Source organism: Ferriphaselus amnicola (genome assembly GCF_000974685.2).
Lineage (GTDB): Bacteria > Pseudomonadota > Gammaproteobacteria > Burkholderiales > Gallionellaceae > Ferriphaselus > Ferriphaselus amnicola.
The window spans coordinates 1,316,478-1,369,981 of sequence record NZ_AP018738.1 but is presented as its reverse complement, the minus strand read 5'-3'; the positions used below and the strand labels follow the sequence as shown (position 1 = coordinate 1,369,981).

The 53,504-nt window shown below is 57.9% G+C and carries 68 protein-coding genes and 2 pseudogenes (2 of these 70 cut by a window edge); 32 read left to right on the top strand and 38 right to left on the bottom strand.

The annotated features are described in order from the left end of the window. Positions 1–1,215, top strand: partial view of an RES domain-containing protein gene (locus OYT1_RS06825; RefSeq protein ID WP_062627168.1) — the 3' portion only. The gene continues 51 nt to the left of window position 1, outside the view; 1,215 of the gene's 1,266 nt are visible here — the last part of the coding sequence; its start codon lies beyond the left edge, outside the window; its stop codon occupies positions 1,213–1,215. Positions 1,216–1,400: 185 nt separating this feature from the next. Here OYT1_RS06825 and OYT1_RS06820 read toward each other — a convergent pair whose 3' ends face one another. Both OYT1_RS06820 and OYT1_RS06815 read right to left on the bottom strand, forming a co-directional pair. Next, complete coding sequence (locus OYT1_RS06820; protein WP_084612029.1) at positions 1,401–1,607, bottom strand: hypothetical protein; 207 nt, start codon at positions 1,605–1,607, stop codon at positions 1,401–1,403. A gap of 24 nt (positions 1,608–1,631) precedes the next feature. After that, the gene (locus OYT1_RS06815; protein ID WP_062627167.1) at positions 1,632–1,850 is read right to left on the bottom strand and encodes a hypothetical protein; all 219 of its coding nucleotides are present in this window, start codon (positions 1,848–1,850) and stop codon (positions 1,632–1,634) included. Positions 1,851–1,998: 148 nt separating this feature from the next. Here OYT1_RS06815 and OYT1_RS06810 point away from each other — a divergent pair, with 148 nt between their 5' ends. Then, entirely contained in the window at positions 1,999–2,406 is a 408-nt protein-coding gene (locus OYT1_RS06810; protein ID WP_062627166.1) for a hypothetical protein, read from the top strand. Between the two features lie 40 nt (positions 2,407–2,446). Here OYT1_RS06810 and OYT1_RS06805 read toward each other — a convergent pair whose 3' ends face one another. Further along, the gene (locus OYT1_RS06805; protein ID WP_197714066.1) at positions 2,447–2,740 is read right to left on the bottom strand and encodes a helix-turn-helix domain-containing protein; all 294 of its coding nucleotides are present in this window, start codon (positions 2,738–2,740) and stop codon (positions 2,447–2,449) included. Continuing rightward, positions 2,737–3,012, bottom strand: a complete 276-nt coding sequence (locus OYT1_RS06800) for a type II toxin-antitoxin system RelE/ParE family toxin (RefSeq protein WP_232013134.1) — start codon at positions 3,010–3,012, stop codon at positions 2,737–2,739. Before OYT1_RS06800 ends, OYT1_RS06805 begins: the two co-directional genes overlap by 4 nt. A 965-nt stretch (positions 3,013–3,977) precedes the next feature. Here OYT1_RS06800 and OYT1_RS06790 point away from each other — a divergent pair. From OYT1_RS06790 to OYT1_RS13560, 5 genes are read left to right on the top strand one after another with little or no spacing between them, the layout of a single operon-like run. Beyond that, positions 3,978–4,412 carry a type IV pilus modification PilV family protein gene (locus tag OYT1_RS06790; RefSeq protein ID WP_110818387.1) on the top strand — a complete coding sequence of 145 codons (435 nt, stop codon included), beginning with the start codon at positions 3,978–3,980 and terminating at the stop codon, positions 4,410–4,412. Further along, the gene (locus tag OYT1_RS06785; RefSeq protein WP_062627163.1) at positions 4,412–5,119 is read left to right on the top strand and encodes a PilW family protein; all 708 of its coding nucleotides are present in this window, start codon (positions 4,412–4,414) and stop codon (positions 5,117–5,119) included. The genes OYT1_RS06790 and OYT1_RS06785 overlap by 1 nt, the downstream gene beginning before the upstream one ends. Further along, positions 5,116–5,538 (top strand): GspH/FimT family pseudopilin, encoded by a 423-nt coding sequence (locus OYT1_RS06780; protein WP_062627162.1) that lies wholly within the window; start codon positions 5,116–5,118, stop codon positions 5,536–5,538. Before OYT1_RS06785 ends, OYT1_RS06780 begins: the two co-directional genes overlap by 4 nt. A 35-nt stretch (positions 5,539–5,573) precedes the next feature. Continuing rightward, positions 5,574–6,197 carry a hypothetical protein gene (locus tag OYT1_RS06775; protein WP_172588518.1) on the top strand — a complete coding sequence of 208 codons (624 nt, stop codon included), beginning with the start codon at positions 5,574–5,576 and terminating at the stop codon, positions 6,195–6,197. A gap of 22 nt (positions 6,198–6,219) precedes the next feature. Further along, positions 6,220–6,879, top strand: coding sequence for a hypothetical protein (locus tag OYT1_RS13560; protein WP_145983680.1), 660 nt, complete (start codon positions 6,220–6,222; stop codon positions 6,877–6,879). A gap of 15 nt (positions 6,880–6,894) precedes the next feature. Here the strand turns inward: OYT1_RS13560 and OYT1_RS06765 are convergent, their stop codons facing one another. Beyond that, positions 6,895–8,322 carry an aminotransferase-like domain-containing protein gene (locus OYT1_RS06765; RefSeq protein WP_062627159.1) on the bottom strand — a complete coding sequence of 476 codons (1,428 nt, stop codon included), beginning with the start codon at positions 8,320–8,322 and terminating at the stop codon, positions 6,895–6,897. Between the two features lie 238 nt (positions 8,323–8,560). Here OYT1_RS06765 and ccoG point away from each other — a divergent pair, with 238 nt between their 5' ends. Continuing rightward, positions 8,561–9,883: a cytochrome c oxidase accessory protein CcoG gene (gene ccoG / locus OYT1_RS06760; RefSeq protein ID WP_232013133.1), complete on the top strand. Its 1,323-nt coding sequence runs from the start codon at positions 8,561–8,563 to the stop codon at positions 9,881–9,883. Positions 9,884–10,275: 392 nt separating this feature from the next. Further along, a complete protein-coding gene (locus OYT1_RS06755; protein ID WP_051937942.1) occupies positions 10,276–10,506 on the top strand; it encodes a helix-turn-helix transcriptional regulator in 231 nt (76 codons plus the stop codon). Between the two features lie 53 nt (positions 10,507–10,559). Here the strand turns inward: OYT1_RS06755 and OYT1_RS06750 are convergent. Then, a pseudogene (locus tag OYT1_RS06750) lies at positions 10,560–10,739 on the bottom strand (IS1595 family transposase); the annotation flags it as partial. A gap of 224 nt (positions 10,740–10,963) precedes the next feature. Between OYT1_RS06750 and OYT1_RS06745 the strand changes: the two are divergent. The 20 genes and pseudogenes from OYT1_RS06745 (at position 10,964) to OYT1_RS06655 (ending at position 27,977) form a co-directional block, all read left to right on the top strand. Further along, a complete protein-coding gene (locus OYT1_RS06745) occupies positions 10,964–11,347 on the top strand; it encodes a DUF2946 family protein (protein ID WP_081908818.1) in 384 nt (127 codons plus the stop codon). Positions 11,348–11,461: 114 nt separating this feature from the next. Beyond that, the gene (locus tag OYT1_RS06740; RefSeq protein ID WP_051937937.1) at positions 11,462–12,742 is read left to right on the top strand and encodes a TolC family protein; all 1,281 of its coding nucleotides are present in this window, start codon (positions 11,462–11,464) and stop codon (positions 12,740–12,742) included. Then, on the top strand, positions 12,739–14,298 hold the full coding sequence (locus tag OYT1_RS06735) for an efflux RND transporter periplasmic adaptor subunit (RefSeq protein ID WP_035383989.1): 1,560 nt from the start codon (positions 12,739–12,741) through the stop codon (positions 14,296–14,298). Before OYT1_RS06740 ends, OYT1_RS06735 begins: the two co-directional genes overlap by 4 nt. Before the next feature lies 1 nt (position 14,299). Further along, positions 14,300–17,410 (top strand): efflux RND transporter permease subunit, encoded by a 3,111-nt coding sequence (locus tag OYT1_RS06730; protein ID WP_035383988.1) that lies wholly within the window; start codon positions 14,300–14,302, stop codon positions 17,408–17,410. 23 nt (positions 17,411–17,433) lie between these two features. Beyond that, on the top strand, positions 17,434–18,141 hold the full coding sequence (locus tag OYT1_RS06725; protein WP_081908817.1) for a cation transporter: 708 nt from the start codon (positions 17,434–17,436) through the stop codon (positions 18,139–18,141). After that, the gene (locus OYT1_RS06720; protein ID WP_051937935.1) at positions 18,138–18,653 is read left to right on the top strand and encodes a DUF2231 domain-containing protein; all 516 of its coding nucleotides are present in this window, start codon (positions 18,138–18,140) and stop codon (positions 18,651–18,653) included. Before OYT1_RS06725 ends, OYT1_RS06720 begins: the two co-directional genes overlap by 4 nt. A gap of 102 nt (positions 18,654–18,755) precedes the next feature. Further along, positions 18,756–19,013 carry a hypothetical protein gene (locus OYT1_RS06715; RefSeq protein WP_035383987.1) on the top strand — a complete coding sequence of 86 codons (258 nt, stop codon included), beginning with the start codon at positions 18,756–18,758 and terminating at the stop codon, positions 19,011–19,013. A gap of 71 nt (positions 19,014–19,084) precedes the next feature. Further along, positions 19,085–19,438 (top strand): copper-binding protein, encoded by a 354-nt coding sequence (locus OYT1_RS06710; RefSeq protein WP_051937934.1) that lies wholly within the window; start codon positions 19,085–19,087, stop codon positions 19,436–19,438. Between the two features lie 58 nt (positions 19,439–19,496). Beyond that, positions 19,497–19,784, top strand: a complete 288-nt coding sequence (locus tag OYT1_RS06705) for a DUF5676 family membrane protein (protein WP_035383986.1) — start codon at positions 19,497–19,499, stop codon at positions 19,782–19,784. Further along, positions 19,777–20,121, top strand: a complete 345-nt coding sequence (locus OYT1_RS06700) for a hypothetical protein (protein WP_051937932.1) — start codon at positions 19,777–19,779, stop codon at positions 20,119–20,121. The genes OYT1_RS06705 and OYT1_RS06700 overlap by 8 nt, the downstream gene beginning before the upstream one ends. A gap of 64 nt (positions 20,122–20,185) precedes the next feature. Further along, a complete protein-coding gene (locus tag OYT1_RS13555) occupies positions 20,186–20,623 on the top strand; it encodes a hypothetical protein (RefSeq protein WP_145983679.1) in 438 nt (145 codons plus the stop codon). A 31-nt stretch (positions 20,624–20,654) separates the two neighbouring features. Further along, positions 20,655–21,860, top strand: a complete 1,206-nt coding sequence (locus OYT1_RS13745) for an HD domain-containing phosphohydrolase (protein ID WP_110818385.1) — start codon at positions 20,655–20,657, stop codon at positions 21,858–21,860. Further along, positions 21,844–24,234 carry a heavy metal translocating P-type ATPase gene (locus tag OYT1_RS06685; protein ID WP_035383984.1) on the top strand — a complete coding sequence of 797 codons (2,391 nt, stop codon included), beginning with the start codon at positions 21,844–21,846 and terminating at the stop codon, positions 24,232–24,234. Before OYT1_RS13745 ends, OYT1_RS06685 begins: the two co-directional genes overlap by 17 nt. A 9-nt stretch (positions 24,235–24,243) precedes the next feature. After that, the gene (locus OYT1_RS06680; protein WP_035383983.1) at positions 24,244–24,675 is read left to right on the top strand and encodes a DUF411 domain-containing protein; all 432 of its coding nucleotides are present in this window, start codon (positions 24,244–24,246) and stop codon (positions 24,673–24,675) included. 94 nt (positions 24,676–24,769) lie between these two features. Further along, the gene (locus OYT1_RS06675) at positions 24,770–25,264 is read left to right on the top strand and encodes a hypothetical protein (protein WP_035383982.1); all 495 of its coding nucleotides are present in this window, start codon (positions 24,770–24,772) and stop codon (positions 25,262–25,264) included. A gap of 88 nt (positions 25,265–25,352) precedes the next feature. After that, positions 25,353–25,583, top strand: a complete 231-nt coding sequence (locus OYT1_RS06670; protein WP_081908816.1) for a DUF2933 domain-containing protein — start codon at positions 25,353–25,355, stop codon at positions 25,581–25,583. Then, complete coding sequence (locus tag OYT1_RS06665; RefSeq protein WP_035383981.1) at positions 25,580–26,215, top strand: methyltransferase family protein; 636 nt, start codon at positions 25,580–25,582, stop codon at positions 26,213–26,215. The genes OYT1_RS06670 and OYT1_RS06665 overlap by 4 nt, the downstream gene beginning before the upstream one ends. Before the next feature lie 25 nt (positions 26,216–26,240). Further along, positions 26,241–26,330 (top strand): annotated as a pseudogene (locus OYT1_RS13990) (hypothetical protein); the annotation flags it as partial. A gap of 96 nt (positions 26,331–26,426) precedes the next feature. After that, a complete protein-coding gene (locus tag OYT1_RS06660; RefSeq protein ID WP_232013261.1) occupies positions 26,427–26,744 on the top strand; it encodes a hypothetical protein in 318 nt (105 codons plus the stop codon). Positions 26,745–26,756: 12 nt separating this feature from the next. Beyond that, positions 26,757–27,977, top strand: a complete 1,221-nt coding sequence (locus tag OYT1_RS06655; protein WP_035383979.1) for an MFS transporter — start codon at positions 26,757–26,759, stop codon at positions 27,975–27,977. 103 nt (positions 27,978–28,080) lie between these two features. On the opposite strand, the gene OYT1_RS06650 is transcribed toward OYT1_RS06655, so the two are convergent. From OYT1_RS06650 to OYT1_RS06525, 26 genes are all read right to left on the bottom strand, one after another. Further along, positions 28,081–28,611 carry a hypothetical protein gene (locus tag OYT1_RS06650; RefSeq protein ID WP_051937930.1) on the bottom strand — a complete coding sequence of 177 codons (531 nt, stop codon included), beginning with the start codon at positions 28,609–28,611 and terminating at the stop codon, positions 28,081–28,083. 10 nt (positions 28,612–28,621) lie between these two features. Then, on the bottom strand, positions 28,622–29,071 hold the full coding sequence (locus OYT1_RS06645; protein ID WP_051937928.1) for a M15 family metallopeptidase: 450 nt from the start codon (positions 29,069–29,071) through the stop codon (positions 28,622–28,624). Then, entirely contained in the window at positions 29,068–29,340 is a 273-nt protein-coding gene (locus OYT1_RS06640) for a hypothetical protein (RefSeq protein WP_035383978.1), read from the bottom strand. Before OYT1_RS06640 ends, OYT1_RS06645 begins: the two co-directional genes overlap by 4 nt. Continuing rightward, a complete protein-coding gene (locus OYT1_RS06635) occupies positions 29,337–29,705 on the bottom strand; it encodes a hypothetical protein (RefSeq protein ID WP_035383977.1) in 369 nt (122 codons plus the stop codon). Before OYT1_RS06635 ends, OYT1_RS06640 begins: the two co-directional genes overlap by 4 nt. Positions 29,706–29,715: 10 nt before the next feature. Further along, positions 29,716–30,675, bottom strand: coding sequence for a hypothetical protein (locus tag OYT1_RS06630; RefSeq protein WP_035383976.1), 960 nt, complete (start codon positions 30,673–30,675; stop codon positions 29,716–29,718). Between the two features lie 8 nt (positions 30,676–30,683). After that, a complete protein-coding gene (locus OYT1_RS06625; RefSeq protein WP_051937926.1) occupies positions 30,684–33,662 on the bottom strand; it encodes a phage tail protein in 2,979 nt (992 codons plus the stop codon). A gap of 2 nt (positions 33,663–33,664) precedes the next feature. Continuing rightward, the gene (locus OYT1_RS06620) at positions 33,665–34,090 is read right to left on the bottom strand and encodes a C40 family peptidase (RefSeq protein WP_035384060.1); all 426 of its coding nucleotides are present in this window, start codon (positions 34,088–34,090) and stop codon (positions 33,665–33,667) included. Between the two features lie 5 nt (positions 34,091–34,095). Beyond that, on the bottom strand, positions 34,096–34,950 hold the full coding sequence (locus OYT1_RS06615) for a DUF2163 domain-containing protein (RefSeq protein WP_035383975.1): 855 nt from the start codon (positions 34,948–34,950) through the stop codon (positions 34,096–34,098). Position 34,951: 1 nt separating this feature from the next. Further along, positions 34,952–35,557 carry a DUF2460 domain-containing protein gene (locus tag OYT1_RS06610; protein WP_035383974.1) on the bottom strand — a complete coding sequence of 202 codons (606 nt, stop codon included), beginning with the start codon at positions 35,555–35,557 and terminating at the stop codon, positions 34,952–34,954. Between the two features lie 6 nt (positions 35,558–35,563). After that, the gene (locus tag OYT1_RS06605; RefSeq protein ID WP_035383973.1) at positions 35,564–38,293 is read right to left on the bottom strand and encodes a hypothetical protein; all 2,730 of its coding nucleotides are present in this window, start codon (positions 38,291–38,293) and stop codon (positions 35,564–35,566) included. Between the two features lie 9 nt (positions 38,294–38,302). Further along, positions 38,303–38,539, bottom strand: coding sequence for a hypothetical protein (locus tag OYT1_RS06600; RefSeq protein WP_051937922.1), 237 nt, complete (start codon positions 38,537–38,539; stop codon positions 38,303–38,305). A 14-nt stretch (positions 38,540–38,553) separates the two neighbouring features. After that, positions 38,554–38,877: a hypothetical protein gene (locus tag OYT1_RS06595; RefSeq protein WP_051937919.1), complete on the bottom strand. Its 324-nt coding sequence runs from the start codon at positions 38,875–38,877 to the stop codon at positions 38,554–38,556. 2 nt (positions 38,878–38,879) lie between these two features. Then, positions 38,880–39,605: a hypothetical protein gene (locus OYT1_RS06590; RefSeq protein ID WP_035383971.1), complete on the bottom strand. Its 726-nt coding sequence runs from the start codon at positions 39,603–39,605 to the stop codon at positions 38,880–38,882. A gap of 13 nt (positions 39,606–39,618) precedes the next feature. Continuing rightward, positions 39,619–39,810, bottom strand: coding sequence for a hypothetical protein (locus OYT1_RS06585; RefSeq protein WP_035383970.1), 192 nt, complete (start codon positions 39,808–39,810; stop codon positions 39,619–39,621). A gap of 13 nt (positions 39,811–39,823) precedes the next feature. Further along, positions 39,824–40,222: a tail completion protein gp17 gene (gene gp17 / locus OYT1_RS06580; RefSeq protein WP_062627155.1), complete on the bottom strand. Its 399-nt coding sequence runs from the start codon at positions 40,220–40,222 to the stop codon at positions 39,824–39,826. Further along, positions 40,219–40,722 carry an HK97-gp10 family putative phage morphogenesis protein gene (locus tag OYT1_RS06575; protein WP_062627154.1) on the bottom strand — a complete coding sequence of 168 codons (504 nt, stop codon included), beginning with the start codon at positions 40,720–40,722 and terminating at the stop codon, positions 40,219–40,221. The genes gp17 and OYT1_RS06575 overlap by 4 nt, the downstream gene beginning before the upstream one ends. Continuing rightward, on the bottom strand, positions 40,715–41,047 hold the full coding sequence (locus OYT1_RS06570) for a phage head closure protein (protein ID WP_062627153.1): 333 nt from the start codon (positions 41,045–41,047) through the stop codon (positions 40,715–40,717). The genes OYT1_RS06575 and OYT1_RS06570 overlap by 8 nt, the downstream gene beginning before the upstream one ends. Further along, the gene (locus OYT1_RS06565) at positions 41,044–41,667 is read right to left on the bottom strand and encodes a head-tail connector protein (protein ID WP_062627152.1); all 624 of its coding nucleotides are present in this window, start codon (positions 41,665–41,667) and stop codon (positions 41,044–41,046) included. Before OYT1_RS06565 ends, OYT1_RS06570 begins: the two co-directional genes overlap by 4 nt. 2 nt (positions 41,668–41,669) lie before the next feature. After that, the gene (locus OYT1_RS06560) at positions 41,670–41,897 is read right to left on the bottom strand and encodes a hypothetical protein (protein WP_035383967.1); all 228 of its coding nucleotides are present in this window, start codon (positions 41,895–41,897) and stop codon (positions 41,670–41,672) included. Positions 41,898–41,907: 10 nt separating this feature from the next. Beyond that, positions 41,908–42,357, bottom strand: coding sequence for a hypothetical protein (locus tag OYT1_RS06555; RefSeq protein ID WP_035383966.1), 450 nt, complete (start codon positions 42,355–42,357; stop codon positions 41,908–41,910). A 48-nt stretch (positions 42,358–42,405) separates the two neighbouring features. Next, positions 42,406–43,698: a phage major capsid protein gene (locus OYT1_RS06550; RefSeq protein WP_035383965.1), complete on the bottom strand. Its 1,293-nt coding sequence runs from the start codon at positions 43,696–43,698 to the stop codon at positions 42,406–42,408. Positions 43,699–43,763: 65 nt separating this feature from the next. Continuing rightward, entirely contained in the window at positions 43,764–44,687 is a 924-nt protein-coding gene (locus tag OYT1_RS06545) for a S49 family peptidase (RefSeq protein ID WP_035383964.1), read from the bottom strand. Then, a complete protein-coding gene (locus OYT1_RS06540; protein WP_051937912.1) occupies positions 44,677–45,852 on the bottom strand; it encodes a phage portal protein in 1,176 nt (391 codons plus the stop codon). Before OYT1_RS06540 ends, OYT1_RS06545 begins: the two co-directional genes overlap by 11 nt. Before the next feature lie 96 nt (positions 45,853–45,948). Further along, positions 45,949–47,661 (bottom strand): terminase large subunit, encoded by a 1,713-nt coding sequence (locus OYT1_RS06535; RefSeq protein WP_035383963.1) that lies wholly within the window; start codon positions 47,659–47,661, stop codon positions 45,949–45,951. Then, complete coding sequence (locus OYT1_RS06530) at positions 47,661–48,125, bottom strand: phage terminase small subunit P27 family (RefSeq protein WP_035383962.1); 465 nt, start codon at positions 48,123–48,125, stop codon at positions 47,661–47,663. The genes OYT1_RS06535 and OYT1_RS06530 overlap by 1 nt, the downstream gene beginning before the upstream one ends. Before the next feature lie 92 nt (positions 48,126–48,217). Beyond that, positions 48,218–48,592, bottom strand: a complete 375-nt coding sequence (locus tag OYT1_RS06525; RefSeq protein ID WP_081908815.1) for an HNH endonuclease — start codon at positions 48,590–48,592, stop codon at positions 48,218–48,220. Between the two features lie 118 nt (positions 48,593–48,710). Here OYT1_RS06525 and OYT1_RS06520 point away from each other — a divergent pair, with 118 nt between their 5' ends. Genes OYT1_RS06520 through OYT1_RS06510 form a run of 3 tightly spaced genes read left to right on the top strand, consistent with a single transcriptional unit; the run spans position 48,711 to position 49,576 of the window. After that, a complete protein-coding gene (locus tag OYT1_RS06520) occupies positions 48,711–48,908 on the top strand; it encodes a hypothetical protein (RefSeq protein WP_035383961.1) in 198 nt (65 codons plus the stop codon). Between the two features lie 11 nt (positions 48,909–48,919). Then, entirely contained in the window at positions 48,920–49,099 is a 180-nt protein-coding gene (locus OYT1_RS06515) for a DUF6900 domain-containing protein (protein WP_035384447.1), read from the top strand. A 15-nt stretch (positions 49,100–49,114) separates the two neighbouring features. After that, positions 49,115–49,576, top strand: a complete 462-nt coding sequence (locus OYT1_RS06510) for a DUF3489 domain-containing protein (protein ID WP_062627151.1) — start codon at positions 49,115–49,117, stop codon at positions 49,574–49,576. Positions 49,577–49,632: 56 nt separating this feature from the next. On the opposite strand, the gene OYT1_RS06505 is transcribed toward OYT1_RS06510, so the two are convergent. From OYT1_RS06505 to OYT1_RS06480, 6 genes are all read right to left on the bottom strand, one after another. Continuing rightward, a complete protein-coding gene (locus tag OYT1_RS06505) occupies positions 49,633–49,911 on the bottom strand; it encodes an HU family DNA-binding protein (RefSeq protein WP_062627150.1) in 279 nt (92 codons plus the stop codon). Positions 49,912–49,965: 54 nt separating this feature from the next. Beyond that, positions 49,966–51,243 carry a site-specific DNA-methyltransferase gene (locus OYT1_RS06500; RefSeq protein ID WP_062627149.1) on the bottom strand — a complete coding sequence of 426 codons (1,278 nt, stop codon included), beginning with the start codon at positions 51,241–51,243 and terminating at the stop codon, positions 49,966–49,968. A gap of 169 nt (positions 51,244–51,412) precedes the next feature. Beyond that, positions 51,413–51,805, bottom strand: a complete 393-nt coding sequence (locus OYT1_RS06495; protein WP_062627148.1) for a DUF6362 family protein — start codon at positions 51,803–51,805, stop codon at positions 51,413–51,415. Continuing rightward, a complete protein-coding gene (locus OYT1_RS06490; RefSeq protein WP_062627147.1) occupies positions 51,798–51,995 on the bottom strand; it encodes a hypothetical protein in 198 nt (65 codons plus the stop codon). The genes OYT1_RS06495 and OYT1_RS06490 overlap by 8 nt, the downstream gene beginning before the upstream one ends. Before the next feature lies 1 nt (position 51,996). Beyond that, a complete protein-coding gene (locus OYT1_RS06485) occupies positions 51,997–52,461 on the bottom strand; it encodes a crossover junction endodeoxyribonuclease RuvC (RefSeq protein WP_062627146.1) in 465 nt (154 codons plus the stop codon). Between the two features lie 140 nt (positions 52,462–52,601). Continuing rightward, positions 52,602–53,504, bottom strand: the 3' portion of a protein-coding gene (locus OYT1_RS06480) for a phage/plasmid primase, P4 family (protein WP_062627145.1). Its footprint extends 1,392 nt past the window's final position; only the last 903 of its 2,295 coding nucleotides appear in the window; its start codon lies off the right edge, out of view; its stop codon occupies positions 52,602–52,604.

Genomic DNA, 53,504 nt, shown 5'->3' with positions numbered 1-53,504 from the left:
GTGCTAAGTGATTGGGTAAATGCATCTGAGGAGCGGGGCAGTTGCAGCTATTGCGGATTGAAAAATCAACCGGTTCGTTCCGCGAATGAAGTGGCCAACTACATGTTTGGGTATATTAAAGACGTGTATGAGGCTAGTGTGCCTAGTCTCCTCGAGATTGATGGTGTCAAGTACGATATTGTTTGTCTGTATACGGACACGAACAGCATGTTGGCAGAGGTATTCGATTATCAGGGGGATTCAGGGGGATTTGCTTCTGACTATAGGCTAATCGGTGATTTGGCTGATATGTTGCGAGATTTGGCTGGATTTGGGAACGATGAAGTTGCATGGAATACAAAAGTGGCAGACCCTCACGGCGAAGCCCTGATCGGGAGTTGGATAGAGTTTGCGGCTGTGATTTCGTATCGACGGCGATTCCTTTTTCTTGCAAGCATGGAGGCCAAAGATAAGCTCCTATTGCCGCGACATTCTGCTCTGGAAATATTGAAGATATTGGGTGAAGAACTTAAAGAAAGGGGTCTGAGAAAAAATGTAGAGAAAGGAAAAATGGTCTATCGGGTTCGGGTTGCAAAAAATGGTGAGGTCTTCGACGATGTGAAAGATTTGGGCGCACCTTCCGCCGAGAAGGCGGCTGCTGGACGTATGAATCCTCCTGGGATTCCCTATTTCTATGCGGCATTCGATCAGCTTACTGCATGTGCTGAAGTGTGCAGTGATGCACCTAGCGTAATACATGTTGCTTACATCAGCGCGTGGCAGACCAGAAAGGATTTGGAAATTATCGATTTGTCATCGCTTGGAGAGTGTCCAAGCTTTTTTGATAGGGAAAATATTCAAAATCGTGCGGGGCATAGATTTTTGCAGGAATTCATTGCAACAGTTTGTCGGCCTCTTCCGGCGGGTGATGTTGCACAACTTGCTTATATTCCTGCACAGGTGGTGTCCGAATATTTCAGGACGGTGCTTCATGTAGACGGCGTGGTTTTTCGGAGCACAAGAAATCCGACTGGAAAATGTGTAGTGCTATTTCCGAGCGAAGAAAGCGATGTATTTCCTTACCCATTTGGGGATATGCTGAAATTGTGCAAACCTGTAGAGAAAAAACTAGTCGGATTTGAACCGGACTTGGTCATTCCAAAACTGAAAGAAAAAAACAGCTTCGATCCTTGGGAGTTATCAGAACTCAGGCGGCGGGAAAACGCCAGTCGTTAATTTGCGTAGGCAAAAAGGGTGGGCCTCGGATTGAACCTCAGCGACGAAGCACTAATCCGGCAAGATGCCACCCTCATCCGACGTGTCTTGGCCAAATCGCCCCCATGCTGGGAGGCCTGCACTCCTTTCCCCGTGGTGCCTGCGGCAATGCCAGGATACAGGCCACCAACCCATCAACTTTGGAGTTAATGCCCCCGCCGCTTGTCGGGTGACTGGTTTGTCGGTGCCAAGGAAATGTTGAGATTGCTTGCTTTGGCATATACGGCGTCTACTGTGCGGTCAAGGTGCAGGGCAATTAACCTTGTTGGGGTGTTTGCTCTCACCTCTTTCTTTAAACCTGCGATATCTTGCGGCGTCCATTGTTTGCCATGATTTGCTGGGGTTTTAGCCATGATATTTGATCCTGTAATTGTCTGTTACTTGAAATTGTGGAGTATTGCTGTAGCCAGATTCGCCACATCCATGCGTGTGATCTCCAAATACCGGGAGAAAACTTCAAGGACGAAAATGGAAATCAGCACCCAAGGCAGCGCAACCCTGAATGGCGCGCTAATCTCTTTGAAGAAAGCCCTTCGTTGACGAGTTTTTTGAACTGCTGCTGCATTTGCAATCACGCATTTTAGATATGCTGACATATAAGTTCCCTGAAGAAACCCGAGATAGGGTAGGCATGCTTATAACAGAGGTTTGATGGGGGCGCAAATATACAACTATTTGTATTTTAAGTAAAATACTTGTTTTCCGGCAATTGGGGGGCAGCGACTAAATTTAGTAGATGGGCGAATGCGCGAAACAGGAATCTACGCTCATCCGTCGCAAATCGCCCACAAGCTGGAAGGCCAGCAATCTTTCCCCCGTGGCGCCTGCGGCAATGCGTCTGTTCTGCAAGGTGAATGGCTGGGCCGCAAAGGGTTCAAGGGTGTCGAGTATGTTGCTGGCAGGAGCGACGAGATCAATAGCCACGCTTGGCTGGTATGCGACGGGCTGATTATAGACATCACCGCAGACCAGTTCGATATGGGCATGCCGCCCGTTTTTGTGTTGCGCGCAGTCGAAGGAGCGATGAGAACGGGCTATTCCAATTTCCATGCCCGCTTTGAAATTCAAACCCGCCACTCTTGCGTGATGGATGGTGCTTATGATCAAGCCAACTATGCGGCACTGGTGAAGGTTATCGACGGGCTACGCTAAGTTTCGTGCAGTGCATTAGTGCCGCCAGATTTATGGGGTGCTAAACCAGATGCACCTCTACGCGCTTACCCAATGCAGCCGCGTATTTGCGCAAGGTGCTGAGACTGGGCGAGTGCTTGCCGCTAGCCAGCGCACTTTCGAGGCGGGCGATGGCGGGGGCTTTGGTTCCCATGCGTTCAGCGATCTGTGCTTGTGTTAAACCCGCCTCGCGCCGAGCGGCAAGGATCTCGTCTAAGACGGCGAAGTCTTCGCGGTTCAGTCGCTCATGTTCGGCGCGCACAGCGGGATTTCCCATCATCTTGGCGACCATTTGTTCGTGGGTCATGGTTTTCATAGCTTTACCTCCATCATTCGTTTTTGGGCAGTCAGGCGTTCCTTAAGCGGTGTTTTCTGCGTCTTCTTGACGAAGCAATGCAGCATGACGATCTGGCGACCGACCAGCGTGCAATAAAACACACGGGCGATGCCTTCCGCTCCTTTGAGGCGCAACTCGAACAAGCCATCCCCAAAGGCTTTGGTATGCGGTTCGCCGAGATTCGCCCCATATACCATCATCCTCGCAGTCAATCCGATGTAGCGTGCCTGTAACGTCTCGGGCAGAGACATAATCTCCGTTTGGAGCGCTGCACTGTAATAGGTGATGGTGTAGTCCATGCGATTAGATTAACAAATATGTTAACAGTAAGCAAGGTGCTGCCACAGATGCTACGCACCTGCGAAGGGGTTGCCACAGACTGGCGTTCCCAGACTGAGAAATATCCAATGGGCACAAAAGCGCCGCTATTGTGCGAAGTCGAGGACACAGACTGACTCCGTCAGACTGTGCCAAATTTGTGCCATGACACAAGCAAATTACCCCTGATTGGGACTGATTTAGACTGGAATGGCACAGCGGCAAGCGTTACAAGTTAATGATTGTAATAATAAATAGTTTTATGGTGGGCTTCTCTTAATCCGTTTGTCGCAGGTTCGATCCCCGCACGACCCACCAAACAAATCAAAAGGTTAGCGAATTATCGCTGACCTTTTTTTCTTCCAGTTGTGCCATTGAGCATCGTAGCTGCTAATTCTGAATGCTCAATTAGCACTGGTTGAGACAAATGGGCATAACGTCTGACCATTGATTCGCTCTCCCAACTACCTAATTCTTGCAGCACATTTAACGGTGTTCCCTGTTGCGCCAGCCAGCTTGCCTATGTGTGCCGGAGATTTTGTAAATTGCACGCAACGATGAGACAGTTGAGCATCTGCAAGCTATTTCTAGCGGTGGCAAGCCCCAGTTGGGCTGCACCCGACGCGGTGTGCCTACTTGCGCATCATGTATTACGGCGAGGCCGGCCATACTATAGGCTTGCGAGGAGAAGAGTTAAGAGGGGAGCAAGCCAAGATTCTGCTTATCAGCACTAAAGCTTAAGGCGCGGTTGCCGATGAGACAGGTGTGTGTGAAGTTCCCGAGTTTGCGTGTATTACCCGCAGACGCTGTGAGTGCCTTGAAAGTTACTATTAAAGATGCAGGAGGTTTGCGATGTACATAAATTGGAAGCTGCAGAGGTGCGCTCCTGTCTGCTGAGATGATTCTTCGTACGCAATCAAGGCAAGCAGGATTCTCAATTGTCGAGGCAATGGTTGCTTCGCTGATTTTGGGGATCGCTGCGTTTTGTTTTGTCGGTAGCCAAGTGATGGGCATGGCCATGCAGAAGGATGCGTCGTCGCGACATGCAGCGACGACGGCAGGAATGCAGGCGATGCAGCCTCTGATTGCAATTTCCAATCAAAGCCGTGATGCGGTGGCTGCTTCGCTTGCCGCTTTTCCCAAGAATATTTATTCACCCGAAACGCGTAGAACCTACCAGATTACCTTGAAACGTGTCGAGGATACTCAGGGTAATGTTGTCGGTATCAATGCGCTTCCGGCACATGCCGTCCTGACGATAGGGCTCAATGTGCCCTACAAGGAATCCGGACAGGCGCAAGCGGTCAATCCGCTGTGTACCGTGAGTTATTGATGCCCATTCCCCTGCCAAACCAATGCCGAGGATTTACCCTTACGGAGCTTATGGTGGGGCTAGCTCTGGGAATTATCGTTGCGCTGGTATCGGGCGCCATGCTGTCATCGAATGCGAAACTGATTATTCAACAGGACAATCTGGCCTCTGCTGAAGAAGATGCCCAAGTGGTGTACAAGATTCTCTCTGAGTTTTTGTTGCAAGCTGAGGTTTGTACTGCCTGTCCCCAGTTCGATATTGCTTATCCTGCCGGTGTTACCAACCCCAACCCGGCAGGTAAGCTTGCCCAAAAAAATGATGCTGTGACTGTTAGTGGGGTGTTGCCTGTTGGGTACAAAATCTGGCCGAACAATATTTCGCCTTTTAGTAATAATGCAGTGCGTTTTGCGTGGGATGGCAATTCGGGGAACATGACACTGGCAGTTGCGCCGACGGTTGCTGAACTTTCCGTTGCCCCCGTACAAAGTCTAGTGGTCGTTTCAGATCGGACGGCACGCATTGCTAATATTGATGTTTGGCCGCTCACCATTGGTGGTGCTAGACAGATGGCGGCAAGCTCGAGCCCAGACGGCGGATACGAGATATGTGTGGAAACTCGAGCGCGCTCGCCCGACCCCTCCTATATCAATCCTGATGACAAAGATACCTTGCTGCACTATCGCACTGCGCGTGTTTGCGGGGTCGTTTTCCCAAGGAATGTACTTTGAAAACCAATCAGGGTTTTACTTTGCTCGAGCTAATGATTGCGGTGGCGATTGTCGCGATCCTGTCTGTCATGACGATTAGCGGCATGTCTCACATGATGGCTAATAACAAGGTTTCGCAGACGACTCAAACAATTGCACAATCTTTACGCGTAGCGAGGTCACACGCGATGGAGCTGTCTAGTGATGTCACCGTGATGATCGACAGCACATCTGTTTTGTCGCAGATTCAGAATGGTGCGGCGGGTGCGATTCGGACAACTCTGCCATTGGGGGTTGCCGTATCAGGAACAGAAAAATTTGTATTCAACTCGTATGGGATGGCATCGACGGCGGGAACGGTAAATATTGCAAGCGTCTCATCGAAGAAAGTAACACCGCGAACGATCGTCGTCAGCCCATTGGGACAGGTGATCCAGTGAGGTGGCGGCAACAAGGATTTTCGCTGGTGATGGCCATGATGACTATGGCGCTGGTTGCTGGCATGACAATCGCTTATTTCGAGCGCTCGATGCTAGTCAAGCGTGTCGGTGGCAGTATGCGGGACGCTAATCTTGCCCAAACTCTGGCGGAAGCAGGAATTGGGCGCATCACTGGACAGTTCGCTTCGGTAGATAGCCTGCTGGCCGACATCAATGGCAACGGAGCACCCGACAGAGATGAGGGTTGGCAAGACCTGACGACCTCACCCACTACGCTGCCGCTGGGATACTCGTTCTACGCGAAAGCGGGTAATCCTACCTCACCCGTGCGTCGTGTGGCTGTGGGTGAGGGGGCTGGGATAACTGCAGCTACACTAAGCTCGCAGAGGGTGGACGTCGCCATCCAGAGTATGCGAATTAACGATTTATTCATTTCCAATCAAATACGCCCATTTCTATTCATTCAAACAGCAGCGGGTGGACTGACGAAGAGTGTCAGTACGTGGGACAAGGAAGTCTCATCCCAAAAAGTGGCTGTTTGGCTTGAGTTGGAAGTGAACCCGAATAATTCCGCATTCGTCGATATTTATTGTGCGGGGGCTTCACAGTATGGAAAGGCGAAAAGCTATTTGCGTCAGTTTGTGGGAACCTATCAGTAGTTGTTAATCTAGTGGAGGATATATGGAAATGAAAACAGTGAAGGTCGTTTTTGGGGCTTTGTTACTTTTGATGACTTCTACGGCTATGGCGGACTCGAAGAAAGAGGACGATAAAACGGAATCCAGAAAAGTCGATGATAAAAAAACTGAGCACGAACGTGAGCACGAACGTGAGCATTCGGCTGCTAGCCTGCCACCCAAAAAGACATTAGTGTTTGCAAAAGCTCATCGGAGCAACTCCGGTGGGTGTGGGTCGATCAGCAACAGTGGCAGTGGGGCTGATAGCCATAAATCTGACAGCAACTCTCATGAGGCAGGCAACGAGCACTCAGATGATGGTCATAGAAAATCAGAAGATAGCAAATCCTCTGAGCACAAGTCTGATGGCGGCGAGTCCCATGGAGAGGACGATCACAGTGCTTCGGATAGAAAATCAGAAGATAGCAAGTCTTCTGATCACAAATCTGATGGCGGTGAGTCTCATGGAAAGGATGATCACAAGAGTTCAGGTGATGGAAAATCTGGAGAGGAAAAGTCAGCTAGCTCCAACACCTGTGGTGATAACTCGGGTGGTAAAGGATCGGGTAGTAATGGCGCGAATACAGGTGGAGCATCGGGAGGCTCCTCAACAGGTGGAGGTGCAGCGGCTGGCTCTAGGCGCTTTGTTATTGTGCGCCCATGACGACTCTAAGATGGGCTATGCTGACCTCATTGACAAACGGTGAATGATCTGTCCTAAGGCGGCAATCGCCCCCTCCATCTCGTCGCTCCAGAGGTGTCCATAATTCAGGCGCACATAATCTGTAGAACCTTTGTGCGCAGAGAATATCGGCCCCGGCGCGATGCTGATGCCGTTCTTCAACGCTTCACGATGCAGTTCCAGCGAGTTCACCCCGTCCGGCAATTTCACCCATAAAAAATAGCCGCCGCTCGGACTGGTGAGGCGCGTGCCTGCGGGGAAGTGGCGCTCTATTGCTGCGACGAACTTGATTTGCTGTAGCAGCAAGGTGTGGCGCAGACCGCGCAGGTGTTTGTCGTAGCCGCCTTTTTTCAAATAACCGGCGAGCGTGATTTGCGCGGGGACGGAAGTTGCCAGCGTGGTGGTGAGTTTCAGACGCTCGACGGTTTTTGCGTAGCGCCCCGGCGCCGCCCAGCCGACGCGGTAGCCGGGTGCCAGGCATTTGGAAAATGAGGAGCAGTGCATCACCAGTCCCGCCGTATCAAACGCCTTCGCGGGTTTGGGGCGTTGGTCGCCGAAATACAGTTCGCCGTAAACATCGTCCTCGATCAGCGGCACGTTGTGGCGCGCAAGTAAGGTCACCATGTCTTTTTTCTTGTCGTCGGGCATCAGGCTGCCGAGAGGGTTCTGGAAATTGGTCATTAGCCAGCAGGCGGTAGGTTTGTGCAATTCAAGCGCGCGTTGCAGCGCGGCCAGATCAATGCCGTCGCGCGGGTGGCAGGGCACATCGACCGCCTTCAACCCATTGCGCTCAATCGCCTGTAATGCCGCGTAAAACGTGGGCGAGCCGATCAGCACGGTATCGCCGGGTTGCGTCACTGCTTGCAGGCAGAGGTTCAACCCTTCCAGCGCGCCGTTGGTAATCACGATTTCGTCGGGGGAAACCTGCAAACCGTCAATCATGTAGCGCAGCGCAATCTGCCTGCGCAGCTCGGCATCGCCGGGGCTGATGTCTTCCACGCTGCGCCACGGATCCATCGCCTGCACGCAGGCCGCCATCGTCTTCGCCAGACGCGCCATCGGAAACAGCAACGGGCTGGGAAAGGCCGACCCCAGCGGCACAACTTTGCGGGCGCGCGTCGATTCCAGCACCTCGAACACCAGTTCGCTGACATCCACTTGTGTCGCTTCGGGGGTGCTGTTGATATCGGGTTCGGGCAGCGGGGGCAGATGTTGCGTGCCGCCGGAGACGTAGTAGCCGGAACGTTCCCGCGCCGAAATCAGTCCGCGCGCTTCCAGCAGATAGTAGGCCTGAAACACGGTGGAGGGGCTGACTTTGCGGGCAGCGCTGGCTTGCCGTACCGAAGGCAGCTTCTCGCCGCGCGCCAGCAAACCTTCCCTGATGGAGTGCGCGATGTCGTCGGCCAGTTGTTCGTATCGTTTCATGCTCCGGTTTTGCTTGTTTGTAATGGCCGCGATTATGAATCTGATACGGTCTTTTTTCCAGATTCTGATTCTGTTACTAAATCGACCAACTCTCTACCATGCGGCAGCGTATCAATCGCCAGTACAACGATCCGGGGGAGGAGTCATGCAACAGTAAGTCGGCGCAGTCACAGAGTTATACCGCGAGCTGGAGTCGTATCCGGTCAATATCGGGGAGAAAACCGTTCATGCCAAACGCATGCCCGGTTTTTTTCGTTCGCTCAGAACCTTTGCGCAGCTTGGCTTGTGGCTGCCGCTCCTGTTGTTGCCTTACCTGCGCTGGAACGGCAAGCAAGCCATCATGTTCGACATCGACCACAGCCAGTTTCATTGTTTCAACCTGACCGTTAGGCCGGACGATATATGGATGTTAATGTTGCTTGCGCTGGCGGGATCAATGCTGATGTTCGCGGTGACCAACATCGCATCGCGGGTGTGGTGCGGATATTTCTGCTTTCAATCAACATGGGTGGATTTGTTCACCTGGATCGAAGGCAAAGTCGAAGGCGGCCCGTCCGCGCGGCGCAAGTTGGATGATGCGCCGTGGCATGCCGACAAGCTCATCAAGAAAGTATCCAAGCACGCCATCTGGCTGGGCGTATCGCTGCTCACCGCCATTAGTTTTTCCATCTGGTTTGTCGATGCGTTCGAGTACTGGAACAAGCTGATCCATCTCCAGCTGCCGCGAGTCGGCTGGGTAACGCTGGCGCTGGTGATTACCGGAACCTATCTGTATGCCGGATTGATGCGCGAACAGATGTGCCAATGGATGTGTCCCTATGCGCGCTTTCAGTCGGTGATGGCGGACGGGCAAACCATTATGCCGAGCTACGACATCAATCGCGGCGAGCCGCGCGGCAAGTTGCGCAAGGGGGATGAAGCCGTCGCGCAACAAGGCGACTGCATCGACTGCTACCAGTGCGTGCAAGTCTGTCCGACCGGGGTGGATATTCGCCAAGGCCATCAGTTGGGTTGCATCACCTGCGGTTTGTGTATCGATGCATGCAATTCCGTGATGGACAAAATCGACAAGCCGCGCGGCTTGATCCGCTACGCCTCGCCGGACGAAATCGAGGGCAAGCTGGTGAAGAAGCGGCTCCATAATCCTTGGATTTGGGTCTATTCATCCCTCTTACTGGCGTCATGCCTAGGGGTCGTGTACGGCCTAGCTCACATGTCATCCGTAACACTTAACGTCAGGCCAGAACGCCAGCCACTGTTTGTGCGTATGAGCGATGGCTCTATCCAGAATAGGTATGAGTTCAAGTTAATGAATAAGACCTCTAAAGATATACATATCTCTGTAACCGCAGACGGAGGGATAAAGGATCAACGCATCATCGGCTCTGAAAAACCAATATTCATTTCGCATGAGCGAGGCGCTTCATTTACCGTGTTCGTAAAAGCCCCCGGCAACAACATAAACAAGGCCGCTACGCCGATTAGATTTCATGTGATCAGCCAAGAGGACTCGGCTATTGAGGCAGAATACAACACGGTGTTCAATGGTCCATCACTCTGAAATAAAGGGGAGCGTTGGGTTGTCGCAGGAGATAGTTGAGTATGCGGGCTAGTGCGAAAACTGTGCTGGCATTGATTTTGGCGTGCAGTGGTCAATGGGCGATAAAAAAGCCACTGAAAACAGTGGCTTTTTTACTTTTTATGGTGGTGGGGTAACGCCTAATGTCTGCGGTAATTCTCCCAACGCGTTCTAGTCGCTTCAGATTGCCGCAAAAACCTACGAAACCCTTTATCTGGCGAAAATTCTATCAGGAAACAGCATCGCTGGTAGAGTGCTTGCGAACGCCGGTTCAATTGCCCATTTGGGAATTGAACCCACGTCCATTTTGCTTGGCTTGTGTCCGAAAAAGAGCGTTCATGGACTCCTGACAACTCATGCGAAAGGAGACCCAAATGGACATCGTTCATCTCGACCAAAAGCAACTGGCCACCCGCTGGGGCATTAGCCAAGCATCCCTTGAACGTTGGCGATGTGAGGGCATCGGGCCTGCGTATCTCAAACTGAAAGGCGTGGTCCGATATCGGTTGCGCGATATTGAGAGCTACGAGGAGTCCTGTCTTTCAACATTTGTCAGGCGGCCACTATCAATCGGTCAATGCACCGCGGTTGATTCGGGCAAGTAAAAGGACGCCCCGGTTCGATTGCGCACTTGGAGTTGAATTAAAATTAATCTTGATTAGCAACAATCGTCAGCCACCCGAATTATTCGGAGTGGTTGAGGTGTTACGGTAGTAGCTGCGATCAAGAGTCGCTGGTGAAGCGAGCTCAGATCGAAACGCCGATTGAAGCGATAACAAAATGCGGCCAGGTAGCGCGCCGCGTACTTACGAAAGCCGAATGCATGGTGACAACCCGTGTTGAAATTGAATTCGATTCATGGTCATTTTGTTCCCCTTCAGTTATGGTTTAGGTGTCACTCTACTGCCTGTCAGGCTCACCAGGTGAGCTAGGCTGACGATTGTTGCTAATCAAGAAATTAATTTAAAAGACTATAAATTTTTCCCGAGGGTGTTTCGTTTTTTTTTTTGCATTTCAATGCAATTGTTTGACAAATTTATTAAATGAGCTCAGTATGAAAATATGAGTCAATTTTCCAGAAAAATTGTTGCTGTCTTAATGTTGCTATGGTTGCCTCTGTTTGCTGGCAATGCACTAGCGACAGCGGTGTCTATGCAGATGCCGCATGGCTCTTGCCAAGAGGCAGATGCAATGCAATCGATGGAACATGAAGATATCGGTGAGCATCATCACTCTGATATGCAGATGTCTTCAGCGGGTGAAGAAGACGGCGCGTCCTGCAATTCTTGCGGTATTTGCCACTTGGCTTGCTCTAGCTATTTAGCTATGACGATTATTGGAATTCTTGCGGTGCAAGCTGATGCACTGAGCGCTACTCCCTATTTAGTAACGTATAAATCCGTTAGTTCTGCCCCACTCACCCCCCCTCCCAGTCCTCGCGTTTGAAGCGGCAGGACAAGTCCGTCTTTACTTTTTGTAACCTGATTTAAGTCGGTCTCGTCTCGCCTCTTTGCGGCAGCCCTTTGGCTGCCCGATAGCAATGCAATCGAGGATCGGGTCATGAAGATACCAACAACAATTTGCCGGATGCCGCGCGTCGTTTTGACGTGCCTCGCGCTGGCGGCGCAGCCCGCGCTCGGCGCAGAACAGCTTGGGGCCAGCCTTCCCGGCCTGCTGGATTATGCGCGCGAGCACAACCCGGAACTGGCGGCGATGCGCCACGAGGCGGATGCCGCGCGTCAGCGCGTGCAGCCGGCGGGAGCCCTGCCGGATCCCGTGCTGCGCGCCGAGCTGATGGACGTCACCAACCAGGGCACCAACAAGCCGCCCAGCCTGTGGCCTTCGCAGGTGGGCAACACGCGCTACCTGCTGATGCAGAGCGTGCCTTGGTTAGGCAAGCGAGACCTGCAGCGCGGGGTGGCCGAGGCTCAGGCTGATCAGGCCGACGGCCAGGCGGCATCGACCTGGGCGGAGTTGTCCGGCCGCATCAAGACGGCCTACGCGATGTACTACTACCTGTCCGGCAGCGAGCGCCTGGCGCAGCAAGCGCTTTTGCTGATGAACAACCTCGAGCGGGTCGCGCAGACGCGCTACGCCAACGGGCTGGGGGCGCAGCAGGACGTCCTGCGCGCGCAGGTCGAGCAGACCGCGTTGCGCACCGAGCTGGTCGAACTGGAGAGCGAGCGCCACCACGAACAAAGCCGGCTGAATGCCCTGTTGTCGCGTCCCGCGATGGCGGAACTGGCGGAGCCCGCTCAACTGCGGCCGCTGCCGCCGCCCGCGCAACTCGATTATGCCGTGCTGGAACAGAAGCTGCGCGCGCGCAATCCGCAGCTGCAGGTCGCCGAGGCGCAGGTGCAGTCCGCCGGGAAGGGACGCGATCTCGCCTACGCCAGACGCTATCCGGACTTCACGCTCGGCATTGCCCCCAACCAGAGCGGCAACGCGGTGAAGAGCTGGGACGTGATGGTCGAATTCAACATTCCGCTGCAGCAGGGCTCGCGCCGCTCGCAGGAACGCGAGGCCGAGGCGATGCTGGCGGCATCCGAGTCGCGCAAGCAGTCGCTGCAGGACCGCATGCAGGCGGCGCTGTCCGAGAGCCTCTATGCGCTGGAGACTGCGCGGCGCACCGAGTCGCTCGCGGCGACGCGGTTGCTGCCGCAGAGCGAACTCAATTACCAGTCCGCGCTCGCGGGCTACGAGACCGGCAAGGTGGAGTTCGCCATGCTGATCGAGGCGCAGCGCCAGATCCTGAATGCGCAACGGCAGCGCCTCAAGGCGCAACTGGAGGCGCAGTCGCGCCTCGCCGAAATCGAAAGTCTGCTGGGAGAAGAACTATGAAGAAAATCATCGGAATCGTCGTGGCTGTGTTCGCGTTGCTGGGCGTGGCGACAGGCGGCTACTGGCTGGGTACGCATGCTTCGGTATCGTCGCCGGCGCCGCAAGCAGCCAAGGCCGAGCGCAAGGTGTTGTACTACCGCAACCCGATGGGCCTGCCCGACACTTCGCCGGTGCCCAAGAGGGACGCGATGGGCATGGACTACGTGCCGGTGTACGAGGGCGAAGCGGAATCGGGAGGAGCGAACCAGATCGTCATCGGTACCGACAAGGTGCAGAAGCTCGGCGTGAAGAGCGAGGCCGCGGCGATGCGCGTGATCGACAGGACGCTGCGTGCGGTCGGGCGTATCGAGATCGACGAGCGGCGCACCTATGCGGTCGCGCCAAAATTCGAGGGCTGGGTGGAACGCCTGTACGTCAACACTACGGGGCAGCCTGTCGCAAAAGGCCAGCCGCTGTTCGAGGTGTACAGCCCCGAACTGGTCTCGGCGCGTCGCGAACGCGAGATTGCCGCGCAAGGCATCGCCTCGCTCAAGGATGCCGACGAGGATGCGCGAGACAGCATGCGGCGGCTTGCCGAATCCAGCGCCGCGCGGCTGAGGAACTGGGATATCGTGGACGGCCGTGTGAACGGCAACCGTGCGACTTTCCACGCCCCCGTTTCCGGCGTGGTGCTGGAAAAGAAGGCGCTGCAGGGCATGCGCTTCATGCCCGGCGAAGAACTGTACCGCATCGCCGACCTTTCCTCAGTGTGGGTGATGGCCGACATTACCGAGCAGGACATCGGCCGGATCAGGGCGGGCGGACACGCGCAGGTCAGCGTGGATGCCTATCCCGGCAAGCGCTTCGACGGTAGGGTGGATTTCATCTACCCGACGCTGGAAAGCGTGACACGCGCGGTGCGGGTACGCATCGAACTTCCCAATCCGCAGGGCCTGCTCAGGCCTGCGATGTTCGCCAAGGTCGAGTTGCCATTGGATGAAGGTAAGGAGGTGTTGAGCGTGCCTACCTCAGCCGTGATCGACAGCGGCCTGCGCCAGGTGGTGCTGGTTCAGGCTGCACCGGGACGCTTTGAGCCGCGCGCAGTTAGGCTGGGCAGCCGCGGCGAGAACTACGTCGAGGTGCTGGAAGGCGTCGCAGAAGACGAGCAGGTAGTTACTGCCGCGAACTTCCTGATAGATGCAGAGAGCAACCTCAGGGCGGCGTTGGGCGGCATGGGCGGCCACGCAGCACATGGCGGTACATCGACCGCAAGTACTCTGGTTCCGGTAGTGGAGCCGCGTAAGGAGAGCACGCAGCCCAAGCCGTCGACCGGACATCAGGCGCAGGGCGTGCTCGATGCGATCAATCCGGACGGTACGGTGAGCATCACCCATGGTCCCATCTCCTCGCTGGGCTGGCCGGGCATGACCATGGATTTCGAACTGGCCAACGAATCGCTGGCGCAGGGAATCGCGCCGGGCAGCGAGGTTATGTTCGAATTCGTCGAGCGTGGCAAGGGCGAATGGGTGATTACCCGATTGCAGGCCGTGAAGGCTGCAACGCACGAGGGGCACTGACATGCTGGGGAAAATTATCGAATGGTCGGCGCGCAACCTGTTCTTGGTGCTGCTCGCTACCCTGTTTGTCACGCTGGCGGGCATCTATGCCGTGGTGAAAACGCCGCTGGATGCACTGCCCGACCTGTCCGACGTGCAGGTGATCGTTTATACCGAGTATCCGGGGCAGGCGCCGCAGGTGGTCGAAGACCAAGTGACATACCCGCTCACCACGGCGATGCTGGCCGTGCCGAAATCCAAGGTGGTGCGCGGCTTCTCGTTCTTCGGCGCATCGTTTGTGTACGTGATTTTCGAAGACGGTACGGATATCTACTGGGCGCGTTCGCGTGTACTCGAATACCTGAACCAGGCAGCAGGACGCCTGCCGCGAGGTGTGTCGCCGCAGCTTGGGCCGGATGCGAGTGGCGTGGGCTGGGTGTACCAGTATGCGGTGCTAAGTGACAAGCACAACCTTGCCGAGTTGCGCACCATGCAGGACTGGTATCTGCGCTACCAGTTGAACAAGGCGCATGGCGTGGCCGAGGTCGCCTCCATCGGCGGCTTCGTGCAGCAATACCAGGTGACGGTCGATCCGGTGAAGCTGCGCGCCTACGACATTCCTCTGGCGAAGGTCGCGCAGGTGATCCGCGACAGCAACCGCGACGTCGGAGGTCGCGTGGTGGAGATGGCCGAAACTGAGTACATGGTGCGCGGCAAGGGTTACCTGCACGGCAAGGCCGATCTTGAGACGCTGGTGGTCAAGGCAGAAAACGGCACGCCAGTGCTTCTGCGCGACATCGCGCGCGTCGAACTTGGACCGGATGAGCGGCGCGGGCTGACTGAACTGAACGGTGAAGGCGAGGTGGTGTCCGGGATCGCGATGGCACGCTACGGTCAGAACGCGCTGGAGGTGATCGCGAACATCAAGGACAAGATTGCCGAGGTGTCCGCAGGCTTGCCGGAAGGTGTGAGCATCCAGGCAGTGTACGACCGCTCCGAGCTGATTGAGCGCGCAATCGCGACGCTGAAGCGCACGCTGTTCGAGGAAGGGCTGATCGTGGCGGCGGTGTGTATGGTGTTCCTGATGCATGCGAGGAGCGCTTTGGTTGCCATCGTGATGCTGCCCATAGGGGTGCTGATCGCCTTCCTTGCGATGCGCGCGCTCAACCTCAATTCCAACATCATGAGCCTGGGCGGCATCGCCATCGCCATCGGCGCGATGGTGGATGCGGCGATTGTCATGATCGAAAACGCGCATAAGCACTTGGAGCGGATCAAGGAGGGAGAACATCGGTTTGGGGCAATCCTGACTGCCTGTCAGGAAGTCGGCCCCTCACTGTTCTTTTCGCTGCTGATCATCACCGTGTCTTTCCTCCCAGTGTTCACTCTGGAGGCGCAGGAGGGGCGCCTGTTCGCGCCACTGGCGTTCACCAAGACCTTCGCGATGGCGGGTGCGGCGCTGCTGTCGGTGACGCTGGTGCCGGTGCTGATGCTGCTGTTCATCCGTGGCCATATCAGGCCGGAATCTGAGAACCCGCTGAACCGATGGCTGATTGCCGTCTATCGCCCGGTTATCGATACCGTGCTGCGCCGCAAACAGGCCACCATCGCGGTGGCATTGCTGGCGATGGGACTGACGCTCTATCCCGTGATGAAACTGGGCAGCGAATTTATGCCCACGCTGAACGAGGGCACGCTGTTCTACATGCCCGCCTCGCTGCCGGGCATGTCGGTGACCAAGGCCGCCGAACTGCTGCAGACGCAGAACAAGATCATCAAGAGCTTTCCGGAAGTCGCCTCCGTGTATGGCAAGGCCGGGCGCGCGCAGACGGCCACCGACCCGGCACCGCTGGAGATGTTCGAGACCGTGATCAACCTCAAGCCGCAGGAGGAATGGCGCGACGGCATGACCACCGACAAGCTGATCGCCGAAATGGACAAGGCATTGCAATTCCCCGGCGTGGCGAACTCGTGGACCATGCCGATCAAGGCGCGCATCGACATGCTCTCCACCGGTATCCGCACGCCCATCGGTATCAAGGTATTCGGCAAAGACCTCGGCGAGATGGAGAAACTTGCGAAGGAGATCGAAGCGGTGGTGAAGACCATTCCCGGCACGACCAGCGCTTTCGCCGAGCGCATCACTGGCGGCTTCTACCTCAATATCGATCCGGATCGAGCACAGCTCGCACGCTATGGTCTGAGTATCAATGAGGTACAAGAGGTGATTGCCACCGCGCTGGGTGGCGAGACCGTCACCACCACGGTGGAGGGGCTGGAGCGCTTTGGGGTAAACGTGCGCTATCCGCGTGAGCTGCGCAACACGCCGGAGAAGATCGCGGGCGAAGTTCTCGTGCCGACCATGGGCGGGGCGATGATCCCGCTCGGCCAGCTCGCGCGGGTGAGCATCGGCAAGGGCGCTCCTTCAATCCGCACCGAGAACGCGCTGTTGTCGGCCTACATCTACGTGGACATCCGCGACCGGGACATCGGCTCCTACGTGGCCGAGGCGCGCAAGGCGGTGGCAGAGAAGGTGAAGTTTCCATCGGGCTACTACGCGACCTGGAGCGGGCAGTTCGAGTACATGGAGCGGGCTGCTGCGAAGATGAAGGTCGTAATCCCCATCACGCTGCTTCTCATCTTCCTGCTGCTGTATCTCAATTTCAAACGTGTCACCGAATCGGTGATTGTGATGCTGTCCGTGCCCTTCGCACTGGTCGGCGGCGTGTGGCTGCTGTGGCTGCTCGGCTACAACCTCAGCGTGGCGGTGGCGGTGGGCTTTATCGCGCTAGCGGGTGTGGCTGCGGAGACTGGAGTGGTGATGCTGATCTATCTGGAAAACGCATGGCAGGAGGCCCAGACACGTTGCGCAGCAGAAGGGCGGTCTCCGGCACCACATGATCTGCATTCCGCCATCATGGAAGGCGCGGTGGAACGCGTGCGCCCGAAGATGATGACCGTCACGGCAATCATGGCAGGCCTGCTGCCGATCATGTGGAGCAGCGGCACTGGCTCGGAAGTGATGAGCCGCATAGCCGCTCCCATGGTTGGTGGCATGGTCTCCTCGACGGTGCTGACGCTGGTGGTGATCCCCGTGATCTATGCACTAGTCAAAAGCCGAGAAATCAGATGACTAATTTTAATTGGAGCTAGGTAATGGCTAACTGTTGCAATGACAAATCTTGTGAACTTGACGCGCTCCGCCGCCGCCAAAGTTCGACGCTAAAAATAGTGATGGCTATCAATGCCGTCATGTTTGTCGTCGAACTCACGGCAGGATTGCTCGGGAATTCGGTTTCGCTGGTTGCCGATTCGCTGGATATGCTGGGTGACGCCTTGGTGTACGGATTCAGCCTGTACGTCGTGGCGCGCGGCGCGGCGATGAAAGCCAGGGCGGCGCTGTTCAAGGGTGGCATCATGGCGGCATTCGGTCTGTTTGTGCTTAGTCAGGCGATCTACCGGATCGAAGTTCCTCAGCTTCCCGTATACGAGGCCATCGGGGCAATCGGCTTGCTGGCGCTTGCAGCAAACGGCGCGTGCTTCCTCCTGCTCTGGCGGCATCGGGAGGACGATATCAATATGAGTTCTGTCTGGCTGTGCTCCCGTAACGACATCATTGCCAATATCTCGGTGCTGTTTGCCGCGCTCGGTGTGTGGCTCACCCATTCCGGCTGGCCAGACATCATCATCGGGTTGGCACTTGCCGCATTATTTTTACGCTCTGCACTGCATGTGTTGCGTGAGTCCATTACGGAACTCAGAGTCGTTAACGCAATAACTGCAACAGTTGGTGGTGATCACGGTTCTGTATGCCTTGATCAAGGTGCGCGAAATCAAACTTTCAATGGGAGTCGAAAAACATGATTGAGATTATTCCAAACTGGCATCCGGTATTCGTGCATTTTCCTGTCGTACTCACCACGGCTGCGGTGGCATTCACCGCTGCCGGCGCATTCTCCGGAACCCGGCCACATGCGGTGCAATGCATGGTAACGGGACGCTGGATGTTATGGAGTGCGGCATTGTTTGCGTTGATTGCTGCCGCGTTCGGCTGGTTCGCCTTCAACAGCGTTGAGCATGATGAAGTAAGTCATGCCGCCATGACCTTGCATCGCAATTGGGCGCTTGGGACACTGGTGGTTCTGGTTGTGCTCGCCGCCTGGGATGTATGGCGCGGGGGCTCACGCAAAACATCCTCACTAGGTTTCTTGGGATTGCTGGTTACTGTATGGATGCTAGTGGCAAGCACGGCCTGGCACGGTGCCGAACTGGTGTATCGCCATGGGTTGGGGGTCATGTCTTTACCGGATGTTCATGCCGTACAAGATATGACGCCGCACGATGAGGTTGGGCATGCACATGATCACGCGCATTGAGTTTTATCGTTGTCATCAACCTGTCTCGAGAGGAGGTGTCCAATCAGTGTATTTCCAGGATGTTGCAGCACATTCGATCAACCAAACTTTTAGGAGTATGAAATGAAATTGAAATCGACATTATTGACCGCCGTCCTTGCGATGTTCATGGGCGCTACCGCAACTGCAATCGCCGCCGAGACAGAGAAACATGAAGCCGCAGCCACCGGGCAGAGCGAGGCGAAGACCCCGGTGAAGAAGCCGGTAAAGAGGCATAGCCATATGGAAGAAAAGACCAATATGCCGCAGCCCGAACCGGCACCGCATACGGACAAGGAAATACCGAAAAACCGGCATGATCATATGAAAGAGAAGCACTGAAGCAGAGGCTCGCCTGCCCGACGAAATACACCGGGTGGGCGAGGCGATATCAATGCATGAAAGGAAATGAGATGAAACCAGCAAATTTGTCCCAAGTATTGGCAGCTGCAATGGCAGCAACGGTCGCGATGACAGGGGCGGTGTATGCCGTAACGCCGTCCCACAGCCATGAGGATGCGCAGCATGCCCAAATTCAGGCGAAACACGAAGGTTACGGGGTGCTTAAGGCCGTAAACACGGAAGCGGGCAAGGTACAGCTCGCACATGGGGCGATTCCCTCGTTGGGATGGCCAGCAATGACTATGTGGTTTGCGCTGCGCGATCCGTTGCCCAAGGATGTAATGGTGGGCGACAACGTGCGTTTTGAACTGGAACAAGTCAACTCGAAAGAATGGGTAATTATCCGTATTGAGCGTAAACGCTGAACGTATTACATGGGTTGCAGGACCTGTCCGTACTTGTTTGTGAATGAGGAGCAAGAAAATGAAACTGAATCCCTTGCGCATCGGTATTACTTTGGCATTGTCTGCAGCAGCTATCAATTTGGTATGTGCGGCAGCAGTGTACTTATTTCCTGAGGCGACGATCGGCTTCGTGAACGCGTGGGTTCACGGTTTGAATCTCTCCATAATCATTAGCGACAAGCCGTGGGCATTGGGCGGAGTGGTCTATGGCCTTTTCGGCGTTACCCTGACCGGTTTTCTGGGCGGAGCCTTGTTTGCAGTCTGCTACAACCTGACAGGTAGGTGCTCCGGAGGTTGCCATGAATGATTCAAAAGAAGCGGGCAAACAAGCGACGGCACTGAAAACCCGGCGTCTCGCCTTTGAGCAGGCGGTGACTCTGGAGGAAGCGGAATCCCTGATCGCCACATTGGAGTCAGCGGATGTTTCGGCAAAGGTTATCGGACTCGAGGTGAGTTACGACCTCGCAATGACTGATCTGGAGGGGATCGAAAAACTGTTGCAAACAGCAAATGTGAGGCTTGGAATGGGGCCGATGGCAAGGTTGCGCCGTGCCTGGCTGCATTATGCCGAGGAAAGTGAAATCAGCAATCTGAATGCACCCAGCAAAAACGCTGCATGTTGCAATCGTCCGCCAGTGAAATAGCTCGCGAATGAGAAGAGTTTTAATGAGTCCATCCTTTTGCGTCACCTCTCATGGAGGAAATACGATGAGAACATTTTTTTTAAGCATGCTAGCCGTTTCGTGGCTGGCCGGCTGCGCCAACCCAGCCCATGTTCATCAAATGGTCAGCAAAGACGGGGGAGCGTTCGCTGCAGGGGAGCTGATTCATGACCATGATCGAGGGAAAGACAATCACCTCGTGCTGGAGATGTCGAACCGGCGTTACGAGGCTCATGGATTTACTGTCGAGCGCCATACCCATTTGGGAGAACTGCACAAACGCTACTATCTTTCCAATCCGAAACGATGGGAGCGAATTTTCTCCGGCCTCGATACGAGTCATGTGACGTATTGTATTGAGACGGCCGCCAGATCAGCTGATGGGCATGAACTGTCGTGCAGTTTGATATGGAAATTCGGCAACACGCCCGCTGGTTTTTGCACGGATCAGGCCGGTACGGCTTTCCCGGTAGGTTTTGAATAGCTCGCCGCAATCTATATTGGGAAATGGCCAAATGACGCGAGAATTTCACAATCCCCATGCAAGCCATATTGGCCTGAGCGACAGGCTGCCTTTTCATTATGAAAGCAGCGCCATTGTTCCGGTTGCGGCAGAGCGGTTGTTTGAATTCGTCGACGACCACGCGAGTCTGTCTGCACACATGGGCGACTCTTCATGGAGGATGGGCTGGAGCCGGATGGAAATCGCGCTAGACGAAAACAGGGGAAGAAGCGTCGGTTCGCACATCCGGCTGGATGGAAAGGTTCTCGGCATCCGCCTCGCGCTCGATGAGGTCGTGACGGAGCGCAACCCATCGCAGTACAAATCGTGGGAAACGACGGGTTCGCCGCGGTTGCTGGTGATGGGGCATTACCGGATGGGGTTCGAGATCACCCCACAGGGGAATGGTTCGCTGCTACGTGTATTCGTCGATTACGCGTTGCCGGATTTTGTCCCCGCGCGCTGGCTCGGCCACCTGCTTGGCCGCTATTACGCCAAATGGTGCGTCCGGCAGATGCTGGACGGCGCGGTAAGTCACTTCAGCGAACCCATGACTGTAGAGGAGCAGGCGGGTGCAGCATTTGTGGAGGCATTAGCCGAAGCGCTGGACATCCGCGAACGTGAAACCGGCCTGCATTCGAAACGGGTTGCCTGCCACACTCTGGTGCTGGCACGCCGGTTTACACGAGATACAGAGCAACTGCGCCAGATTTATTGGGGGGCGCTGCTGCACGACATCGGGAAAATCGGGATACCCGATGCCATCCTGTTGAAACCGGGAGCACTCAATGAAGACGAGTGGCGGGAGATGCGGACTCATCCGGAAAAGGGCTACCGTATCGTGTCTCAAATCCCCGGCATGGCGGAGGCCGCCGAAATCGTACTCAGCCACGAAGAGCGTTTTGATGGGCGCGGTTATCCGCGGGAGCTTCATGGCGAGAAAATTTGCCAAGGAGCGAGACTCTTTGCGGTGATCGATACCCTGGATGCAATGACCTCCGACCGTTCTTATCGCAAGGCGATGACATTCGACGAGGCGAAGGAAGAAATCGTCAATATGAGCGGTACCCAGTTCGACCCGGCTGCAGTGCAGGCCTTTCTGGAAGAAGAGGTTGCATTGCGCGAAATGGTCTTGGCCAAATGCATGGAGCCGAACAGTCCCGATTTTTCCGATGAAACGAAGCCTTTGAAAGGAACAGCACATGAGCACAAGCACTGACCCGGTATGCGGCATGACCGTGAAACCTGATTCGCCGCACCGCTTCGAGTACCGCGGTATCGAATACAGTTTCTGCAGTGCGAAGTGTGAGGCGAAATTCCAGGCGTCACCCGAAACCTATTTTGAACCCCGTGCGGCGGAACCCGCACGGACGGGTGCGATATACACCTGCCCCATGCATCCGGAAATCCGCCAACCCAAGCCGGGAAACTGCCCGAAGTGCGGCATGACGCTGGAGCTTGAATCTCCGGCCATCCCGGGTGCGGTGGAATACACCTGCCCAATGCATCCCGAGGTCGTGCGCAGCGAGCCGGGTAACTGCCCGATCTGCGGCATGGCATTGGAACCGCGCAATGCACCCCAGGAAGACAATACCGAGTTGAACGACATGACGCGCCGCTTCTGGACGAGTGCGGTGCTGGCGCTGCCGGTGTTCCTGTTGGCGATGGTTTCCGACCTCTTTCCGCAAACCATGCCGGAGTCCGTCTCGATGGTGATGCTGCAATGGATCGAATTCGTGCTGGCAACTCCTGCTGTGCTGTGGGGCGGCTGGCCGATCTTCCGGCGCGGTTATGAGTCCGTGGTCAACCGTAGCCTGAACATGTTCACGTTGATCTCGCTCGGCGTCGGCGTGGCGTGGACATATAGTGTCGTCGCCATGCTGTTGCCAGGCATCTTCCCCGAGACGATGCGCAGCATGATGGGTACCGTACCGGTGTACTTCGAGGCGGCTGCGGTCATTATGGCGCTGGTACTGCTTGGGCAGGTGATGGAACTGCGCGCGCGCAGCCAGACCAGCGCGGCAATCAAGCTGTTACTTGGCTTAGCGCCCAAGACTGCGCGCATTGTGCGTCCTGACGGCAACGAGGAAGACATTCCGCTGACACAGGTGCAGCCGAACGACGTGTTGCGCGTCCGTCCTGGCGAGAAAGTGCCGGTGGACGGAGTGGTACTCGAAGGCACAAGCGCGCTGGACGAATCCATGGTCACCGGCGAATCCATTCCCGTTGAAAAGACTGCGGGCGCGCGGCTGATCGGCGCGACGGTGAACGGTACAGGGAGCCTGCTGATGCGCGCCGAGCGCGTCGGCGCGGACACGCTGCTCGCGCAAATTGTGCACATGGTGAGCGAGGCGCAGCGTTCGCGCGCCCCTATCCAGCGCATGGCTGATGTCGTCTCCAGCTATTTCGTCCCGGCAGTGGTGCTGATTGCACTTGTCACGCTAGCGGTATGGGGCTTCATCGGGCCGGAGCCGCGTCTTGCGCACGCCATCGTCAATGCGGTGGCGGTACTCATCATCGCCTGTCCCTGCGCGCTGGGGCTCGCTACGCCCATGTCCATCATGGTGGGCACCGGGCGCGGCGCGACGGCGGGCGTGCTGATCAAGAACGCCGAAGCACTGGAGATCATGGAGAAGGTGGACACGCTGGTGGTGGACAAGACCGGTACCCTGACCGAGGGCAAGCCCAAGCTGGTGTCGGTGGTTGCCCTCGCAGGTTTCGACGAGGACGAGGTGTTGCGGCTGGGCGCCTGCCTGGAGCGCGCGAGCGAACATCCGCTCGCCGCAGCCATCGTCGGCGGCGCGCAGGAGAAAGGTTTATTGCTCGTCGCAGTGGGCGACTTCAAGTCTCACACCGGCAAGGGCGTGACGGGAGCCGTCGAGGGCCACGCGGTCGCGCTTGGCAACCTCAAGTTGTTCGAGGAATTGCAACTCGATGCGGGCGCGCTGCCTGCACGCGCCGATACATTGCGCGAAGACGGGCAGACGGTAATGCTGCTTGCTGTGGACGGCAAGGCTGCGGGCCTCATCGGCGTGGCCGACCCGGTCAAGGCATCCACACCGGATGCGATTCGCGCGCTGCACGAGGAAGGTATCCGCATCATCATGCTGACCGGGGACAACCGCACCACGGCAGAGGTGGTGGCGAAGAAACTGGGCATAGATCGGGTCGAGGCGGAGGTGCTGCCGGAGCAGAAGGCCGCCATCGTCAAACGCCTGCAAAGCGAAGGTCGCTTCGTCGCGATGGCGGGCGACGGCGTCAACGATGCGCCCGCGCTGGCGCAGGCGCAGGTTGGCATTGCTATGGGTACTGGTACCGATGTAGCGATGGAAAGCGCGGGAGTAACGCTGGTCAAGGGCGACCTGCGCGGCATCGTCCGCGCCGTTCGCCTGAGTCGCGCGACCATGAAGAACATCCGACAGAACCTGTTTTTCGCCTTCATCTACAACGTGCTCGGCGTCCCAGTTGCGGCGGGCGTGCTCTACCCGATCTTCGGCCTGCTGCTGTCGCCCATCATTGCCGCGACGGCGATGAGCTTCAGTTCGGTGTCCGTGATTTTAAACGCCCTGCGGCTGCGCCGCACCAACCTTTAAGGAGAAAAAATGTATCAATGGATACGCATCTGCTCAGCCGTTTTGTTGTTTGGAGCTTCGCTGGCGCATGCCGCGACCGAGGTGACCTTGTACAAGAGCCCCACCTGCGGCTGCTGTGAGAAATACGTGGACTATCTGCGAGAAAACGGCTTCGCGGTGAAGGCAATCAATGAAAACGACATGGATGCGGTCAAGAAGCGTTACGGGGTGTCTCATGTCGCCAGTTGTCATACGGCGCTGGTCGGTGGATACGTGGTCGAGGGCCATGTTCCGGTTGCCGCCATCCGCAAGCTAATGAAGGAGAAGCCCGCCATCATCGGGATCAGCGCTCCGGGCATGCCGCAGAATTCGCCGGGAATGGGCGAAATGAAAAAGGGGACGTTGACCATTTATGCAGTTCCCAAGAGAGGGCGCGAGCCGGAAGTGTTTTCGGTCGAGTGATTCTCCGCCCATGGACGGAGAAAGGAGGTACGGTAACGGAACGGTTGGTTTAGTTTTTTCGAGTATTGATTTCTAACCTGAGAGGAGACCGAACATGAACAAGATCACGATTCTGGCTGCCGTTACTTCGTTGTCCATGGTGGCGACGCCGCTTTATGCAGTGGATGAACATCACCCCGAGAAGGCGCAGCAGGGGGTGCCCATGCCGAAGGCGGAGACGATGGAGAAGACTACCAGCCCCGAGGCTGCGCCTGAACACCACATGGGAGAAGCGCAGGAATCGATGCGCAAGCTGCAGGACCTGATGGGAAAAATCCGCCAGACCAAAGATCCTAAGGAACGTCAAAAACTGATGCAGGAACACATGCGGACCATGCAGGAGGGTATGAAGCATATGCGCGCCATGGGTGGCTCCATGATGGGTATGGAAAGTAGCGGCGGCAAGCAGGGGGGAGGCGGCGGTAAGCAGGGCGGCGGCATGATGACGGGGGACATGATGAAGACCCACAACATGATGAAAATGCGCATGGAGATGATGGAATCCATGATGGAGCAGATGATGCAGCGCGAGGAAATGCAGGCGAAATAAGGCTATCACGTCCGGCCGGTGGTCAACCGCTCAATGGAATGACTGCCGGCATGTCTATGTGGTCAATGCTGGTTAATGGGAGGAAGTTATGGCTGACGAAATGGAGAAACGGCAATTGTCGAAAGGGCGGATGGTGCTTATCGGCTTTCTTGCTTTTGCCTTACTGCTGTTGTTGACAGAGCACCGGGCGCATGTTCTGGGCATGCTGCCCTATCTGATTTTGCTGGCGTGTCCGTTGATGCACTTCTTCATGCATCATGGGCATGGACAGAGCGGTGACGACCGGCACCAGCACAACCACACAGGAGACTCGAAATGAGCGATCAATCTTCGGCCTACGGCCTCTGGTCACTGGTTATCATCAACTCGCTGGTGTTCATCATATTTGCCTTCAGCTTCGCCAAGCCGCAAAGCAAGCGCGACTGGCGTTCGTTCGGCGCATTCTCTGGCTTTATTGTGGCGCTCTTCGTCGAGATGTACGGTTTCCCGCTAACCATATACCTGCTGTCGGGCTGGCTGCAGAGCCGTTATCCCGGCACCGATGTCTTTTCCCATGATGCAGGGCACCTGTGGCACACCCTGCTCGGTATGAAGGGTAATCCGCATTTCGACCTGCCACACATGTTGAGCATCGCATTCATCGGTGGGGGCTTCATCCTGCTGTCATCCGCATGGGGTGTACTTTATCGAGCGCAACGCACGCACCAGTTAGCGATAACCGGTCCTTATGCCAAGGTACGTCATCCCCAATATGATGCTTTCGTGCTCATTATGTTCGGTTTCCTGTTGCAGTGGCCGACACTGCTAACACTGCTAATGTTCCCTGTGTTGGTATGGATGTACGTGCGATTGGCGCGGCAGGAAGAGTGTGATGCGCTGGCGCAATTCGGCGGCGAATATCGACGCTATACCGAACAAACCCCTGCATTTTTTCCGCGCATGAGAGGATGAAATTGTCGCGTTTTAGCATCAATCAATGGAGCCATCAGAAATGTTAACCAAGGATACAGTTTGTGGAATGCAGGTCGAATCGGGCAAACACCAGATTGAATATCTCGGTCAGTCGTATTTTTTCTGTTCCAGCCAATGCCGTGAGAGATTCCTTGCGAATCCGCACTTGTATATTGGCATTCCGGGGCAGAAGGCCCCGAAGCAGGAAGGGATGTCAGTGATCAAGCAGAGAAAATTGCGGCTGGCCCAACCTTTGTCGCCAGATCATGCAAAGTTGTTGAACGAGTCATTGCAGTCCATGATGGGCATTCAGGCGGTGGGCATCGAAGGAAATAGCATACTGGTGACGTATGATCTGTTCCAAGCGACCGCTGAACAGATTGAGGAACGGTTGGCCGAGATCGGCGTACAGTTGGGCGAAGACTGGCCGGAGTGCTTGCGCCGGGCATTCGTGCACTATGAAGAGGAGTGCGAGGTAGGGAATCTGGAGGTGCGTGATGACGGATATGCTCATTGGCGTGACAGGTAAAAGGCGACCGGGATGGACATGGGACGCACAATTCCAGCCACAGCGCTGACGCCAAGCCGCTTTGTGGTTCTGCTTTCCGCCGCCACGGCGGTTTCCATGGCATATGGCGTTACCTTGCCTTTTCTGCCATTCATTCTGGAAAGGGTATTGCAACCGGGGCAGCTAGGTGCTGTCCCATGGCACACCGGTTTGTTGACAGCCTCATACACCTTGGCTTTGTTTCTTCTTTCGCCCCTGTGGGGCGTGTTGTCAGACCGGCTTAACCGGCGTGCTGTGATTTCGCTTGGGCTGATCGGCAGCGGTGCCAGTTTGGTTTTGCTCGATAATGTTTCGAACCTAACGATGCTATACGCATCACGGATGCTGGGAGGCATATTTGCAGCTGCGGTACTTCCCGCCGTACTGGCATATATCGCCGAAGCATGCACAGCATCTGAACGTCCAAGAAAGTTTGCAATTGTCGCTTCATTCACATCGCTTGGTTTCATGCTAGGTCCTATGGTTGGCGGGTGGCTTTCATCCATGATCCTGTCGCCTTCAGACGGCATGCGGGTGGTTGGTGTGCTAATGCCGGACTCGCCATTTTTTGTAATCGCCCTAGTAAGTATCTTGTGTGCATTGGGGACGGTACTGCTGTCCGTGTCGCATAACCAGCCTCGCATAGCCGCAGATGATGACGTAAGCCCCACAGATAAGAAACAGATTCGATTGGCGCTGTTGCTTACCGTCATAACGGTGTTTGGCGTAAGTACCGCCGAGGTGGGCATAACCCTTCTGGGTAAACAATCTTTATTACTTGATCCGAGCGCAATCAGCCAGTTTTTTGTGGTTTGTAGCCTTGTCATGATTACCGTCCAGATAGGGATTTTCCCGATGCTGATGCACAAATTCTCAATTCAGACCCTGCTTGTAATCGCTTTTGTTCTTGGTACGATCGGGCTGGGGGCGCTTCCCTATGCGAGATCCATACCAGCCATAGACGTACTGTTTGGCATGATCGCCGCCGGAACCGGCATTCTCGTCCCGATTCTGTCCAGTGTGATCTCTGCGGCAGCGGGGCAAGGGCAGGGTAAGGCGTTTGGTCAACAGGCATCTGCTGCAAATTTAGGGCAGGCTATTGCTGCAGCCTCAACGGGTGCACTTTTTTTTGCTCAGCCTGGCACGCCATTTTTAATCGCTGCCTCAATGCTGGCAGCAAGTGCTGCGATTGTTTTGCGGTGGGAAATATCCTAAGTGAAAAAGTATTGCTATTATCCTGACGGCTTGCAAAAATCTGAATAGTGACGGGTACAGTGTGCATCAATCTTTACCAACTTAGAACTTATCTATGTGGGGTTCATTGTTCTGTGGACAAGTGTCCAATCACCACATCCTTCCGCGCACTTCCGGCACTGGAGCCGAAGTAGTAGCCAAGCACCAATCCAAGCGCCATATCCAGCGTGCCCATTGAGCGCAGCACGATCTCGCGCATTTCTTGCGGTACGATGTGCGACAGGATGTACCACTGCACAGACAAATACCCAATGACAACCACGGCGGCGAGGATACGCGGCGTCCAAGTGTCGCCGGTCTTGATTTCCCGGTCGCGCGCATTGGCACGATCCTCGGCAGCGATCTTGGCCAGATCGACACCGATGGCTGCCATGTCCTTCTCGAACTGCTGATCGGCCTGCTTGATGGCGAGCAGGTCGGCAGGTGTCGCTTTGGCAATTGCCTCGGACACTTGCTGCTCGGTCGCGTCGGGCATGCCGAACGCCTGACCGATTGCACGTATCGCGATACCGGCCAACCCAAGTTCGGGTGCCAGTGCCTTTGCCAGACTCGGTGCGATCGTGTTCACCGCTTTTTTCCAATCAAAATCTCCCATGCTCATCTCCTCATGCCATCATCGTTTTGCCAGCCTTGAAATCCGCCAGTGTCAGCCCACCCGTGTACTGGAAGTGAGCCATCTCGCGGAAGGTAGTCCACCTCCCAGCCCATTCCAGCCCACAGACTTCGCCGATCTCCCCGAGCCGCTGCCACACGGCACGGTCAGCGCCGGTGGTGCCCCAGACAGGTTTGCCGCAACGCAGCGGCAGTACATCGAAAGCGCAGCGCCAGTTGTGCCAACTGTCTCCGGCACGAGCATTGGTCACCACCTTGCCGGGGGCCGTCCTGCCGCGCGCGTAGATCGCGTTCTGCGCATCGAAGTCACGGTAGGTGCTGGTGGCGATCACCGTGATGCCCTGCGTCCGCAATTCCGGATCGGCAGCGCACGCGGCAAAGAAGGCTTCCGCCCGTTTGCGAGCAGCTGGAGCCAGTGCATTCAAATCCCTACTGTCGATCATTTCTTCCTCGCTTCCAGAGTGGTGACACGGCGGTCCATGTCATGCATCATTTGATTGACCAGTGCCGCATCGCGCATGGCGTCATTTCGGGTATAGCGCTCGTCGCGCATCTCCTTCACCTGACCGGACAGGTTGTCCAACTTGCTCGACACGCTGGACAGCCACCAGATGCCGGTAGCGGTCTGGGTGACAATGGCCACGATCAGCGCCAGCGGGATTTCCTTGCCGACATGCCAGTGCTCGCGTTCACCAGTGGTGTTCGGATTCATTTGCTTTCTCCCTTCGGATATTTGGTTTTGATGGCGGCGCATGCCGAGATGTACGCTGCTTCCTGTGCCAGCCCAGCTTCGCGGACGACGGGATCGCTGGATGCCTTTTTCACCTGCGCATCGATGTAGTCCTGCATCGGCGGATACTCGGCGACGCGCTTGTCCCGATAGGCGATGGCATCCTGCTCGGCTTGCCAGACGGCAGTTTCGGCTTCGATGGAGTTAAGATCGGGAGTCGGATCGTGCTCATGCAGCCAGACCAGTTGCACGCCGTTCCCATCATGGAAATCCACCAGGTGGTAATCGACATCCAGCTTGTATTGCGGGAAGGCTCGCGCCATCCCGTGTGCGTTGATGTTTGCCATGTTTTGCTCCTTAACCCATGTAGACCATCTCAAGCTGGCAGCCGCCAACGCCCCAGCTATCACCCCAGAAATCTGCGTTCATCGCCACGTTCGGGTTTCCCCATAGCGCCACCGTCGTGCCCGCCGCGAGATAGCGTGTCGTCTGGCCCGATACGCTGATCTTGAGACCAGCTGCCGCAGCCCATGAGTAGCCGCAGCCAAAGTAGTGCGCGACCGCGCCGTTGAGTGCTAGTGCCACATTGAAGGCGTTGTAGGCCGCAGTCGGATTGATTGCCGTCAGTACGGCAGAGATTTCGTATTGACCGCTTTGCAGGACAGTGAAGAGGCCAGTCGCCGCGTTGTGCGAGATGAAGGCGCTGCCATTGGTGTTCACCAGCGCGGTGTTGAGGATGATCTGGCTCCATGCCGCTGCCGTCATGGTCTGCACCGCACCTGACCGGTACGCCGCATACGTGCCGCGCTTGGGCGAGGTGCCCTGCGTGTCCGAGATGAACTCGCAGTTCGTTCCGTTGCAGTAGAGCATCGAAATCTCACCCTGCGAGATCGTCTGGCCGGTGCCGAGTGCGGTTTTGACGGTCAGGGTGAATGCCCCGGAGGTGAGGTTTTCCACGGCGAATGGGGGCATGTTGTTCGGCACCACCAATATCTGGTTAGCCGTCAGTGTGCCGTTCACCTCGAAGCTCGCCGCTTCACCTTCGGCCTCGGTCAGCGTGTAGGTGCCACCGGTGAGCGTCTTGACCACATTGCCGCCGATGCCGCTCATGGCTGCGATCGGTACCCAGACGGTATTGGCGGCATCGCGCATTTTGAGCAGCCCGGTCAAGGTATCCGCCCAGAACTGGTAGGGACTGGGTGTGCCGGGCGGTGTGGCTCCGGAGAAACAGGTCTTGAGCGTATCCAGCGCGTTGTTGACGGAGGCGAGCACCTGCGCGCCCGTGCCGTCGGCAATGACGAGAGAGTTTTGAGACATGGGAACTCCTAATAGCCCTTGGCGAGCCAGTTGATGTTGCGAGCCACACCGACACCGGCATTGGTGATCTGCACCGTGAAGCCAGTCGTCGTGGGTTGAGCCGGGAACGCGATGACGTCTCCAGCCACGGGGTTGAGGATGGTGATCTGCACGTTGGGAACGATCTGGAACGGTGTGGCGAATACGACCGCCTTGCCCGCAGCGGGGACGGCAAGCGCCGTGCCGGTATCCACCCGGTCGGGCATATCGACCGAGAAGGTCATGCCAGTCAGGATGGTGGATACCGTCGGATCAGCCGAGATCAGCTTGACCCTGAAGCGGAAACGCCTGGCGATGTATTGCCCCGGCACGAACGGTCGCCAGCCTTGCCAAACGAGGTTGTTCTGGGCGGTATCGATCTCGATCGCCAGGCTCGACTTGCCCGAGAAATTACCCTGCACGCTCGCCTGCGCCGAGAACACCGGGATCGTCGACACCAGCGCAAACGGCGTATCGGATGCGGCTTGCACACCAACGGATACGTTGCAGGCTTGTGCCGTACCGATGTCGATCTCGTGCGATACCGGGATCTGGTAATAACCGCCCGTAGCAATCCCGCCGTAATACTCGACCGTGTTGGCAGCAGAGATCAGCGGAATGGCCGAGAACAGCGCCGATCCACCCAGTTTGACGGCTTGCTCGACCGGGTCGCGGAAGGCTGGCGTGGTGCAGGTGCCAGCCCAGCCGGTCGCTGCCTCATTCCAACTGGCCACCACATTCGCGGGCAGGATCGCACCGCCGATGGTGATGTCCACCGGGGTGGCCGAATAGGCCGTCACCCCTTGTGCATTGCTGTAGTGCGCCGCAACCCAATAGGTACCGTTTTGCGCGATGACGAATTCGGTCAGTGGCGTGCGTCCCAGCACGATGGCGGTCTGCCAGTTCGTGCCACGGCGAATCTCGTAATCCACCGTCCGGAAATCTGTCACCAGTTGCCACGACAGCAAGGTTTGTCCGTTGCGATAGGCATTGGACAATCCCGTCACGTTCGGTAGCGGCGACTTCAACGCTGCACCGGTCACGTTCCAGGTGATCGGCTGCACTGTATCCAGCGTCTGCTTGGCTCCCCCATAGAGGTTGAACGACAACAGCTTGAGGTAGACCGGCGTGCCAATCATGTCGGCAGTGAACGGATACTTGAAGACTGCCTTGTCCAGTCGCGCAAACAGACTGCCCTTGTTGTGCGCACCGATGGTCGTGCCATACGCCCCGCGCCGCAGATAGGTGCCGAGGGTGTATTTACCCACCCCGGTCAGCGTGGCCGACTGGAACGCCAGCAATTCGCCATCGACGTAGCAGAGCGTGTTGAGCGCATCGGCATTGGCCTGCGTGCCGCCGGTCAATTGCCCGCCGGAAATGGAAATATCCACCGCCAGACTGTGCAGCGTATCGGGATCACCGCCGGTGGCCATGGCCGCAGTCAACACGCCGTGGCGTGCTTTGCCATGCATCTCGCCCACGCGCTGGTAGGTGGCATTGTCGCGCGACACCCACACCTCATAGCCACCCCAGTTGGCACCACCCGAGGTGGCGATCCAGATTTCCAGACCGCTGCCAGCGGTGAGCAGGTCGGGCGCTTCGAAGATCACCGGCGCATTGGCGTTGCCCGGCGCTGCGTTGTAGTCGATCTGGAATCCGGTGCCACCCTGCGTGACGTATTTGGCTGCACCCGCCACACCGATCGGCAGTTCCTCGGCGATGACGGACAGCAAGCCTTCGGCATCTTCCTCGATGCTGACGATGCGCACTGGCTCGCGGTCGAGTCCCAGCGCGCTGTCGGTCAGGGTCACGATGTCCATCGGTTCCAGCAGCGCGTATTTCCACGGCAGGCGGAACTCGTAATGGTTGCGGACATACAGCCCGCGCTGCAGCATCAACTGCGCGACATGCCGTGCCACGGCGAGCGTGCAGATCTCCGGTATCTTGACCGGATTGTTCGGACGCAGGCCGTAGGCTTCGATGTTGGCCTGATCCTTGGCCTCCGCGATCTCCGGGTTGTAGTTGTTGGCCCGGCTGGAAAACTCCACCTGCATCCGGTTGAACGCATCCGATTGCGGCGTGCGCGTAACGATCACCGGATCGGAACCGGTGTCGCCGATGAAGTCGTCGTCCGTCAGGTCGTAGAGCGGAGTGAGGCTGGGCGTGAAGGTCACGCCATTGCCGGTCACCACCTCGTCGCCATAGGGGATGAATTTCAGCACGCCGTCGGAGAAGATCACCGTCGAGTTGCAGGCCTTGAGCCACTGCGTGATCCATTCGGCGGCGGATTTCTGTGCATCGACCACTGGCGACAGGAAGATGCCGTTGGCCACGCAGTAGTTGGAGAACTGCGACATGCTGCCGAGCTTCCCCGCCGGAAACAGCGCACCGTAGCTGTCGTTGGTCAGGAAATCCGCAATGAAACTGGCCGGATTGGCATCGACGATGGCAGCGGAATAACGCAGCTTGCCCGCCATTTCGTAGGACAGGTTGGGCAGATTGGCGCTGTTGCCGAGATCGAAGTTGCTGGAGCAGACATAGGCCAGGTTGGGGTAATTCAAATCCTGCCCGGCAAAGCTGGTGGTCAGGAATCCCCATGCCGCCTGACCCGGTGCACCGACGTATTGCGTCAGACGCGCCTGCGCCAGGGTCATCACGTTCTTGCCCTGCCAGATACGCTGGATGCCTGCGACCTGACCTTCGCACAGGCCGATCATCAGTCCCGTGGTGTAGGTATAGGTCGTGTTGCTGCTGGTACCGCCACCGCCGCCCTTGCCACCGGCGCTTTGCGTGGTGGTGTGCGCGATCGGCGTGAAATTACCGTACCAGATCAGGTTGCCGGAGATGCGGTTCTGACCATAGAGGATGGGGATGGGATAGCCGAAGGCCGAGGTCTGGAAGCGGATTGCACCGAGGCGTGTTTCGCTGGTGGCAATGTTCTGTCCGCCACCGCCAAATAATCCGCCCATGTTTATTCCTTGATTCGATAAAGCCTGACTGGCCGACCGGCCAGTTCTTCCTCATCCGCGCTGCCGATTACGACGCGGCCTGCCGGACGCCACGCATGGATGATGGCGGGCCAGTCGGTCACGATTGCCCCGTGGGAGAACGTCCGCCCATACCGCCAGATCGCGATGTCGCCGGGCAAGGGAGACGCCACGACAGCGCAGTAGTGCTCCAGCCAGAGCAGGAAGCGTTCTTCCTCCCGGTGCAGCATCCAGTCCATCGGGTAGTCGCCGGTATCGAACGGGTCGATCAGGCCCGCCTCGGCATACACCCCGATCAGCAACTGTGCACAGTCGACACCGGCCCCTTTGACGCGCGCCCTGTGGTGATAGGGCGTGTTGAGCCAGCCCTGTGCTGCCTCGATCACGCGGGCGCGCTGTGCGTCAGTCATGCTCATCACATCGATGTCTCGGGAACGGGGATGTATGGAAACCCCCGGAAGCGTGTCTTGTTGGCGAACTTGCCGGTGCAGGTGGCTTGTGACTTGTCACAGCCGGGCCATGCGGTGAAGGTGTCGCCGTTAGCGGGGACGTTCGGCCACGGTTGGGAGAACAAAAATGCCCCTGACGTAAAATCCCGCACCGTGCGCGTGATGCCGTTGTTGGCACCCGAGGTGAACGTCACTGTCCCCAGATCGAACCAGTTGGCCGCGTGCATCAGCGCTGACGGGAACCAGGTCCGATTGGCTCCCCCGGTTACCGAGCCGTTGACGGCATAGGCAGCGCGGCTGATGCCGCAGCCAGTGTCGTACAGGGTGTACAGACAGCCTGGCGTGTACAGGTTGCGCGGCATCCTGACGTTGAGTAGTTCCAGATCGGACTTGATCTTGATGCGCGCTTCGGTGCGGCTGACCTGGACTTCCGCCACCCGGCCATTGAACAGCGTGAGCGTTTCGGCAACGGTGCTGCCGAGGTTCATCCAGCCACGTTCGAGTTTCAGCGAGGCACCATCCAGCACACCGCGCTCGACCTGAGCTAAAAACGGCAGACCGTTCAGGAGATCGGCGGTCGAGGCAAAGATGGAAATATCCAGTGTGTCGACCTCCAGCCCTGCGATCCAGCGCACCCGGCTGCGCTTGAACTTGAGCGAGGCGCTGGCATAGACGTTGCCGCCTGCGGTCAGGTCCAGATCGAAGTCCGTGTAGCGCAGCACCTGGCCACCGATCAGCGTCAGCGTGTACAGGTCGGCCATGACATACGCATTGCCTGCGCCATTGAGCATGGCGAGCAGTGCGGGTGTGGCGGTTTTCATATCAGATGCGATTGGGGGTGAGGGAGCCGATGAACTCGACTTTCTTGGCTTCCCATAGGGAGTTCATGAACTCGTTCAATTCCATCGTGTCCTGCAGGAAGCGGCAGCGGTAGTAATAGTTGCCGGTCCAGGTCAGGGCGGCAGCATTGATGGGTGCGACGCTGAACGTCACCAGTCCTGTGGCACTGATGGTGTAGCCGGTCGCCTGTAGCACGCCATTGATATAGATCGAGGGTGCGCCGTTCAATTGGCCCACGGCTTCCAGATTGCCGCCGTAGCTGCGGACCAACTGGAATGCGGTCTGCACGCCATTGCCCGTGCCAAAGCTGTGCGCGGTGACACTGTTGTCGTTCGGATCGCGGTACAGGAACGAGTCGAACGAGCCGCGCACGTTGTTGTAGAACGCGACCAGTTGCTGCAATTCCTGATAGGCCGTGGCTTCGCGCAATACCTCATACTGCAGGCGGAAGGTGTAGAGCGGAGCCGACATCCATGCCGATCTGAACTCCTTGCCCGATACCGCTTTCTGGATACGGGTGGCCCACTGGGGCGAGCGCGCAACATTCCACGCCAGCCCCGGCAGGGTTGGAAATACCATATTGCTCATGGTCGGTCAGATCGTTTTGAAGTTTCTGGCCTGCGCGCGCAGGGAATCGGCAATCACGCTGCCGTTGTCCATCAGGAAGCGCTTCACGCCCTGCGTGTCGAAGGTCGAGAGTTGGATGTTGATCGGCTGCTGGCCACCGTTCGCCGACAAGCCACGAATGGTGTCGGCATGCTCAGCAGGCAGCACCATCTCGCGCTCGTGCAACTGCGTCATCGGGTTGAGTCCTGCCGGAATGTCGAAGCCACCGGCAGCGGACGCGATCGTATTCTTGGCTCCCAGCACCATCGCCATCACCGCCGCAAAGGCGGCAGCGGCCATCGCCCAACCTGCGAACGGAATCGAGGCCTGCGACGAGGCGGCACCCGCTGCAGCACTGGCTGCCTTGGCACCTACCTCGACGTTGGCCGTACTCACCGCGATCGACTTGGTGGCCGTGGCCGCCGAGGTTTCCAGCGTGGTGCGCATGGAGGTACCGGTGGTGGTCGCGAGCGTTTTGGCGGCCTCGTTGGCCAGCCACTGTGCGACCATCTTCACGCCCATATTCACGAACTCCATCACGATCGACTGCGCCATGTTGCGCATGGCCTGGTTGAAGGTGAGCGTGCCCTGAATCATCGCGGTGACGCTTTTTTCGAAGGCATTGGTGAAGGGCTGGAACATCTGCAACGCTTCATTCCGTTGCGCCTGCGCCAGAGCGGTCGTCGAGCGCTGCATTTCCAGATCGTGTTGCTGTTTGATCTGGGCGATGCGGTCCATGGCCTGCTGATAGGCGATGGGTTCTGCTTCCACCAGTGCGGCACGGTCTTCGGCAGCTTTGAGTTCGATCTGGTATTTGCGATTCTCCAGATCGCGCAGGGCGTTGATCTCCTCGATCGCCGAGATGTCGCCCAGTTGCTTCGACAGATTCAGACGCTCGCGCTCCATGGACAGCAGATGCAGATTCGCATTGCGTGCCGAATCCGCGCGCATCTGGGTGAGACGTTCTTCTTCCTTGGCACGCTCGAGCGCGGCACGACGCACCTCGTCCACCGCCTTGCGATACTCGCGGCTCTCCAGCCCGTACTGCTCGCCGATGCGGGTCGTGGCTTGCATGGCAACCTGAATCCGCTCGATGGAACCGGCGCGGGTGGCCTCGATCTGTCGCTTCATTTCTTCCTGCTGGCTTTGTGCTTCTTCCTTCCTTACAGCCAGCGAGGCATCCAGCATCTTGCGCTCGACCGCGATGCGTTCCTCTTTGGAGAGGTTGCGGGTTTGCAGAATGGCCTGCCAGTAGGCGCGCTCTTCGGTTTTGGAGAACTCGAAAAAGGTGTGATTGACCTCGTTCTCGCGGTCGCGTGCCTGCTTGAGTTCCATCAGTTGCGCTTCATACTCGGCAACGTGCGACTTGGGCTTCTGGCCGGACTCGGATTTGCCGCTGGACGTATTGCCGCCAGTCTTCGCTTCGGTGGGCGTGACCGGTTTGGGATCGGCATAGGCGCGGGTGACCGCGTTGTCGATGTCCTGCCGGGCTTTTTGGGCCGCATCGGTCATGCGCTTCATATTGCGCTCGACGGCTTCGGCGGCAGCGGTCGAGCCATCAAACCATGCCTGTTTGACGCCTTCCCAATCCAGTCGGAAGGCCGCCGACGCAATCTGGGCGAATTGCTTGATGCCGATCACTACCAGTTCAACAGCCAAGGCGATGGCAGCGAACGATTCCTCGAATCCGGTGCGCAGGGTGATGACGGCGATCTCGACGACCGCGCACATGTTCTTGAACAACTGCATGCCGGAAATCGAGGGACTGCCATCGCCCAGTGCGCCTTTGACGGCATCGACCACGACAGAGAACACATCGGACACCGCAGTCCAAGCCGCCTTGACCGCATCGCCGATGCTGGCCGATAGGCTGAGCCAGCTTTGCATCACGGTGCGCATGACTTCTACCGCCTGCGGCCCGACATTGGCAAACCAGTTCGCCATCTCGGTCAGCTTGGGCAGCATGGCATCCCCGATCGTCTTGCGCACGGCGGATACCACATCACCGACGTCGTTCATCGCGGCGCGGTAGCGGGCGGTGGCTTCGACGTTTTCTGCGCCGACCATCAGGCCCAGCTCGCGCGCCTTGGCGCGGGAGGCTTCCATCAAGTCGGTGTTGAGCTTCAGGATGCCGGACACTTCGCCCCAGGCTTTGCCGTACACCTTCATGCCTTCGATATTGCGGTCAGTACCTTCGCGGAATCCGAGCAGGCGCTGGTTGACCTCCAGCATGATGTCCAGGCTGTTGCGGTAGTGGCCGTTCTGGTCGCGGGTGGCGACACCCAACTCCTTGAACGCGCCCTCGTTGCCGATCAACTGCTTGGTCAGCGCCTTGTTGGCGGCCAGCATGGTGTCCGACGACTGGTAGATGTCGCCCAGCGCCACATTCAGCACGGATGCCTCGGTCGCAGAAATGCCGAGGGACTTGCCCAGCGCATTGGCTTCCTTGGTCATGTTGACTGTTTCCTCGACCGCACTCTTGAAGGCAGCGCCTCCGGCGAGTGCAGTCGTGACGGCGGCAATCGCCACATTCACCTTGCCGAACGCCGCCGTGACACCGCCCATGCCGGACTGGATGCCTTCCTGCATGCTGGCCACCGAACGCTGGATGTCACCCATCGTCTTGTTGACCTCGGCGCGCGCGGCACCCAGATCGGCAGACAGACGGGCGATATTCGCCGCCATCTCGATTTCGAGTGTGCCGATGGTGGTGGACATGAGAGTTCTCTAGCTGAGGGTGCCGCCAGCGGCGGTGAAGAGTTGCACGAATTCCTGCAGGTCGTCGTCGGTGTTGGCCGCTTCCGGCTTGGCTTGGGTGGTGTTACGAATGACCGGTTTGATGCCCAGATAGCTCTGCACCATGAGGTGCAGCGGCGGATGCCTGTCCCAGTAGCGGCTCATCGCGGCAAACCGGATCAGGTCCATTTCCCGGTCGATGGTGTCCCACGACCAGCCGGTGCACATGGCGATATGGGCGGTCAGTTCGTCCCAGTCGATGGGCTCACTGCCGCCGGAGCTTCCCCCGGTGCACGATCCTCGAAGCCGCTGGCATTCATGACCGCCGAGAAGGCGATACCGATGTTGGCGATGTCGAGCAGTTTGCCAAGTTCCGCCTCGGTCAGTTCCGGATAGTTGCGCTGCAATGCCTGCAGGATGATGGAGCCCATGACATCGAAGTCGGGCGTCCATGTACCTTGCTGAATTTGTGCGAACTCCACCTTGAATTGCTTGAAGGTGGCCCAGTTGACGGGAGGAGCGACGAACTCGCGTCCGGACAGGGTGATGGTTTTTCCGTTGATCATGATTAATCCGCCACAGAGAAGATGCCAAGGGAGCCGGTGGTATCCGCCATCGCCGTGAAATCCAGTTCCGGGATGGTGTAGTCCTCCAGCTTGGTTGCCAGCGCCAGTTTCGACGAGGTGCAGGCGTTGAGTTTCAGGGTATTGGTCTTGCCGCCGACCTGGGCGGTGAACACGCCCATGAAGGTCGGGGTGTTGCCCATCAGCGCATTGCCCAGCGTGATCTTGCTGCCGCCGGTGGTGGCGTTGTACAGATAGTCGATCAGCACCTGCTTGGTGTTGTCGGCGGTGTTGAAGGTGTACACGCCGGTACCCGATACGCTGTACTGACCGGCAGCGGGGGCGCTCGCTACCTTGGTGAGCGGCAAGCCGGTTGCGGCATACACCACGCCCAGATCGGTGTCGAAGTTGGCGGCATTGGCAACCGTGACGGTAGCCGTGGTGACCGTGCCGACTTCGTTGACTGCCGACAGGAGCAGGCCGGTGGCCGACGTGCCACTAAAAAATAGGTCATTCAACGCGCGCCCGGAAAGCTCGGCGAACTTCGCCTTGCCGGTCAGCTTGCCCGAGCCGCGCCGCACATCCAGCGGAAACTGGTTCTGCCCGCGCAGTTCCTTCAGCGTGAAGGAGAAGTCGAACGATACGTCCTGCAATTTGCCGAGCTTGATCGGCGTGGAGTTGGCATTGGTGTTGATCCCGTACAGGAATCCGCTGCCGAAGGTCAGACTCATGATGTCTCCTCAGTTAAACGATGGGGGTAGTAGTTGCGGGTTGCAGGCGCGACTTGAGGTCGTCGCAGGCTTCCCGCAGCCGGTTGTAGTTCTCGGTTTCGCGCAGCAGCGGCAGGCTTGCCAGCAAGTCGGCAAACCAGATTTCAATTTCTGCGGACGAGTCGATCGGTGCCGCAGGCGCTGCGGCAGGGGCAGTTTTGGCCATGGGGTTACTCCGGTTAGCGCAGGTAGCGCAAAATGAAATCGATGGGTTTGGTGTAAATGTCGACCAGCGGGTCGTAGCTGTCAGGGCCTGAGATGTCGGCCAGATTCGCCATGACCGACACGCCGCCGATCACGCCGGACTGCACATGACAGGCGGCGCGCACGGCATCCCGCAACGCGACAGCTTCTTCTGCCGTGCGTGCCAGACAATTGACCTGGATGCGCGCGGTGGAAAGTTCGCTGCCCATGCCCGGAAAGGCAGGCTGGTCATGCCGGTTGCTGATCAGTTCAAACACCACAGCAGGCAGCGGATCGGCTTCCGGTCGTGCATCCAGATAGATGCGCTGACCGGCAATCTGCACAACCGGTGCGGCGGATTCCAGCAGGGTCTTGATGACGGTTTCGGCTTTCATTTGAGTTTGGCGATCTCATCTGGCAGCCGGTTGCGCGCATAGTCGGCCATGGTTTCCACGGCATCCTGCGCCTTGGCATCCAGCGCCGGGCGCATGAAAGGCTTCTTCTTTGCACCGGGATGCTGGACGGCCTCGCGCGGATCGCCGCCGACTGACAGGCTCTTGCGGTTCTTCGGCTTGATCAGGTGGCGTGCAGTGCCAAACTCGACCATGCCCGCATAGAACACCTCGTTCTTGCCGCCTGCCTTGATGGTGGCCGTGACGCGGCCCTTCGAGGACTTGGCCGACACACGGATCGAGTCGCGCAGTGCGCCGGGTTGTTCACCCTTGCGCAGGCTGCCGGACACACCGCCCACGGGGCACAGGCGCTTCGCCTCGTTGGCGATGACTCGGGCACCGGCACGCACGCCGCCCCGGACCACATTGGCCTCGATGCGTGCAGGCAACTCGTCGAGCAGCTTCTGCAACTCGGCCAGCCCCTTGATTGGGATATCACTCATCGATTTCCAGGCAGTACAGTTCAAGGGTTTCGTGGCGTTCGATACGGCGCAGCCACTCGATGCGCAGCTTGATGCCGTTGGCGAGCAACACGCGATGGTCGGCTTTGACGTCAGCCCGATAACGGATGGTCGCGACGCGGGTGGCGGCACTGCCCACCGCCTTGGCATTGAAGATTTCGCGACCGGACAGATCGCGCACTTCGGCCCAGACCGTGGCTAGATTGCTCCACACTTCCTGATGTCCGCCGAGCGCACCGCGTGCAGCGGTCTTTTGCTGCAAGGTGATGCGACGGTCGAGGCGGCCTGCCGATACACGGGTAGTCATACTGTCACCACACGATAGGGATCAAGCAGCCCATCAACAAACGGCAGCGGGTCGATGCGTCCGGCAGGCAACACGCTGAACTCCTCGCGGTGCTGATACAGGGAGCCGACGCGCATCAGCATCCAGCGCTTGATGCCGGAAGGCACCTGATCGGCGCTGGCATAGCCCGCATCGAATAGCACTTCGACGCTGCCGATCTGCGGCAGTACCGGTGGCCAGACCTTGCCGAAGGCAGGGGTGATGCGCGCAGGTTCGGAACTGAGATCGGCAACATAGTCGGCAGCAGGCATTTCCTGCCAGACGCTGCTCATATCGCGGTAGCGAATGGAGATGATCTGCTGCACCGGCGATTTGTGAATCAGGATAGCGTGTCCCGGCAAAGAAAATCCCACACCAATCGGCACACCCATCAGCGACGGCCCCGGAAAACAATCCAGCACCAGTTTCCAGCGCGCGGGCATCAGTTGCCGGGCCGTGACTGTCTCGGCATGCAGGCGTGCCGCCGAGATCAGTGCGCCGATCAAGGGGTCATCCTCGACGGCATCGACCCGCAGATGCAGCTTGGCTTCGTCCAGCGTGACCGGTTCAGCCGCAGGCTGGTTGACGATCACAAGCGGCATGGTCAGGCAGCCGTAGCATCAGCAGGCGGGCCGGCGGTATCCGTCACAACCTGATCGGCGGCAGGTGCGGTTTCGTCGGCCACCTCTATTGCTTCGGCGATACCTGCCGCCACGAGACGTTCGGTTTCCTCGGAGGGCTCGTAATGCTCGCCCGCGCGGTACTTGGGATAGCTGTTGCCGCCACCATCGACGGCGTTGAAGCTCTGCGAGAGCAGAATGCGTTTGGCCATGATTGACTCCTTAAACGATCTGCGCGACAGCAGCTTGGTTGAAGGCAGAAGCATCGGCAAAGCGCGGGTTGAATCCGATCACCTGCGCGGCCACAAGGCTGGCGGCGACACCAACCGTGATCGACAGGCGAACGAAGCCGTAGCCGTTGGCGCTGTCCAGATCTTCCGGGCGCAGGTTGATCAGCGCCTGCTTGGCCGAGCCACCACCAACTTGCGTAATCTGGGTGATGGCGCGACCGGTGACATCCTTGACGCCGGTGCCTGCAGCATCGAGCGCTTGCTGGAATTTGGCGTCCAGCGTGGCACTGGCACCGAGCGCACCGGTTTCGATCAGTGCCAGAATTGCATGGAAGTTGCCGACCGGAATCCAGCCGGTGGCGACAGTACCTGCCGCCTGACTGACCGGATCGAGCGAGGCCAGAATGGATACGAGTTCACTGCATTTTGCGTTTGGGAGCATGGTGGAATCCTCAAAAAATAAAGGCGGGGTTGTCCCCGCCTTGGTTGGTTAGCGTGCGGCCAGCTGGATGAACGGCGACAGCTTGCTGCTGCCCTTGGCCGGGTCGATCGCGTTGGCGATCTTGGACTGGCCGTCCATGCGGAAGGTGGTGCGGAACGCGGTGAGGTCGGCATCGAAATACAGATGCATCGAGGTCGCGGTCTGCAGGCCACCGGCCTTGGTGATGGACTGGTAGTACGACAGATCCACCAGCAGCACATCGCCTTGGCTGGAGAACGTGTTGGCGTGCTGCGACACGATCACCGGACGGCCCAGCAGGGTGCCGTAGGGCGAGACCTGAATGCCGCCCACCGTCAATCCATTCGGCAGGTAGATCGGGTAGTTGCCCAGACTCAGGGTGAACAGCGCAGGCAGCACATCGTTGTTGATGATCCATACCGCATTGGCAAAACTGCCGGGCGGCAGGCGGGCAATCATCTTGGCCAGATTCTGCGGTTGCAGGGTTTGTGTGGCTTGGCCAGATTCCTTGGCGACCGTCACCACGGCGTTGCCGGTCATGCAGCCGACCGGGATACCGTTGCCTGCGCCGAACAGGATGGACTCGTTGGTTTTCCAGCGAATCGAGGTGGCGATCTTGTCCGGCAGATAGCTGGTCAGCGCATTGGCATCATCCAGCAGCTCGTCGGTGGTCGGCACCAGCGCCATCAACTTCTTCAGTCGCAGCGAGGCCAGACCGAGCACCGGCTTGGTGGCGTTGGCGGCAGCGGCTTCACCTTGCCAGTAGGCGCGGATGCCGTTGGTGCCCCATGGGGTGGTTTCGTCCTTGGGGAAAGCCATGGTGTTGCCGGTAATCTCGACGTTGTCGGTCAGCGGCAGTAGGGAATCCTCGCCCAGACTGAGGCGGAAGATTTCGCGCGAGAATTCGGGCGGCACGAGGAAGCCACCATCCTGACCGGCGGACTCGTTGCCGAAACTGGTGGGAGCGGCAGCACCGATCATCAGGCGATCATCAATGCCCTTGCCGGGCTGTTGCGCCTGATAGACCGCCTGCATGAAATCACCAATGGCATTGAAGCCATGCTTGGGATCGTCCGCGCGGTTGTCGGTCAGGACAATGCCGAGCGCCTGGCTGGCAGACAGGCGCGCTTCCTCGGCGATCAGTGCGGCTTCGCGGTCGATTGCGCCGGAGGCGGCGTCGATCTTGGTACGCAAGGCATCGAAGGCGGCGACCTCGGCATCGGTCATGTCACGGGATTCGCTTGCCGCCAGATCGGTAAGTTGACGGGCTTCTTTGACGAGTGCCGCCTTCTTCGACTGCAACTCACGTAGTTGTTTGCTCATGTTTCGGTTCTCCAAATGAAAAAACCGCCACGAGGGCGGTTTGGGGTTGCGGTACGACAGGGGGACTACAGGATTTCGAGTTCTCGCCGGGCGAGTGCCAGACGGTTGGCTTTAGGTTTCGACGCTTTCAGATCGCGCTGCATTTTTCTTACGACATCGCTGAAAGTGGCGACGCCATCGACCATGTTCTGTGCAAGTGCTGCATCGGCACCCAGCACACGGCCTTCGCCCATGCCGCTGCGCACCTGCGAGATTGGTACATTGCGACCTTTGGCGACGGCCTTGGTGAAGGCGGCGTAGTAATCATCCACACGGGATTGCATGAACGACTGTGCATCGGAATCCAGCGGCGCATAGGGATTGCCTTCGACCTTGTACTTGCCTGCTGAAATCAGCGTAGGCTTCACGCCGTCACGCGCGAGCGCTTCCGAATAGTCGAAGTGCGCTTGCCACACGCCGATGCTGCCGACTTCGCCGCCGGGCGTGACATACATCTCCGAACAGGATGCGCCGATCCAGTACGCGGCAGAAGCCGCGAGACTGTTGGCGATGGCAACCACTGGTTTCTGGGAGCGAGCCGCGATGATCTCGTCAGCCAGTTCGGCCACGCCATAGACGCTGCCGCCGGGACTGTCGATGTCGATCAGGATGCCGCCCACGGCGGGATCGGCAATCGCTTCGCGCAAAGCCGAGGCAAACCGCTGAGTGCTGACACTGCCCGGACCGGACACATCGTCGACCTGGTTGCCGCGCTGGGTGACCACACCGTAGAGCGGCAGCACGGCGATGCCGTTGCCAGACGAGCCTGCCAGTTGCTCGCGGCGAGCCGATCGGGCGGCCTTGTCGGCTTCGATCTGCTGCATGGTTTCGGCGGAAGCCATATCCCCGCGCGACCAGCGGGTGAGCACGGCAGCCACGGCATTTAGCCGTTCCGGCATCATGGCCCAAGGGGTCGCCAGAAACTCGGCGATCAGGAGTTCACGTTTCATCTTCGGGTTCTTTCGGTTCTGGAGTGGGAGGTTCTTCTGCCGGTTCGTCACAGGCTTCCTCTGCATCCGATTCTTCGGTCATGTTGAGCGGACGTAGCGGCTCATCGAGTCCTTCGAGCGGGTTCAGGTTTTCTGCGAGGCGCGCTTCGTTGCGTGTCAGCCAGCCGTTCTGGATGCCGCTCTGGTAGTAACCGGCGCGGCTCGCTGCATCACCGCGCATCAGGTTGGCAAAGTCGAACTCGACTTCCAGCCCGTCGTCATTCGGCAGCAGTTCCGCTTCGATGCTGGCCTCCCAGCGCTCGGCCCATGGCGTCATGGTGTGCATGACGAACTCCAGACTCTGCTGCTCGATGTTCGAGAAGGTCGCCCGATCCAGATCGCCGATCATGTGCGGCGGCACCCGGAACAACCGCGCGATGTCGGTGATCTGGAATTTGCGCAGTTCGAGGAACTGGGCGTCCCGGTTGGTGACGCCGACCTCGTGGAATTTCATGCCGTTTTCGAGGACCAGCACCTTGCCGCGATTGGCACCTGACTGTGCCTGCTGGTACGACTCGCGGAACACCTTCTTGGCTTCGGCATCCTTGAACGAGCCGGGAAACTCGATCCAGCCGCCAGTCGGTTTCGCATCGTTGGCGAAAAATCGCGCCCCATAATCCTGCGCTGCCAGTGCCATGCCGACACTTTCGCGGGCGATCTCGATCGGACTCATGCCGAGCAGGCCATCCGAGGAAAGACCACGCAGATGCCAGACCTCGCCGCGCGGCAGCACCGTTTCGCGGCCATCACGGTCGGTAATCCGGTAGCGGAATTCGCCACTGGGCAACAACTCGATGCGGATGCGATCCGGATGGATCGGCACCAGTTCGGTGATCTCGCCCGAGGCGTTGCTGACGATGCGGTTATACGCATTGCCGCGCAGTGCCAAGTGCCCCTGCATCATCTCGCGCCACTCGAACGGATTCTGAAACCGGTTTGGACGGCGGGCAAACAAGCGATACAGCCAGTGGTTGGTTACCCGCACCTTGCCGCCGGATGCATCCGTGCGGTACAGCACGAAGGGGAGTGATGCCATGGTTTCCGACAGGGTGCGCACGCAGGCATAGACTGCTGTGAGGCGCATCGCTGAGTCCGCCGACACCCGCATGCCGGTGCCTGCCCTCATACCCACCGGCTCAAACCAGAAGTCACCCCATGGGCTGCGGTCGGAACTGGAGGCCCGGAAGCGGCTGAAAAAATCAAACAGTCCCAAGGTATCGCCCTATAGCAGCATCAGTTCGTAATCGGCATCCAGCACCACGGCCTCGCCCGGCAAAATGCTGCGCGAGATCGCCATGATCAGTGCCACGATCCCGTCGATCTTGTTCTCTGGTCGTTCTTTGCGTGGATAGATGTTGTCCTTGGCATCCAGATGTGCCACTACGTTGGAGGCCATCCAGGTCAGCACCGGATCGTTGTCGTGGATCAACTTTTTCTGGAGCACCAGTGCCTCGACGGTTTTCATTGGTTCCGAGAAATTCAGCACCGTGGGGCGTACCTCGATCATCGGCAGGCCTTCTTCCAGCATCCGCGTGGATAGTTGCGTGGCCTGGAACGGGTCGAACGCCACAGCCTGTATCTCGAAGCGGCTGGCAAAATCGATGAGGTCGGCTTCGATCCAGCCGAAGTCGATCACGTTGCCGGGTGTCACCGTCAGGCGACCGGCGCGCATCCAGCCGCTGTACTGGCTGTTGCTGGACCCATTCACTGTGTCTTCCGGCAGGTAGTAGCGTCCGAACACAGCATAGCCACCGGCGATTTCCGGATGCCGGAACACCAGCACCATGGCCGCGATGTCGGTCTTGCTGGCCAGGTCGAGGCCGATCCAGCAGGGCTGTCCGGCAAAGTCATCCAGATCGAGACTCGCATCAGAGCAGGCATCCCATGCCCGCATGTCCATCCACGCCGTGTCGGCGTTGACCCATTCGTTGAGATGCTTGGTCTTGAAGTTGTTGGTGGCACTCGGCATCTGCATGGCCTTGGCCTGCAGCGGCAGCAGCACTTCCGGCTGCACCGAGATGCCCCAGTTGGGGTTGGCCTTGATCAGTGCCGAGTCGCTGGTCCAGTCGTCACCATCGTCCAGCCCGTAGATGATGCCGAACTGGCTGTCGTCCTCGAACACGCCATCCAGCATGCGCGTGACGAAGGTGCGCACCTCGTAACAGATGCCTGCGCGGTTGCTGCCTGCTGTGGTGATCACCCAGAGCAGCGAGTTGTTGCGCTTGCCGGTGCCGGTTTCCACCACGTCGTAGACGGTGCGCGTCTTGTGCGCATGCAACTCGTCCACGCAACCGAAGTGAATGTTCAAACCATCGAGGGTGGAACCTTCAGCCGACAGTGCCTCGAACTTCGAGCCGCTGGTCAGCACATGCATGTTATGTGCACCGACGTTCACACCAAAGCGGCTGCGGAATCCGGCTGACTTGCGCGCCATGGTCTGGGCATCGCCGAACACGATGCGCGCCTGATCACGGGTGGTGGCCAGTGAATACACCTCGGCACCGCCTTCGCGGTCAGCGGCCAGCATGTACAGCGCGACTGCCGAGGACAGCGTGGATTTGGCATTGCCGCGCGGCACCTCGATATACGAACGGCGAAAGCGCCGTTTGCCATCCGGTTTCACCCAGCCAAACACCGTGGTCAGGATGAATGCCTGCCACGGTTCCAGCTTGATCGGCTCACCGGCCAGCGGCCCCTTGACGTGCGGCAGCCGTTCGATGAAGGCGCACAGGTTGTCTGCCGGATGGAACTGGCGACCGTTCTTGTCCAGCAGCTTGGGGTTGAACTGGTACGGGCTGCTTTTACCCTTGAACCGGGCCAGATTATTCAGTTGTCGCTGGCAGGCCAGTTGCACCCAGCGGCAGGCAGGGAGGTCGCCAGCCACCACCGCCTCGGCATAGTGCCGGGCGAGTGTTGTGTATTTGGATACAGCCATCAGCCTGCAATCTCATCCCAAGGGTCATCTTTACTGGCCGGATCGGTCGGCACCGACACGCGCGAACGCGAGGCGGGCGTGAATCCCATCTCGGATTCGTAGCCTTTCATTTCCAGCGCCAGATCGCGGATCACATCCATCAGTGGCGAGCGCCGCAGAATGCCGCTGGGTGTCTTGACCAGCATGCCGGACACGCCGGTCTGGTTGATCTTGGCCAGCGCCTCGCGGTACATGCCGCAGCAGTTTGCCCAGCGTTCCAGCACTGCACCGTCGAGTGCCGACAGCAATCCCGGCGGGGAATGCTCGACGGCATAGCGCCACGCTTCCTTTGCGCTCTCGCTCATGTATTCCGGCGGATCGCACAACACGCTGGTCGGTTTCGGCTCGCGCGTGTTGGTGCGGCACTTCTGCAAGGTTCCCTTGACCTGCTTGACGCGGGTTGGAAGGGGTTTACGTCCGGCCATGTTTTCTGGAAAAAAAGTTTTTCATTTTGCACGCGCAAAAATTTGGGCAGGCGTCCGGTCCCCTGTGTTCGAGTCGTAGAGATTTCACCCCCCTAGGGGGGCATACGCCGCCTCGATTGCCACTCGCCCGTGGTTTTACTGTTGTGACAGGGGATGCACAGTGCTTGCAGGTTGCGCCAGTCCAGACGCTCGCCACCCGACTTGATCGGAGTGATGTGGTCCACGACACGTGCTGCAACCGTCAGCCCCTTGGCCTCGCAGGCACAGCACAACGGGTGTGCCCGGAGGAACGCTTCACGGGTGTGCTGCCACGCTGCCGATTTGTAGAACGCGCGCTCGGGTTCGTGTCGGCGTGTCCGGTCGTAGTCACGGTGTACAGCCACACGGTGTAGATCGCAGTAACCGGGCGTGGCCAGCACCACCGCGCAGCCGGGGTGACGGCAGGGCGTGGGGGCTTTGCGAGGCATTTCAAACAATCAATAGCGGCTTAAAAAGGATGCGGAATCTTTCTGCAGAAACGAGTTGATTTACTTCAAAAACGAAGCGTTCATGTCACCGTCATCAACAACAACGCAGGAGCAAAACATGAGCTACACCACCAACGAATTCACGGTCGACGAAGTCGGTTTTATCCAGATCGCGCTGACCAAGGTACTGGCCGCAGCAGCACGCGGCGAGTTGGATCTCAACAGGCTGGCCCGCGAAGAACTCGCCGCGCGCGGTTTGGACCAAAACGGGGTTTGGGTCGGGTTCGACAAGGCCGCAAAAATCCACAACGTTTAAGGAGCAACAACATGAAAGCCCAAGCCCTCAACCAGATTCTCGAAACCATCGCCAAGCAGCACCTCTTTGTAGAAACCCTCGAAACCCGCCACAGCGACCGACTGGATTTCCACGACGTGTCGGTGTGGGGCATCAAGGCAGCCCTCGAAGCCGCCTACCTCGCAGGCCAGCAATCCCAACAAACCAAGTAACTCAAGGAGATCAAAATGACTGACATCAAACTCACCGATACCCAGCGCCAAATCATCGAGCACGCCGTGCAACACACCGGCGGCAAAATCGAGTGGTTCCCCGATAACGTCAAGGGCGGCGCACGAAGCAAGGTGCTCGACGCCATGTTTAACCGTGCACTTATCACCCGCGAAGGAGAGGGTTGGTGCGTGGCCGCAGAGGGCTACGATGCCCTTGGGGTGCCGCGTCCGGGGAACAGCGCTGCACAAACCGCCGAACCTGCACAGCGGCGCACACGCGCCAACAGCAAGCAGGCAGAGGTGATTGCCATGCTCAAGCGCCCGGAGGGAGCCACGATCAGCGAGATTTGCACCGCCACCGGCTGGCAGCAGCACACCGTGCGTGGCACCTTTGCCGGAGCCTTCAAAAAGAAACTGGGGTTGGAAATTACATCAAGCAAGGAACCGGGGCGCGACCGGGTATACCGGATCGCATGATGCACAAATGCAAAGAGCGGCATGCGCCGCTCTTTGTTGTTCAGGGGTGAGCCTGATTACTTCTTGGCGACAGCAGCCTTGAAGGTCGCACCTGCCGAGAACTTCGGCACGGTGGTCGCTGCAATGGTCAGCTTCTCGCCAGTCTTAGGATTTTTGCCTTCACGAGCCGCGCGAGCCGATGCCTTGAACGAACCGAAACCTGGCAGGGACACATCGTCACCGTTGGCGATAGCTTCGACGATGCTGTCGAGCATGGCGTTTACGGCGCGGCCAGCGTCAGCCTTGGTTACGCCAGAGCGTGTGGCGATTTGTTCGATCAGTTCGGTCTTATTCATGTTTTTACGTTCATTTTGGTTGAAAGCGAACGAGTATAGCCGCAAAACATGACGTTAGTCAGCCACGGCAACGGGTTGCAAGTCCTGCTCTGGCAGGCTGTTGAGGCCAGAGAGCGCATCAAACGCCACGCCATCCAACTCGCGAGTTGCTTGCAATCCTGTCCATTCCTGCCAGCGGCGCAGGATCACATCGACATACTTGGGGTCGAGTTCGATCAGGCGCGCTTGACGACCGGTTTTCTCGGCAGCGATCAACGTAGTGCCCGAGCCACCGAACAAGTCCAGCACGATGTCGCGCGACTTGCTGCTGTTGAGGATGGCGCGCTCGACCAGCTCGACCGGCTTCATGGTCGGATGCAGGTCGTTCTTGGCAGGTTTCTTGATCTGCCAGACATCGCCCTGATCGCGTGCACCGCACCAGAAATGATCAGCACCGTCGCGCCACCCGTACAGGATAGGCTCGTACTGGCGCTGGTAATCGGCACGCCCGAGTGTGAATGTATTTTTGGCCCAGATGATGAACGTCGACCACTTGCCACCGGCAGCACGGAAGGCTGCCTGCAAGGTGTCGAGTTCGGATGAACTCATCGCGATGTACACCGCGCCCTTGGTCACCGACAGCAGGTTTGTGCAGGCATCGGTGAGGAATGTGCCGAAGTCGTCACCCAGGTTGTCGTTCAGGATCGGGCGGTTCTTGCCGCGCAGCTTGTCCTTCGCGGTGTTGGCGTAGTTGACGTTGTACGGTGGATCGGTGAATGCCATGTCGGCCAGTTCCTCCCGCATCAGGCGCTTGAGATCGTCAGCCTTGGTGGAATCCCCGCACAGCAGCCGATGCTGGCCAAGCAGCCAGACATCCCCCGGTTTGGTGATGGCGACTTCCAGCACCTCTGGTACCGCATCGTCGTCGCTCAAACCTTCCTTGTCACCGGAATTCAGCAACTCGTCGAGTTCATCGCCACTGAAGCCCAGCAGATCGAGATCGAACTCGGAGAGCTTGAGATCGGCCAGTTCCAGCGCCAGCAGCTCCTTGTCCCATCCGGCGTTTTCAGCGAGGCGGTTGTCGGCCAGAATGTAGGCGCGCTTTTGCGTGGGAGACAGATGTGCCAGTTCGATGACCGGCACGGTGGCCAGTCCCAACTTGCGTGCGGCGAGCAGTCTGCCGTGGCCTGCGATCAAGCCACGTTCGCCATCCACCAAGATTGGGTTGTTAAAACCAAACTCACGGATTGAGGCCGCGATTTGCGCGACCTGGTCATCGCTGTGGGTACGGGCATTGTTCACGAACGGAACCAGTAATTCGACTTGGCGATATTCGATATTTAGCTTTTCCATGGGCGTAAAAAAACCGCCTCGCGGGCGGTTTGGTGGATGTGTTGAATGGGGTCGTTCAAACTTCAAACATGGCACAAATATTAGCAGAAAATCTTCCAAACGCGACACCCTAAAAAACGCTTGAAACCCGCACCAATACTCATCTTTCCGCAGATGTTCGTACCCGTTGTCAACTTGCCGCAACTTCACTCACCCCATTCAGATTTTCGGTTACGATGGACAGCGCAATCTTGCGTCTGCGCTGTACCGTTCTGACTGCACAACCGAACCGTCTGGCGATTTGCGACCACTCGCAACGATCTGCACGCATCCACACGATATGCCGTGATTCGGTATCAAGCCACTGCACCCAGCGTGTGACTTCCAGCATCCGGTCGATGGCCGCAGGGGATGGCGGAAAGTGATGCACCTCGTCATCCGCCGGGGCACGTTCCGGAGCCATGCGCAGCAGAATCGGCCATACGTTGAGATAGCCCATCACGCGGGCAGGCGGCAAGCGCCGCGCTGTTTCTGCCGCCTCCGCGAATCGGGCTTCCACCTCGTCGATACTCCAGTCATCCATTGCGCTTTCTCCCGTACAAACGCTCACCGATGCGGCGCACGATTTCTCGCTCAACGAAGTCCAGACGTTCATCAGCCTCATTCACCACGAGGATGTGTTGCTCGCGCCATCCGGCTTCCTTGACGGCATCCAGGTCGGTGGTCTGCGGTTGCATCTTGCCCAGCGGGCAGCGATAGGGTTGTGGTTTCATTTCACACCTCCTGCAAGCGAAGGGCGTAGTGCAGCAGCGCCAGCGCATCGGCTTCGTTGTCGTCAGCAGGGAGGTGCCCGCGTGCCTTGGCTGCCGCAATCATCTCGCCCTTGCTGGCATTGCCTTTGCCCGTGGCGTGCTTCTTGATCGTGCCGACCGGAACACCCTGATACGGGATCTGGTGGTGTTCGCACCAAGCGGTCAGCTGCGCCATGAAGCCGCCGTAGGCGTGGGCCGCATCCACACCCAGATGACGCCGCACTTCCTCAAAGTACACAGCATCGATGCCGTCAGAGGTTTGCTTGATCTCGGTCAGCCAGCGTTTGAAGCGCAGGAATCGCATGCCGCCGCCTTCAAAACGGTGCGGTTTGAATGATTCGGTGCCACTGGTGATGCTGCCGTCGCGGGTCATCAACGCCCAGCCGGTTGTCGTGCCCAAGTCGAGGGCGAGTATTGTGTTTTGCATGTCAGTATTCCTTGTGTTTTGGGCGACTGACGCAGACTGACGCTTATGCCGGTTAACCTCTTACGTGCGCACGTGTAGGGGTAAATCAGTAGCTATGTCAGTCTGCGTCAGTTATCAATAAAATCAGTTGGTTGTATGTTTCAGTTTTCCGCATAAGGCATGCGTCTATCAGTCGGTAATTCTCGAAGTCCGATACCCTGAAAGCCGCGTATGCCGGAGTTGTTGCGCCACTTCTCCAAGCCACGAGTGAGCAGCAGATCGGAGAAGCGCCGCTGTGAGCCTGCGAATTCACCAGAATCATCTGCCCAACGTTTCCAGTCGCTGAATAGTTCTGCGGTGAGGGATTTGGCCGTGTCTTTGCGCACACAACGTTCCTCGAGCCAGCGGCCAATCGAGTCTTCCGCTTCGAAGTACTCGTCGGTGGCGGCGATCACTTTCTCGGGGCGAACGAGTTTTTCCTTTTGCCATGCAAGGCAACCTTCGAGCATCCATGCCAGAATGCCGTCGCGTTCCCTGAGCAACTTCACGGTCAGATTCCCGTCACGCCGTTCTGCCGGAATCGTGACGGTGAAGGGCACCAGATGCATGCGGCGTTTCATCGCCTCGTCAATATTGCGAATCGACGGTTTATGATTTCCCGCGATGAAGAGCTTGAATTGTGGAATGAACGTAAAAAAGTCCTGCCGCATGAAGCGTGCGGATACCCGGTCGCCACCGGTGATTTCCTTCATCTTGGATTCATTCCAGCGACGTCCCTGTTCGGTTTCGGTCGCCGACACGAAACGCGCTCCACGCAATCCGGCCAGATCGGTGGGGTGCCGGTCGGAGCGTGTTTCCATGAAGGTGTCCATCGGTGCATTTGCCGCGTAGTCACCCAGAATCGTGGAGAGGACATTCAGGAAAACGCTCTTGCCGTTGGCTCCCGTGCCGTACAGGAAGAACAGCGCATGTTCGCTGCTGACGCCAGTCATGCCGTAACCCGCCATGCGTTGCAGGTAGCTCATCAGCTCCGGATCGTTGCCAGTCACATCAGCTAAAAACGC

Coding starts and splice junctions, on each gene's coding strand:
- gp17 (WP_062627155.1), bottom strand. CDS start 40,222: ATGAAAGCCGAAACCGTCATCAAGACCCTGCTGGAATCCGCCGCACCG.
- OYT1_RS06680 (WP_035383983.1), top strand. CDS start 24,244: ATGTATCAATGGATACGCATCTGCTCAGCCGTTTTGTTGTTTGGAGCT.
- OYT1_RS06525 (WP_081908815.1), bottom strand. CDS start 48,592: ATGCCTCGCAAAGCCCCCACGCCCTGCCGTCACCCCGGCTGCGCGGTG.
- OYT1_RS06820 (WP_084612029.1), bottom strand. CDS start 1,607: ATGGCTAAAACCCCAGCAAATCATGGCAAACAATGGACGCCGCAAGAT.
- OYT1_RS06710 (WP_051937934.1), top strand. CDS start 19,085: ATGAAACCAGCAAATTTGTCCCAAGTATTGGCAGCTGCAATGGCAGCA.
- OYT1_RS06485 (WP_062627146.1), bottom strand. CDS start 52,461: ATGCAAAACACAATACTCGCCCTCGACTTGGGCACGACAACCGGCTGG.
- OYT1_RS06790 (WP_110818387.1), top strand. CDS start 3,978: ATGATTCTTCGTACGCAATCAAGGCAAGCAGGATTCTCAATTGTCGAG.
- OYT1_RS06585 (WP_035383970.1), bottom strand. CDS start 39,810: ATGGCCAAAACTGCCCCTGCCGCAGCGCCTGCGGCACCGATCGACTCG.
- OYT1_RS13745 (WP_110818385.1), top strand. CDS start 20,655: ATGACGCGAGAATTTCACAATCCCCATGCAAGCCATATTGGCCTGAGC.
- OYT1_RS06600 (WP_051937922.1), bottom strand. CDS start 38,539: ATGTGCACCGGCTGGTCGTGGGACACCATCGACCGGGAAATGGACCTG.
- OYT1_RS06745 (WP_081908818.1), top strand. CDS start 10,964: ATGAGTCAATTTTCCAGAAAAATTGTTGCTGTCTTAATGTTGCTATGG.
- OYT1_RS06595 (WP_051937919.1), bottom strand. CDS start 38,877: ATGATCAACGGAAAAACCATCACCCTGTCCGGACGCGAGTTCGTCGCT.
- OYT1_RS06540 (WP_051937912.1), bottom strand. CDS start 45,852: ATGAGGGCAGGCACCGGCATGCGGGTGTCGGCGGACTCAGCGATGCGC.
- OYT1_RS06535 (WP_035383963.1), bottom strand. CDS start 47,661: ATGGCTGTATCCAAATACACAACACTCGCCCGGCACTATGCCGAGGCG.
- OYT1_RS06815 (WP_062627167.1), bottom strand. CDS start 1,850: ATGTCAGCATATCTAAAATGCGTGATTGCAAATGCAGCAGCAGTTCAA.
- OYT1_RS06500 (WP_062627149.1), bottom strand. CDS start 51,243: ATGGAAAAGCTAAATATCGAATATCGCCAAGTCGAATTACTGGTTCCG.
- OYT1_RS06565 (WP_062627152.1), bottom strand. CDS start 41,667: ATGCCGCTTGTGATCGTCAACCAGCCTGCGGCTGAACCGGTCACGCTG.
- OYT1_RS06640 (WP_035383978.1), bottom strand. CDS start 29,340: ATGAATCCGAACACCACTGGTGAACGCGAGCACTGGCATGTCGGCAAG.
- OYT1_RS06700 (WP_051937932.1), top strand. CDS start 19,777: ATGAATGATTCAAAAGAAGCGGGCAAACAAGCGACGGCACTGAAAACC.
- OYT1_RS06685 (WP_035383984.1), top strand. CDS start 21,844: ATGAGCACAAGCACTGACCCGGTATGCGGCATGACCGTGAAACCTGAT.
- OYT1_RS06570 (WP_062627153.1), bottom strand. CDS start 41,047: ATGACTACCCGTGTATCGGCAGGCCGCCTCGACCGTCGCATCACCTTG.
- OYT1_RS06765 (WP_062627159.1), bottom strand. CDS start 8,322: ATGAAACGATACGAACAACTGGCCGACGACATCGCGCACTCCATCAGG.
- OYT1_RS06495 (WP_062627148.1), bottom strand. CDS start 51,805: ATGGATGACTGGAGTATCGACGAGGTGGAAGCCCGATTCGCGGAGGCG.
- OYT1_RS06775 (WP_172588518.1), top strand. CDS start 5,574: ATGATGACTATGGCGCTGGTTGCTGGCATGACAATCGCTTATTTCGAG.
- OYT1_RS06635 (WP_035383977.1), bottom strand. CDS start 29,705: ATGGCAAACATCAACGCACACGGGATGGCGCGAGCCTTCCCGCAATAC.
- OYT1_RS13560 (WP_145983680.1), top strand. CDS start 6,220: ATGGAAATGAAAACAGTGAAGGTCGTTTTTGGGGCTTTGTTACTTTTG.
- OYT1_RS06785 (WP_062627163.1), top strand. CDS start 4,412: ATGCCCATTCCCCTGCCAAACCAATGCCGAGGATTTACCCTTACGGAG.
- OYT1_RS06725 (WP_081908817.1), top strand. CDS start 17,434: ATGGCTAACTGTTGCAATGACAAATCTTGTGAACTTGACGCGCTCCGC.
- OYT1_RS06505 (WP_062627150.1), bottom strand. CDS start 49,911: ATGAATAAGACCGAACTGATCGAACAAATCGCCACACGCTCTGGCGTA.
- OYT1_RS06620 (WP_035384060.1), bottom strand. CDS start 34,090: ATGACTGACGCACAGCGCGCCCGCGTGATCGAGGCAGCACAGGGCTGG.
- OYT1_RS06755 (WP_051937942.1), top strand. CDS start 10,276: ATGGACATCGTTCATCTCGACCAAAAGCAACTGGCCACCCGCTGGGGC.
- OYT1_RS06545 (WP_035383964.1), bottom strand. CDS start 44,687: ATGAAACGTGAACTCCTGATCGCCGAGTTTCTGGCGACCCCTTGGGCC.
- OYT1_RS06730 (WP_035383988.1), top strand. CDS start 14,300: ATGCTGGGGAAAATTATCGAATGGTCGGCGCGCAACCTGTTCTTGGTG.
- OYT1_RS13555 (WP_145983679.1), top strand. CDS start 20,186: ATGAGAACATTTTTTTTAAGCATGCTAGCCGTTTCGTGGCTGGCCGGC.
- OYT1_RS06490 (WP_062627147.1), bottom strand. CDS start 51,995: ATGAAACCACAACCCTATCGCTGCCCGCTGGGCAAGATGCAACCGCAG.
- OYT1_RS06630 (WP_035383976.1), bottom strand. CDS start 30,675: ATGTCTCAAAACTCTCTCGTCATTGCCGACGGCACGGGCGCGCAGGTG.
- OYT1_RS06510 (WP_062627151.1), top strand. CDS start 49,115: ATGACTGACATCAAACTCACCGATACCCAGCGCCAAATCATCGAGCAC.
- OYT1_RS06655 (WP_035383979.1), top strand. CDS start 26,757: ATGGACATGGGACGCACAATTCCAGCCACAGCGCTGACGCCAAGCCGC.
- OYT1_RS06625 (WP_051937926.1), bottom strand. CDS start 33,662: ATGGGCGGATTATTTGGCGGTGGCGGACAGAACATTGCCACCAGCGAA.
- OYT1_RS06575 (WP_062627154.1), bottom strand. CDS start 40,722: ATGAGTGATATCCCAATCAAGGGGCTGGCCGAGTTGCAGAAGCTGCTC.
- OYT1_RS06670 (WP_081908816.1), top strand. CDS start 25,353: ATGGCTGACGAAATGGAGAAACGGCAATTGTCGAAAGGGCGGATGGTG.
- OYT1_RS06805 (WP_197714066.1), bottom strand. CDS start 2,740: ATGAAAACCATGACCCACGAACAAATGGTCGCCAAGATGATGGGAAAT.
- OYT1_RS06645 (WP_051937928.1), bottom strand. CDS start 29,071: ATGATCGACAGTAGGGATTTGAATGCACTGGCTCCAGCTGCTCGCAAA.
- OYT1_RS06735 (WP_035383989.1), top strand. CDS start 12,739: ATGAAGAAAATCATCGGAATCGTCGTGGCTGTGTTCGCGTTGCTGGGC.
- OYT1_RS06660 (WP_232013261.1), top strand. CDS start 26,427: ATGTCAGTGATCAAGCAGAGAAAATTGCGGCTGGCCCAACCTTTGTCG.
- OYT1_RS06530 (WP_035383962.1), bottom strand. CDS start 48,125: ATGGCCGGACGTAAACCCCTTCCAACCCGCGTCAAGCAGGTCAAGGGA.
- OYT1_RS06650 (WP_051937930.1), bottom strand. CDS start 28,611: ATGGGAGATTTTGATTGGAAAAAAGCGGTGAACACGATCGCACCGAGT.
- OYT1_RS06560 (WP_035383967.1), bottom strand. CDS start 41,897: ATGGCCAAACGCATTCTGCTCTCGCAGAGCTTCAACGCCGTCGATGGT.
- OYT1_RS06615 (WP_035383975.1), bottom strand. CDS start 34,950: ATGAAAACCGCCACACCCGCACTGCTCGCCATGCTCAATGGCGCAGGC.
- OYT1_RS06810 (WP_062627166.1), top strand. CDS start 1,999: ATGCGCGAAACAGGAATCTACGCTCATCCGTCGCAAATCGCCCACAAG.
- ccoG (WP_232013133.1), top strand. CDS start 8,561: ATGCCCGGTTTTTTTCGTTCGCTCAGAACCTTTGCGCAGCTTGGCTTG.
- OYT1_RS06610 (WP_035383974.1), bottom strand. CDS start 35,557: ATGAGCAATATGGTATTTCCAACCCTGCCGGGGCTGGCGTGGAATGTT.
- OYT1_RS06675 (WP_035383982.1), top strand. CDS start 24,770: ATGAACAAGATCACGATTCTGGCTGCCGTTACTTCGTTGTCCATGGTG.
- OYT1_RS06520 (WP_035383961.1), top strand. CDS start 48,711: ATGAGCTACACCACCAACGAATTCACGGTCGACGAAGTCGGTTTTATC.
- OYT1_RS06515 (WP_035384447.1), top strand. CDS start 48,920: ATGAAAGCCCAAGCCCTCAACCAGATTCTCGAAACCATCGCCAAGCAG.
- OYT1_RS06705 (WP_035383986.1), top strand. CDS start 19,497: ATGAAACTGAATCCCTTGCGCATCGGTATTACTTTGGCATTGTCTGCA.
- OYT1_RS06590 (WP_035383971.1), bottom strand. CDS start 39,605: ATGAGTCTGACCTTCGGCAGCGGATTCCTGTACGGGATCAACACCAAT.
- OYT1_RS06740 (WP_051937937.1), top strand. CDS start 11,462: ATGAAGATACCAACAACAATTTGCCGGATGCCGCGCGTCGTTTTGACG.
- OYT1_RS06720 (WP_051937935.1), top strand. CDS start 18,138: ATGATTGAGATTATTCCAAACTGGCATCCGGTATTCGTGCATTTTCCT.
- OYT1_RS06555 (WP_035383966.1), bottom strand. CDS start 42,357: ATGCTCCCAAACGCAAAATGCAGTGAACTCGTATCCATTCTGGCCTCG.
- OYT1_RS06800 (WP_232013134.1), bottom strand. CDS start 3,012: ATGTCTCTGCCCGAGACGTTACAGGCACGCTACATCGGATTGACTGCG.
- OYT1_RS06715 (WP_035383987.1), top strand. CDS start 18,756: ATGAAATTGAAATCGACATTATTGACCGCCGTCCTTGCGATGTTCATG.
- OYT1_RS06605 (WP_035383973.1), bottom strand. CDS start 38,293: ATGTCCACCACCATCGGCACACTCGAAATCGAGATGGCGGCGAATATC.
- OYT1_RS06550 (WP_035383965.1), bottom strand. CDS start 43,698: ATGAGCAAACAACTACGTGAGTTGCAGTCGAAGAAGGCGGCACTCGTC.
- OYT1_RS06665 (WP_035383981.1), top strand. CDS start 25,580: ATGAGCGATCAATCTTCGGCCTACGGCCTCTGGTCACTGGTTATCATC.